The organism is Mesorhizobium sp. M0244 (genome assembly GCF_040321795.1).
Taxonomy (GTDB): Bacteria; Pseudomonadota; Alphaproteobacteria; order Rhizobiales; family Rhizobiaceae; genus Mesorhizobium.
This window is the reverse complement of the sequence record NZ_JAMYSE010000003.1, coordinates 170356-228026: the sequence shown is the minus strand read 5'-3', so window position 1 is coordinate 228026 and position 57671 is coordinate 170356. Positions and strand designations below refer to the sequence as shown.

Annotated in this window: 46 protein-coding genes and 3 pseudogenes (2 of these 49 only partly in view); 12 read left to right on the top strand and 37 right to left on the bottom strand. The window is 58.9% G+C overall.

The window, feature by feature from the left end; genetic code table 11:
- The 5 genes in view from NKJ08_RS04695 to NKJ08_RS04675 are tightly spaced (at most 40 nt apart) and all read right to left on the bottom strand, a layout consistent with a single transcriptional unit that may run on beyond the window.
- Positions 1-476: the 5' portion of an electron transfer flavoprotein subunit beta/FixA family protein gene (locus NKJ08_RS04695; RefSeq protein WP_352781490.1), read on the bottom strand. It extends 274 nt beyond the left edge of the window; only the first 476 of its 750 coding nucleotides appear in the window; it begins with the start codon at positions 474-476; its stop codon lies off the left edge, out of view.
- Positions 477-508: 32 nt separating this feature from the next.
- Positions 509-1369, bottom strand: coding sequence for a sugar phosphate isomerase/epimerase family protein (locus NKJ08_RS04690; RefSeq protein WP_352781489.1), 861 nt, complete (start codon positions 1367-1369; stop codon positions 509-511).
- A gap of 9 nt (positions 1370-1378) precedes the next feature.
- Positions 1379-2527: a dihydrodipicolinate synthase family protein gene (locus NKJ08_RS04685; RefSeq protein ID WP_352781488.1), complete on the bottom strand. Its 1149-nt coding sequence runs from the start codon at positions 2525-2527 to the stop codon at positions 1379-1381.
- A gap of 40 nt (positions 2528-2567) precedes the next feature.
- Positions 2568-3350 carry a 3-ketoacyl-ACP reductase gene (locus tag NKJ08_RS04680; protein ID WP_352781487.1) on the bottom strand — a complete coding sequence of 261 codons (783 nt, stop codon included), beginning with the start codon at positions 3348-3350 and terminating at the stop codon, positions 2568-2570.
- The gene (locus NKJ08_RS04675; protein WP_352781486.1) at positions 3347-4492 is read right to left on the bottom strand and encodes an acyl-CoA dehydrogenase family protein; all 1146 of its coding nucleotides are present in this window, start codon (positions 4490-4492) and stop codon (positions 3347-3349) included. The genes NKJ08_RS04680 and NKJ08_RS04675 overlap by 4 nt, the downstream gene beginning before the upstream one ends.
- Positions 4493-4655: 163 nt before the next feature.
- Here NKJ08_RS04675 and NKJ08_RS04670 point away from each other — a divergent pair, with 163 nt between their 5' ends.
- Positions 4656-5672 carry an aldo/keto reductase gene (locus NKJ08_RS04670; protein WP_352781485.1) on the top strand — a complete coding sequence of 339 codons (1017 nt, stop codon included), beginning with the start codon at positions 4656-4658 and terminating at the stop codon, positions 5670-5672.
- On the top strand, positions 5669-5908 hold the full coding sequence (locus NKJ08_RS04665; protein ID WP_352781484.1) for a MaoC family dehydratase: 240 nt from the start codon (positions 5669-5671) through the stop codon (positions 5906-5908). Before NKJ08_RS04670 ends, NKJ08_RS04665 begins: the two co-directional genes overlap by 4 nt.
- Before the next feature lie 249 nt (positions 5909-6157).
- On the opposite strand, the gene NKJ08_RS04660 is transcribed toward NKJ08_RS04665, so the two are convergent.
- The 3 genes from NKJ08_RS04660 to NKJ08_RS04650 form a co-directional block, all read right to left on the bottom strand.
- Complete coding sequence (locus NKJ08_RS04660; RefSeq protein WP_352781483.1) at positions 6158-6469, bottom strand: Dabb family protein; 312 nt, start codon at positions 6467-6469, stop codon at positions 6158-6160.
- 67 nt (positions 6470-6536) lie between these two features.
- Positions 6537-7307, bottom strand: coding sequence for an enoyl-CoA hydratase/isomerase family protein (locus tag NKJ08_RS04655; RefSeq protein WP_352781482.1), 771 nt, complete (start codon positions 7305-7307; stop codon positions 6537-6539).
- Positions 7307-8899 (bottom strand): acyl CoA:acetate/3-ketoacid CoA transferase, encoded by a 1593-nt coding sequence (locus NKJ08_RS04650; protein WP_352781481.1) that lies wholly within the window; start codon positions 8897-8899, stop codon positions 7307-7309. Before NKJ08_RS04650 ends, NKJ08_RS04655 begins: the two co-directional genes overlap by 1 nt.
- A 212-nt stretch (positions 8900-9111) precedes the next feature.
- Here NKJ08_RS04650 and NKJ08_RS04645 point away from each other — a divergent pair, with 212 nt between their 5' ends.
- Positions 9112-9930, top strand: a complete 819-nt coding sequence (locus NKJ08_RS04645) for an aldo/keto reductase (RefSeq protein ID WP_352781480.1) — start codon at positions 9112-9114, stop codon at positions 9928-9930.
- 76 nt (positions 9931-10006) lie between these two features.
- On the opposite strand, the gene NKJ08_RS04640 is transcribed toward NKJ08_RS04645, so the two are convergent.
- The 7 genes from NKJ08_RS04640 to NKJ08_RS04610 all read right to left on the bottom strand — a co-directional run bounded on the left by NKJ08_RS04640 (position 10007) and on the right by NKJ08_RS04610 (position 18885).
- The gene (locus tag NKJ08_RS04640) at positions 10007-11608 is read right to left on the bottom strand and encodes a GMC family oxidoreductase (RefSeq protein WP_502906316.1); all 1602 of its coding nucleotides are present in this window, start codon (positions 11606-11608) and stop codon (positions 10007-10009) included.
- Positions 11605-13104, bottom strand: coding sequence for an aldehyde dehydrogenase family protein (locus NKJ08_RS04635; protein ID WP_352781478.1), 1500 nt, complete (start codon positions 13102-13104; stop codon positions 11605-11607). The genes NKJ08_RS04640 and NKJ08_RS04635 overlap by 4 nt, the downstream gene beginning before the upstream one ends.
- 86 nt (positions 13105-13190) lie before the next feature.
- Positions 13191-14219: a zinc-dependent alcohol dehydrogenase gene (locus NKJ08_RS04630; protein WP_352781477.1), complete on the bottom strand. Its 1029-nt coding sequence runs from the start codon at positions 14217-14219 to the stop codon at positions 13191-13193.
- 8 nt (positions 14220-14227) lie between these two features.
- Entirely contained in the window at positions 14228-15172 is a 945-nt protein-coding gene (locus NKJ08_RS04625) for an ABC transporter permease (RefSeq protein ID WP_352781476.1), read from the bottom strand.
- Between the two features lie 14 nt (positions 15173-15186).
- Positions 15187-16692 carry a sugar ABC transporter ATP-binding protein gene (locus NKJ08_RS04620; protein ID WP_352781475.1) on the bottom strand — a complete coding sequence of 502 codons (1506 nt, stop codon included), beginning with the start codon at positions 16690-16692 and terminating at the stop codon, positions 15187-15189.
- Between the two features lie 7 nt (positions 16693-16699).
- Complete coding sequence (locus NKJ08_RS04615) at positions 16700-17665, bottom strand: ABC transporter permease (protein WP_352781474.1); 966 nt, start codon at positions 17663-17665, stop codon at positions 16700-16702.
- Positions 17666-17775: 110 nt separating this feature from the next.
- Entirely contained in the window at positions 17776-18885 is a 1110-nt protein-coding gene (locus NKJ08_RS04610; RefSeq protein ID WP_352781473.1) for a sugar ABC transporter substrate-binding protein, read from the bottom strand.
- A gap of 424 nt (positions 18886-19309) precedes the next feature.
- Here NKJ08_RS04610 and NKJ08_RS04605 point away from each other — a divergent pair, with 424 nt between their 5' ends.
- Entirely contained in the window at positions 19310-19948 is a 639-nt protein-coding gene (locus NKJ08_RS04605; RefSeq protein ID WP_352781472.1) for a TetR/AcrR family transcriptional regulator, read from the top strand.
- Positions 19949-20065: 117 nt separating this feature from the next.
- Here the strand turns inward: NKJ08_RS04605 and NKJ08_RS04600 are convergent.
- A pseudogene (locus tag NKJ08_RS04600) lies at positions 20066-20187 on the bottom strand (putative quinol monooxygenase); the annotation flags it as partial.
- Positions 20188-20340: 153 nt separating this feature from the next.
- Positions 20341-21025, bottom strand: a pseudogene (locus NKJ08_RS04595) (IS6 family transposase).
- Between the two features lie 774 nt (positions 21026-21799).
- Between NKJ08_RS04595 and NKJ08_RS04590 the strand changes: the two are divergent.
- The 7 genes and pseudogenes from NKJ08_RS04590 to NKJ08_RS04560 all read left to right on the top strand — a co-directional run.
- A complete protein-coding gene (locus NKJ08_RS04590; RefSeq protein ID WP_352781471.1) occupies positions 21800-23494 on the top strand; it encodes an AAA family ATPase in 1695 nt (564 codons plus the stop codon).
- Between the two features lies 1 nt (position 23495).
- The gene (locus tag NKJ08_RS04585; protein ID WP_352781470.1) at positions 23496-23981 is read left to right on the top strand and encodes a hypothetical protein; all 486 of its coding nucleotides are present in this window, start codon (positions 23496-23498) and stop codon (positions 23979-23981) included.
- A 606-nt stretch (positions 23982-24587) separates the two neighbouring features.
- Positions 24588-24866, top strand: coding sequence for a ubiquitination-like system serine protease family protein (locus tag NKJ08_RS04580; RefSeq protein ID WP_352781469.1), 279 nt, complete (start codon positions 24588-24590; stop codon positions 24864-24866).
- Positions 24867-25295: 429 nt separating this feature from the next.
- A complete protein-coding gene (proA, locus tag NKJ08_RS04575) occupies positions 25296-31259 on the top strand; it encodes an anti-phage protein ProA (RefSeq protein ID WP_352781468.1) in 5964 nt (1987 codons plus the stop codon).
- 13 nt (positions 31260-31272) lie between these two features.
- Positions 31273-32397: a metallophosphoesterase family protein gene (locus NKJ08_RS04570; RefSeq protein ID WP_352781467.1), complete on the top strand. Its 1125-nt coding sequence runs from the start codon at positions 31273-31275 to the stop codon at positions 32395-32397.
- Complete coding sequence (locus NKJ08_RS04565; protein WP_352781466.1) at positions 32394-35027, top strand: AAA family ATPase; 2634 nt, start codon at positions 32394-32396, stop codon at positions 35025-35027. Before NKJ08_RS04570 ends, NKJ08_RS04565 begins: the two co-directional genes overlap by 4 nt.
- 53 nt (positions 35028-35080) lie before the next feature.
- Positions 35081-35460: pseudogene (locus tag NKJ08_RS04560) on the top strand (DDE-type integrase/transposase/recombinase); the annotation flags it as partial.
- Positions 35461-35707: 247 nt separating this feature from the next.
- Here NKJ08_RS04560 and NKJ08_RS04555 read toward each other — a convergent pair.
- The 13 genes from NKJ08_RS04555 to NKJ08_RS04495 all read right to left on the bottom strand — a co-directional run bounded on the left by NKJ08_RS04555 (position 35708) and on the right by NKJ08_RS04495 (position 49620).
- Positions 35708-36412 carry an HAD family hydrolase gene (locus NKJ08_RS04555; RefSeq protein ID WP_352781465.1) on the bottom strand — a complete coding sequence of 235 codons (705 nt, stop codon included), beginning with the start codon at positions 36410-36412 and terminating at the stop codon, positions 35708-35710.
- Complete coding sequence (locus NKJ08_RS04550; RefSeq protein ID WP_352781464.1) at positions 36409-37218, bottom strand: phosphodiesterase; 810 nt, start codon at positions 37216-37218, stop codon at positions 36409-36411. The genes NKJ08_RS04555 and NKJ08_RS04550 overlap by 4 nt, the downstream gene beginning before the upstream one ends.
- A 62-nt stretch (positions 37219-37280) precedes the next feature.
- On the bottom strand, positions 37281-38537 hold the full coding sequence (locus NKJ08_RS04545; protein ID WP_352781463.1) for an ABC transporter substrate-binding protein: 1257 nt from the start codon (positions 38535-38537) through the stop codon (positions 37281-37283).
- 38 nt (positions 38538-38575) lie between these two features.
- Positions 38576-39409: a carbohydrate ABC transporter permease gene (locus tag NKJ08_RS04540; protein ID WP_352781462.1), complete on the bottom strand. Its 834-nt coding sequence runs from the start codon at positions 39407-39409 to the stop codon at positions 38576-38578.
- Entirely contained in the window at positions 39406-40128 is a 723-nt protein-coding gene (locus tag NKJ08_RS04535) for a carbohydrate ABC transporter permease (RefSeq protein ID WP_352781461.1), read from the bottom strand. The genes NKJ08_RS04540 and NKJ08_RS04535 overlap by 4 nt, the downstream gene beginning before the upstream one ends.
- 232 nt (positions 40129-40360) lie before the next feature.
- Positions 40361-41509 (bottom strand): ABC transporter ATP-binding protein, encoded by a 1149-nt coding sequence (locus NKJ08_RS04530; RefSeq protein ID WP_352781460.1) that lies wholly within the window; start codon positions 41507-41509, stop codon positions 40361-40363.
- Positions 41510-41584: 75 nt separating this feature from the next.
- Positions 41585-42400, bottom strand: a complete 816-nt coding sequence (locus NKJ08_RS04525; protein WP_352781459.1) for a MurR/RpiR family transcriptional regulator — start codon at positions 42398-42400, stop codon at positions 41585-41587.
- A 359-nt stretch (positions 42401-42759) separates the two neighbouring features.
- The gene (locus NKJ08_RS04520) at positions 42760-44238 is read right to left on the bottom strand and encodes a sulfatase family protein (RefSeq protein ID WP_352781458.1); all 1479 of its coding nucleotides are present in this window, start codon (positions 44236-44238) and stop codon (positions 42760-42762) included.
- A 79-nt stretch (positions 44239-44317) separates the two neighbouring features.
- The gene (locus tag NKJ08_RS04515) at positions 44318-45619 is read right to left on the bottom strand and encodes an ABC transporter substrate-binding protein (RefSeq protein WP_352781457.1); all 1302 of its coding nucleotides are present in this window, start codon (positions 45617-45619) and stop codon (positions 44318-44320) included.
- A 24-nt stretch (positions 45620-45643) separates the two neighbouring features.
- The gene (locus NKJ08_RS04510; protein ID WP_352781456.1) at positions 45644-46468 is read right to left on the bottom strand and encodes a carbohydrate ABC transporter permease; all 825 of its coding nucleotides are present in this window, start codon (positions 46466-46468) and stop codon (positions 45644-45646) included.
- Positions 46469-46472: 4 nt separating this feature from the next.
- Positions 46473-47351, bottom strand: coding sequence for a carbohydrate ABC transporter permease (locus tag NKJ08_RS04505; RefSeq protein ID WP_352781455.1), 879 nt, complete (start codon positions 47349-47351; stop codon positions 46473-46475).
- Positions 47352-47737: 386 nt separating this feature from the next.
- Positions 47738-48751, bottom strand: a complete 1014-nt coding sequence (locus tag NKJ08_RS04500; protein ID WP_352781454.1) for an SIS domain-containing protein — start codon at positions 48749-48751, stop codon at positions 47738-47740.
- Positions 48748-49620 carry an N-acetylglucosamine kinase gene (locus tag NKJ08_RS04495; protein ID WP_352781453.1) on the bottom strand — a complete coding sequence of 291 codons (873 nt, stop codon included), beginning with the start codon at positions 49618-49620 and terminating at the stop codon, positions 48748-48750. The genes NKJ08_RS04500 and NKJ08_RS04495 overlap by 4 nt, the downstream gene beginning before the upstream one ends.
- A gap of 364 nt (positions 49621-49984) precedes the next feature.
- Between NKJ08_RS04495 and NKJ08_RS04490 the strand changes: the two genes are divergently transcribed.
- Positions 49985-50812: a MurR/RpiR family transcriptional regulator gene (locus tag NKJ08_RS04490; RefSeq protein WP_352781452.1), complete on the top strand. Its 828-nt coding sequence runs from the start codon at positions 49985-49987 to the stop codon at positions 50810-50812.
- On the opposite strand, the gene NKJ08_RS04485 is transcribed toward NKJ08_RS04490, so the two are convergent.
- From NKJ08_RS04485 to NKJ08_RS04455, 7 genes are all read right to left on the bottom strand, one after another.
- Positions 50809-52026: a D-arabinono-1,4-lactone oxidase gene (locus NKJ08_RS04485; protein ID WP_352781451.1), complete on the bottom strand. Its 1218-nt coding sequence runs from the start codon at positions 52024-52026 to the stop codon at positions 50809-50811. The two genes, NKJ08_RS04490 and NKJ08_RS04485, sit on opposite strands and share 4 nt — an antisense overlap.
- Positions 51971-52264, bottom strand: coding sequence for a hypothetical protein (locus tag NKJ08_RS04480; RefSeq protein ID WP_352781450.1), 294 nt, complete (start codon positions 52262-52264; stop codon positions 51971-51973). The genes NKJ08_RS04485 and NKJ08_RS04480 overlap by 56 nt, the downstream gene beginning before the upstream one ends.
- Before the next feature lie 108 nt (positions 52265-52372).
- Entirely contained in the window at positions 52373-53212 is an 840-nt protein-coding gene (locus NKJ08_RS04475; RefSeq protein ID WP_352781449.1) for a carbohydrate ABC transporter permease, read from the bottom strand.
- Positions 53209-54105 carry a carbohydrate ABC transporter permease gene (locus tag NKJ08_RS04470; protein WP_352781448.1) on the bottom strand — a complete coding sequence of 299 codons (897 nt, stop codon included), beginning with the start codon at positions 54103-54105 and terminating at the stop codon, positions 53209-53211. Before NKJ08_RS04470 ends, NKJ08_RS04475 begins: the two co-directional genes overlap by 4 nt.
- 47 nt (positions 54106-54152) lie before the next feature.
- Complete coding sequence (locus NKJ08_RS04465; RefSeq protein ID WP_352781447.1) at positions 54153-55388, bottom strand: ABC transporter substrate-binding protein; 1236 nt, start codon at positions 55386-55388, stop codon at positions 54153-54155.
- A gap of 178 nt (positions 55389-55566) precedes the next feature.
- Positions 55567-56646, bottom strand: a complete 1080-nt coding sequence (locus tag NKJ08_RS04460; RefSeq protein WP_352781446.1) for an ABC transporter ATP-binding protein — start codon at positions 56644-56646, stop codon at positions 55567-55569.
- A gap of 44 nt (positions 56647-56690) precedes the next feature.
- Positions 56691-57671, bottom strand: partial view of an NAD(P)/FAD-dependent oxidoreductase gene (locus NKJ08_RS04455; RefSeq protein ID WP_352781445.1) — the 3' portion only. 282 nt of this gene lie beyond the right edge of the window; only the last 981 of its 1263 coding nucleotides appear in the window; its start codon lies beyond the right edge, outside the window; it ends in the stop codon at positions 56691-56693.

Below are 57671 nucleotides of genomic sequence, written 5' to 3'. Positions count from 1 at the left end.
ACTTCGCGGGTCACCTTGGCCTTATCGCCCTCGATTACCACCTTGGAGGCGAAGGTGCCCTGCGCCCAGCCGAGCAGTGCCGCCAGCATCTGGCCGGTCTGGTTCGAGTCGTCGTCGATCGCCTGCTTGCCGAGGATGACGAGGCCGGGCTGCTCCGCCTCGACCACGCCCTTCAGCACCTTGGCGACGCCGAGCGGCTCGGTCTGCTCGTCGGTCTTGACCAGGATGGCGCGGTCGGCGCCCATGGCGAGCGCGGTGCGCAGGGTTTCCTGCGCCTGCTGCGGGCCAATCGAGACGACGATGATTTCTTCGGCCTTGCCGGCTTCCTTCAGCCGGATTGCTTCTTCCACCGCGATCTCGTCGAACGGGTTCATCGCCATCTTGACGTTGGCGAGTTCGACCGCCGAACCATCCGCCTTGACGCGCACCTTGACATTCGCATCCACAACCCGCTTCACGGGCACAAGGATCTTCATTGCTGCAACTCCGTTCGCAATTGATCCCGTTTTCAGCAAACTGTTCGAAAGCGCTTGACGCAGGCATCGAGCACATCGGCCGGATCGCGCTTCCACCAGTTGGCGGCGGAGAAAACTTCCACTTCGCACCAACCCTGGTAGCCGGCCGTTTCGACGGCGGTCCGGATCCCCTTTAGATCGGCGACGCCCTCACCCATCATACCGCGATCGACAAGAACGTCGCGCGTCTCGGCCAGCCAATCACAGAGATGGTAGCCAAGGATGCGTCCGGCACCGGCACGTTCCAATCCGAGGCCGAGAGTGGTGTCCCACCAGACATGGTAGATGTCTACAGCCACACCGACACTGGCGTGCCCAATGGCATCGCAGAGATCGACCGCGTCGCGCATGGTCACCAGGCAGGAGCGGTCACCGCCATAGACTGGGTGCAGAGGCTCGAGCGCCAGTTTCACCTTGTGTCTGGCTGCATAAGGGGCAGCCTCGGCGACGCGATCTGCGACACGCTTCAGACTTTCGAGAACGCCGCGCGTACCGGGCTCAACCCCGCCGGCCACGATGGTCAGGACTGGAGCTCCGAGTTCCGCCGCCATATCGATGGAGGCGCGGAAGTCGTCCATGATCGCTGATCGTGTCGGCAGCGCCAGCGGACCCACGAGGAACGGCGCCCGGCAGAGGCCCGCCACGGCGAGCCCGGCTGCGCGGGCACGATCGCCGATCTCGACAGCCCGCCTGCCGATCTCGCGCCGCCAGAAGACGATGCCGCCGAACCCCCGCTCGGCACAGCTATCAATGACCCGCTCGACCGGCCAGCCGGCTCCGTGCCCGTCGACATTATGGCCGAGCGTGGCCGTGTTGAGGGCCAATGCGGAATGATCGTTTGCAAAATCGCGCATCGGCTTGGTTCAGGCACCATAGAGCGCCAGCAGCCGGCGCATCCGGTCCGCCGCCATGTCGGGATCGCGCAGCAGCCCGCAGTCATCGGCGAGCTTGAAGACTTCGACAAAATAGGGCAGCGGGCGCTTCGCCTGCGCACCGCCGAGCATGACAAAATGATCCTGGAAGCCGTTCAGCCAGGCGAGAAAGACCACGCCCGTCTTGTAGTGTTGCGTTGGCGCCCGGAAGATCAGCCGCGCCAGCGGCACGGTGGGGTCGAGCATGTGGCGGAACGCCTTGACGTCGCCATCGCCAAGCTTTGCCACTGCATAGGCCGCCGCTGGCGCCAACGGGTCGAAAATGCCGAGCAGCGCATGCGAAAAGCCGTGCGCGTCGCCGGCGATCAGTTCGGGATAGTTGAAATCATCGCCTGTGTACATCTTGACGCCTGCCGGCAGCCGGCGGCGCATCTGGATCTCCTTGTCCTTGTCGAGCAGCGAAATCTTGATGCCATCTACCTTGCTGTGGTTCTCGGCGATGATGGCAAGCGCCGTTTCCATCGCCTGTTCAAAGCTGTCCGTTCCCCAATAGCCCGCAAGAGCCGGATCGAACATGTCGCCGAGCCAATGCAGGATCACCGGATTGTCGCAGCGACCAAGCACGTCGCGATAGACCGACACATAGTCGTCTGGACCGGAGGCGACTACCGCCAGCGCGCGGCTCGCCATCAGGATCAGCCGTCCGCCGAGCGCCTGGATCGCCTCGACCTGTTCGAAATAGGCACGCCGCACATCGTCAAGCGAACGCGTGGCTGCGGGATCGAGATGATCGGTACCGCAACCATTGAACACCAGCGCTCCAGGAAGCTCTTGTCTGGTGCGGCGGATCAGTTCAAGCGCACCGGGCCAATCCAGGCCCATGCCGCGCTGTGCCGTGTCCATCGCTTCCGCGATGCCCAGGCCCATATCGGCAAGATAGCGCCGGAATGCCATGGTGGCGTCCCAGTCCACGGTGGCCGGCCCCATCGGATCATTGTCGGTGAATGGGTCGGCAACGACATGGGCGGCCGAAAAGACGACACGCGCGGAACGCTCCGAGAGCCTGGCCACCGGAACGGTTTTTCCGCTCATGCGATAATTGGAAAAGGCGCCCTTTGCATCGGGAAGACTGATCATCATCGGGTCGTCTCCTGTCTCACATCGCCCCGGGGAGTCTGCTTCAGAAACGCGGCACCAGCATCCCGGCATCGGCCGAGATGACGTGGCCGGTCGTATAGGGTAGCGCGCCCGACGCCAGGGTCGCCATGATACGGCCGACATCCTGCGGCTGCCCGAGCCTGCGGATCAGGGTCAGGCCTTCCTCATCGATCCGCCGCTGATAAGTCTGCGAGACATGCCTGGTCATCGCCGTCTCAATCAGGCCGGGCTGAATGTCGTAAACCGCAATGTTCTCGCGCCCGAGCCGCACGGCGAAAACCTTGCTGATCATTGCGGAGGCGGCCTTGGAGACGCAGTACTCGGCGCGCGGCTCGGCCACCGCGGAGGCGTTGGACGACGACACGTTGATAAGGCTGTAGAAGCGGCCGTCGTCGCGCTGGCGTATCAACAGCCGCCGGGCCCAGCGCTGGCCGAGGAAGAACTGCGCCTTGGCGTTCACCGTTTGACAGCGGTCATAACTCGCTTCCGAAACGTCGAGCGGATCGCCACGATCCATCACCGACACGCCGGCATTGTTGATCAAGGTCGACAGCGGGCCGATCGCACCCTCGGCCTGGTCGAGCAACGCATCGTGCGATGCAAGATCGCCGACATCGCCAGGCACTCGGACCACAGGGACGCCGGTCGCGGCGACCATCGCTTCGGCCTCGTGTAATTCGTCGTCGTCGGCCGGCCCGTTAAGCGCGATGGCGAATCCGATCCTGGCCAGTTCAAGCGCGCCGGCGAGCCCGATGCCGCGGCTCGAACCGGTGATCAGGACCGCATGGCGCGGCGCGGCACTCATGCCCGCGCCCCATGCTTCAGCAGTTCACGGGCGATGATCATGCGCTGGATCTGGTTGGTGCCTTCGTAGATCTGCGTGATCTTGGCGTCGCGATAGAGCCGCTCGACTTCGAAACCCCTGATATAGCCGGAGCCACCGAAGACCTGCACCGCATCCGCGGTACGGGCGACAGCCATGTCGCCGGCGAAGCACTTGGCAATCGAGCAGGCCTTGGTCGCATTCTCGCCGGCGTCGATCTTGGCGGCCGCACTTTGCACCAGAAGGCGCGCTGCCTCGATGTCCTTGGCCATGTCGGCCAAAAGCCACTGGACGCCTTGAAACTCGACGATAGCCTTGCCGAATTGTCTGCGCTGCTGGGCATAATCGACGGCCGCTTCCAATCCGGCCTGACCGATGCCCACCGCTAGCGACGCAATGCCGACACGCCCCTTGTCAAGCACGCTCATCATCATGTGGAAGCCCTTGCCCTCCTCGCCGAGCAGGGCCTCTTCGCCAAGCATGACATCAGCGAAATTGAGCGCGCCGACCTGGCTGGCGCGCTGGCCCATCTTGTGCTCCTTCGGGCCGCGCTCGATGCCCTTGGCATGGAGGTCGACGATGAAGATGCTCATGCCGCGATGCCCGGCTTCCTTGTCGGTGCGGGCCAGCACGAACCCGATATCGGCGACCGGCGCGTTGTGGATCCAGATTTTGCCACCATTCAGACGCCAGCCGCCTCCATCACGCGTTGCCGTGGTGCGGATGCCGGAGACGTCGGTGCCGGCTTCCGGCTCGGTGATGCAGTAGGCGACCTTGGTTTCGGCGCGCATCACCGAACCCAGCCATTGCTCGCGCTGAGACGGCGTGCCGTGGCGCACCAACAGCGTGCTGATCAGTTCGACCAGGCCGCACTGGTCGGCGACCGAGGCGTAGCCCCGCGACAGCTCCTCCATTACCAGCGCGTAGGTCAGCGTATCGAAACCGGGGCCGCCCATCTCCTCGGGAACGCCGACGCCGAACAGGCCGAGCGCGCCCATCTGTTCGTAGATTTCTACCGGGAATCGCTCGTCACGATCGAGGGCCTCGGCCGCCGGCCTGATGACCTCGTCGGCAAACTGGCGGGCCATGTCCCGCACCTGGCGCTGAGTGTCTGTGATAAGCATCGCGTCCATCTCTTGTAACTATCTAGTTACTCCTAACGCCGATGCGGCTTCCCCGTCAAGCGTGGAAAATCGAAGAGTCCCATCAACGTCACAACAACGGCTTGCCCAGCATGAAAAGTTACGATAAAAAATAACCAGATGGTTACTAATGGGAGGAAATCGAATGCAGCCTTCAGACAGGCGCAGGTTCGGTCGGGTCGATCTCGATGTCACGGCGTTCGCCTTCGGCACCGCGCCGATCGGGAACTTTCTCAGGGAGATCGACGAAACCACGGCCGATGCCATGGTCCAGCATGCCTGGAACGCCGGTGTCCGGCTCTACGACACCGCGCCGATGTACGGCCACGGGCTTTCGGAGCTGCGCCTCGGCCATTCGCTGCGTTGGAAGAACCGTTCGGATTTCGTGTTGGCGTCGAAGGTCGGACGCGTGCTGAAGGCGAAGAGACGATCCGAGATCGACTTTTCGCCATGGGCGAACGCCGCGCCGAACGAGATGACCTTCGACTATAGCTACGATGGAACGATGCGGTCGTTCGAGGATTCGCTTCAGCGTCTGGGGCTGGAGCACATCGACATGCTGTTCATCCACGATATCGATCGCTTTACGCGCGGCGACGCCCAGCCCGAAGTGTTCAGGCAAGCAATGGACGGCTGCTGGCGCGCGCTGGAGAAGCTGCGCGGCGAAGGTCTGGTCAAGGCGATCGGTGTCGGGGTCAACGAGTGGGAGGTCTGCCTCGAAGCGCTCAGGCAGCGCGACTTCGACTGCTTCCTGCTGGCAGGGCGATATACGCTCCTGGAGCAGGATGCGCTCAACGAGTTCCTGCCGCTTTGCGAAGAGCGCAATGTCGCGGTGATCGTTGGCGGCGGCTTCAACTCCGGCATCCTGGCCACAGGCGCGGTCGACGGCGCCAAATACAACTACGCACCGGCGCCCTTGGCGGTCATGGACAAGGTCGCCAGGATCGAAGCCGTCTGCCGCGACCACAATGTGCCCCTCCCCGCGGCTGCGCTGCAGTTCGTGGTGGCCCACCCCGCCATTCCCTCCTTCTGCGCCGGCACACGAACAGTGGAGCAGTTGTCGCAGAACCTCACATGGTTCAGCCATCCAATCCCGGCCGAGTTCTGGGCCGACCTGAAGCAGCGCAAGCTGATCCGGGAGGATGCCCCGGTGCCGGAATGACGACAGAGACCGCGCCGGGCCGCCAGCTGACAGCGCAAGGCCTGTCTTATGGGGATGTCGCCGTCGGCGATTGGTACGAGTCCGATGCCGTGGCCGTCACGGAGCAGATGATCGACGCTTTCGCCGAGCTGACAGGCGATCGTTTCGAAATCCATATGAGCGTGGCGGGCGCGAAACACCACGGATTCCAAGCCCGTGTCGCGCATGGATTGTGCTGTCGCTGGTGGACGGATTGAAGAACCAGGTGCAGGCCGGCCATCGCCTCGCTGGGCTGGGACTGGACTTTCGTGGGGCCTGTCCTTGCCGGCGATGAGATCCGCGCACGCATTGTCGTTGCGAACAAACGGGAGACCCGGAATGCGGGGCGGGGGATCCTCACGCTGCGCTTTGTCGTCACGAACCAGCGCGACGAAACGGTCCAGTCCGGAGAGAACAAGCTAATGCTCTATCGCTAGCCCGTTTCGCGCTGTTCAGCCGACCTACCATTAGAATCGAAGATCGACCACCGTCACGCCATCAAGGCCACGTTCGGTGTGGGCCACGATCCGCGCACCGACCTCTTGGTGCTTTTGGTCGCGAAGATAGTCATCGCGCGCATTCTCATCTGCGAAATCGACCCAGAATGCGTCGTGGTTGCCGCGGATCAGGTCTGTTTCCACGCTGACATTCGATCCGGCGTGAAAGGCGACGATGCCCGGCAGATGATCCCGCAAGCGGTCCAACTCCTCATAGAGCCCGGATTTGGTTTCGGCGCTCACATCGGCGCGAAAACGCAGCAGCACGAAATGGCGGATCATCGGAATCTCTCCCTTCGTCATATTCTAGTCTCAGCCTGGCATTTTCCGGCCAGCAGATTGACCACTTTCAGAAGCGCGCAGGCCGTTTTTCGCGGAAGGCAGCCAGCCCTTCCTGGAGGTCCTCCGACTGCGCTGCGGCAATGCCGGCAATCGCTTCGAGAACGCGTTCTGTTTCCTCACCTTCGGCGGCGTTGACGAGCATCTTTGTCAGTTCGGTCGCCAGCGGCGCGCGACCGCAGACCTGCGCGGCGATCTGTCGTGCCGCGACAATTCCCGCACCACCCTGGACGATATGATCGACGATGCCGAGACGAAGCGCTACGTCTGCATCGAAGACCTCGCCGAACAGGGCCATGCGCCGCACCAGTTGCGCGCCGAAACGGCGGGATGCGCGTTGCGTGCCCGACCAGCCCGGAATGATCCCGAGCCCGGTTTCCGGCAGCGCGATCCTGACATGCTGTTCGGCAATCCGCAGGTCCGCGCAAGCCGCCAATTCCAGTCCGCCGCCGAACACATCGCCATTGAGGACGGCGATCACCGGCTGCCGAAGCCGGGCGACGGCCGCAAAGGCATCATGGCCTTCGCGCAGCCAGAAGCGGCCGAAATCGTTGGGCGACTTGCCGCTCCAGGCCTGGATATCGCCGCCTGCCGAAAAGGCCCTCTTGCCCGCGCCGGTCAGGATCACGACCCTGACCGTCGCATTTTGCTCGATGGTCCTGCAGGCCGCCGCAAGCCCGTCGATCATCGCCGCATTCAGCGCGTTGCGCTTTTCGGCACGGTCGAGTGTCACGACCGCGACCTGGCTGTCGATCTCAAGGCCGATGCGGTTGTCCGGCATCACTCGGCAGCCACGGCGGGGCGAAAATGGCCGTCCATCCGGTCTGCCATGAAAAGATGTGCCGACATCGGACGAACTGTGTCGGCAACCGCCAGGGGAAACGCCGCCTGGTCAAGGATGTCCCGGTTCAGATCAATTCCAGGCGCGATCTCGGTCACCGTGACCTTGCCATCGATGAGCCGAAGCACGCAGCGCTCCGTGACATAGGTCACATCCTGTCCCTGCGCCGTCGCACGCTTGCCGGAAAAGGACACCTGCTCGACGGAGGGTACCAGCTTGGCCACCTTGCCTTCCTTGTCTATGGAGAGCTTTCCATTACCGACCGAGAGCTTTGCTCCGGCGTTGAAATAGCCGGAAAAGACGATCTTCTTTGCCCGTGCGGTGATGTCAACGAAGCCGCCGGCGCCGGCGGTGACGTGCGGCCGCGCCGACAGTTTCGAGACATTGACGGATCCGTCGGCACCGATCTGCAGGAAGGAGAGCAAGGACGCGTCGAAGCCCGCCGCCTGAAAATAGGTGAACTGGTGCGGTGAGGCGACGAACGCCTCCGCATTTGCCGAGCAACCGAACTTGAAATCGAGCAGCGGAATACCGCCGACCGCGCCCTGCTCGATCACCCAGGTCACATCGCCGTGCCGGCCTTCCTCAAGGAAGATGCGTGGCACGTTGGCCGAAATGCCGAAGCCGATGTTGACGACCCAACCCCGCCGCAATTCCATCGCAACCCGGCGCGCCATCGTCTTGGCTGCATCGAAAGCCGGCAGCCGGAAGGTATCGAGTGGCCTGAACAATTCACCGGATATCGCTGGATCGTAAGACGTGGCCGTGGTCTGCAACTGCTCGCGATCCTCGACGATCATGTCGACCAGAACGCCCGGCACGCGTACGTCATGCGGGCGCAGCGTGCCTGCCTGGGCAACATGCTTGACCTGGGCGATCACCACCCCGCCGCAATTGTGCGCGGCAAGCGCAAGCTCCATCGCGCCCAGATAGGCGCCTTCATGCTCGAATGTCAGGTTGCCGCGTTCGTCGGCGGTCGTGGCGCGAATGATCGCCACATCCGGCTTGATCGACGGGAAATACAACCATTCCTCGCCCTCGAACTCGATCTTGCGCACGATCGGCCGCGCCCGTGCGCGTGCGTTCATGGCGCAGCCGTCCAGGTCGGGATCGACGAATGTTTCAAGACCGACCTTGGTGATCACGCCCGGGCGATGTCCGGCCGCCTCGCGCAGGATATCGAAGATGATCCCGCTTGGAACGTTATAGGCAGCGACCCGGTCTTCGCCGAGCATCTGCCAGATCAGCGGAGGCTCGGATGACGACGGTCCCGACGGGTAGGACCCACCGATGATGGTGTCGATCATGCCATCCTGAGCCAGATGGTCGATCCCTTTTGTCCCGAACATGTCGCCTGCTGCGATCGGGTGGACCATGGTCAGCCCGGCCGGATGGCGCTCATCACGGTAGCGCTCGCCAAGCGCCTTCAGGACCAGATCTGGACAGCACAATCCGCTCGACGAATTGACCGCGACAATCGCGCCATCCTTGACCGCCCTTGCCGCGTCCGTCGCGCTGGTAATCTTGGACATGAAGCCGTCCTATCTGTATCGAGTAAAGTAACTATTTAGTTATTACCACGCCACCGAATTTGGTCAAGACCGATCTATGGCGGTCGTGTCAGGGGTGCCACGAAAATCGCTTCGAGATCGTCGCCCGGCGATCTTGCCAACGACACGCAAGGCGATGTAAGTAACTATTCAGTTATTTACTGAGAGCAACCGACGAGGCTGGAGGCAAAGTTGTGAACATCTTTTTCCAGAAGACGCACCAGAGGGCTTTCGGCACGTTCCCGTTACGCCACGACGCTTGCATGGCCGCGATTGCTGTGGCGCTGGACGCCGGCTATCGGGCATTCGACACCGCGCAGATGTACGGCAACGAAGCCGAGGTCGGAGAGGGCCTTGCCGGGGCCGATGTGCCGCGCCAGGATCTTTGCATCACCACAAAAGTCCATCCCGACAACTACGCTGAAGCGCTCTTCCTGGGCTCCGTCGAAAAGAGCTTGAAGGATCTGCGGCTGGACTATGTCGATGCGCTGCTCCTGCACTGGCCGCCGCTCGACGGGGACATCGCGTCGCCCCTGAGGCTACTCCAGAGCGCGCAGGACAAGGGCCTGGTACGGCATATCGGCCTGTCGAATTTCACCGCCAAGATGATGCGCGATGCACGCGCCATCCTTGATGGCCCGATCGTAACCAACCAGGTCGAGTTCCATCCGCTTCTCAACCAGGACATCCTGCTCGGGGCGGCTAACGAGACTGGTATTCCGCTGTCGTCCTTCACCTCCGTTGCCCGCGGCGAAGTCTTCAAATATCCACAGTTTGCCGAAATCGGCAAAGCTTACGGCAAATCCGCCGGTCAGGTGGCGTTGCGCTGGATCCTGCAGAAGGGCGTTTCGGTGAACACCATGTCGACCAAACCCGAGAACATCCGGGCCAATTTCGACATCATGGATTTCACACTTTCCAGCATCGACATGGCACGCATCGATGCGCTCACCCATACGAACAAGCGCATAATAGGCTACGACCTGGTGCCATGGGCGCCTGATTGGGATTAACAGGGCGGCACATTCTCGGAACTCAGACAACAGAACGACCGTCTGCACGGCTGCCGCTCTGTCGAAAGAGTATCGGTTACCTGTTGCCGCGGATGAGGTCTGCTGCCTTTTCGCCAATCATGATCGTCGCGGCATTGGTGTTCGAGCCGACCAGGCTGGGCATGACCGACGAATCGCAAATGCGGATGTTCTCCAACCCCCGCGCGCGAAGCTTAGGGTCTACCACGGACATGGCATCGACGCCCATCTTGCAAGTACAGCTCGGATGGTAGGAGGTACGGCCATAGCGGCGCGCATAGTCCTCGTAGTCCTTCTGCGTCCTGACGTCCTGGCCAGGCAAATGCAGGCGTTGGATGTATTTCTGCAGGGAGGGCTGCTGGAAAATCTCGCGGCTGATCCGCACCCCTTCCGCCGAGACTCTCAGGTCGGCGGGATCGGCGAGAAAATTCGGATCAACGATCGGCTTGTCGGCGGGATCGGACGAGCGCAACCGGACAGTGCCGCGGCTTTTCGGCCGCAGTGTATAAGAATTGAGCGTGATGCCGGAGCCCGACGGGACGCTCGGAACGCCATCCTCGGCGCCGGCACCGGCCAGGAAATGAAACTGCAGGTCAGGAATGGCTGACGACTGATCGCCATACCAAAACGCGCCGCCTTCGACGACATTCGACGTCACCGGGCCGCTCTTGAACAGCTTGTACTGGAGGCCAGCCCAGAGCATCCAGTGAAGCTTGTTGTATTTGTCGAGGCTTGTCGGTCCCTTCAGTTCGGCGACGATATCGACACCGTAGTGGTCGGTGAGGTTCTCACCGACTCCCGGCAAGTCATGCACGACCTCGATGCCGTGCTGTTTCAAATGCTCCGCCGGTCCAACGCCGGACAGCATCATGATCTTTGGCGAACCGATCGCGCCGGCGGTGACCAGCACCTCGCTGTCGGCACGCGCAACGTGCATCTCGCCCGCACGGCGGTAGGCTAAGCCGATGGCTCGAACCCCTTCGAAGAGGATGCGGTCGACCTGGCACCCGGTTTCGACGGTCAGATTGGGGCGGCTCTCTGCCGGCCTGAGATAGCCGACAGCTGCGGAACAGCGCCGTGCATTCCGGGTGGTCGTCTGGTAGATGCCCGCGCCTTCCTGAGCCTTGCCGTTGAAATCGGGATTGTAGGGCATGCCGAATTCCTGGCACGCCTGCACGAAGGCACGGGTGGTCGGCTGCGGGTCCGGGATGTTCGAAACACCGAGTGGACCATCGGTGCCGTGCATCTCTCCCGAAAACATGGTGTTGCCTTCCGAGCGCAGGAAATAGGGCTGCACGTCGGCGAACGACCACGCGTCGGCCCCCTCGTCGCGCGCCCACCGTTCGTAATCCGCGGGATGCCCGCGCGTATAGACCTCGGCGTTGATGGACGATCCCCCGCCGATCACCTTGGCCTGGGCATAGGGAATCTCGCGCTGGTTGGCATGCTTTTGCGGCGCGGTCTTCAGTCCCCAAGTCAAAGGGCCGGAGGTCATCTTGGCGAAGCCGACCGGCATGTGAATGTAAGGGTTGGTGTCGCGGCCGCCGGCTTCGAGCAGGAGCACGCGCGCATCTGGGTTTTCCGACAGACGCGCGGCCAGCACGCAGCCCGCCGAGCCGCCGCCAGCGATGACGAAGTCGTATCCGCGTTCGCTTGTCACGACACCCAAGGCTCTCGCTTGCCGAGTTCGATATGTACGGACTTGATCTGGGTGTATTCCTCGACACCGTATATTCCGGCCTCGCGCCCCCAGCCTGATTGCTTGAAGCCACCCAGCGGCAGTTCCGGTCCGCCGGCAAGCGTCGTGTTGATCCAGAAGCGTCCGGCGCGCACGCGTCGGGCCACCGTCAGCGCCTTGTCTATGTTCTTGCTCCACACGCTGGCCGCCAGCCCATAGACGGTGTCGTTGGCGATGGCGATCGCCTCCTCGACCGTTTCGAACGGCATGATGCTGAGCACCGGCCCGAAGATCTCGTCGCGTGCGATCGCCATGTCGCCGGTCACGTCGCCGAACAGGGTCGGTGCGATGTAGTGGCCACGGCCGAAGTAGAGCTGATCGCCACCGCAGACCAGCCTTGCACCCTCCGCCCTGCCCTTGGCGATGTACGTCATGATGGTGTCGTTCTGCGCGGCCGTGGTGATGGCGCCGACCTGCGTGGCCGGATCAAGCGGGTCGCCGACCTTTACCTTGGCGAATTTCGCCGCGACCATCTCTTCGAACGCGCGCGCCACCGAGCGCTCGACGATCAGCCGGCTGCCGCTGACGCAGCACTGGCCGGTGTTGAAGCCAATGCCGAAGGCGACGCCATCGGCGGCGTCCTCGAGATCAGCATCGGCAAAGACGATCTGCGGATTCTTGCCACCGAGTTCCAGGCCGAGTTTCTTGAAGTTTCCGGTGGCCGCCTGAACGCAGCGCCGGCCGACGTGCGTCGAGCCGGTGAAGGACAGCATGTCGATGTCCATATGCTCCGTCAGCGCCTGGCCGATCGTGCTGCCCGAGCCGGTGACCACATTGTAGCAGCCTGCCGGCAGGCCGGCTTCCGCCAACACTTCGGCGAGGAGAAGCGTCGTCGCCGAGGTTACTTCGGACGGTTTGGCGACGATCGTGCAGCCGGCAGCAAGTATGAATGGCACGCGCTCGCACAGAATGAGGAAGGGAAAATTCCAGGGCGTGATGAGACCGACCACCCCGATCGGTTCCCGCGTGACGAGCCCGAACAGGCGGTCGCCAAGATTGTTGAAAGCGTCGCCATGCAGTGCGCGGGCGGCACCTGCCGCGTATTCGAAGATGCCGGCGCAACCGTCGACCTCGGCGCGGGCCTGGCTGATCGGTTTGCCATTCTCCAGCGTTTCCCAAAGGGCGATCTCCTCGGCGCGCCGCCGAATGATCTGCGCGGCCCGTAACAGCACGCTCGCCCGTTCAACCGAGGGGATGCGCGACCAGCGCCCGTCCTCGAAGGCCCGCCGCGCCGCGGCAACCGCCAGATCGAGATCATCCCTGCTGCATTTCGGGATGCGGGTGACCGCAACGCTATGCCCTGGGCTCTGCCGCTCGAAATATGGACGCGACCCTGCCTCCACGACTTTGCCGTCGACGAAGAAACCGAACGTCCGTGGCTCAGGAGGTAGCAAAGAATTGGCGGGTTGATTATCCATGGCTTTGTCCTCCGGTCGTCGCCGCGATCACACTATAAGTAACTATTTGGTTATTTCAAGCGTCGCCGCCGTGCGCTCCCTGCCGCTCAGATCGCGATTTGCGTCTTGAGAACATCCGGCCGGTCCTTCAGCGTCTCGAACGCCTCCTGGATCGCACTGAGTTCGTAGGTGGCGCCCACGAAAGGCGCGACATCGAACCGACCATGCAGCAGCAGGGTCAGCGCGTCGTGCATGTCCTCTCCCATGCCTGCAACCGATCCCTTCACCGAGTTTTCCTTGAGCACGGTGTCGAGCAGCGCGAGCGGAATGCTGTCACCAGGACCAGTTATGCCGAAAGCGGCAACGTGGCCGCCAGGTCGAATAAGGTCAAAGGCTTGAGCGTAGAGTTGCGGCAGGCCGACGCTTTCGATGACGATGTCTGCACCACGTCCGCCGGTCATGGCGCGCACGGTCTCCTTGACCCGGGAGGGATCGCTCACCACCGCGTCGGCGCCTGCCTGGACGGCGAGCCGAGCACGCTCCGGAGAAAGTTCAACCACGATAATGGGCGCGGCTCCGACCAGCCGCATCATCTGGATGTGAAGGTTGCCTATCGGCCCGGCGCCGAGAATGACGACGGATTGGCCAAATCGCACATCGGCCTTGCGCGCTGCGCGCACGACGCAGGCGACCGGCTCGGTCAGCGCCAGCATGGACGGCGCAGCATCGTCGGGCGCCGGAATGACCAGACGACCTGGTATCGAGACATATTGCGCGAACGCACCGTCGCGCGAGATGCCGACCTGGCGAACTTCGGCGCAGTTGAGCACCTCGTTCCTGCGGCAGTAGTAACATCCGCCGCAGCCAATATTGATGTCGGCCACCACCCGCTGGCCGAGGACAAATGGGCCTGCCCTGTCGCCCATCCGGCTGATCGTGCCGGTGAATTCGTGGCCAGGGACGATGGGTAGCCGCTCAGTGGCATAATGGCCATTGAACATGTGGATGTCGGTGCCGCAGATCCCACAGCGATCGACCTTGATGATGACATCATCGGGTCCGCAAACCGGGACAGGCAGTTCCCTGATCTCGAAGCGTCGCGGCGCGACCAGGACCGCCGCCGTCATAGTTGCCATGGTCGATCCTACTTCACGATGCGCATTTTGGAACGGTCGATCGTCAGCGCGATCGCGGCAATCAGCACGATGCCGAAGACGATCTGCTGGCTCGTCGCCGGCACCCCGAAATACAGCATGCTGGCGCGCACGACCGCCACGATCAGCACACCGACCAGGGTGTTCAGCACGCCGCCAACGCCGCCGGTCAGCGGCGTACCGCCGACCAGGACGGCGACGATCGCCGGCAGCAGAAAGCCTTCGGCAAGAGTCGGCGAGCCGCCTGAAAGCTTGACGGAGAAGAGCAGCCCGGCAATCGCGGCAAGCATGCCGGAGAAGGCAAAAGCCAGGATCTTGTAGCGCTCGACCTTCAGGCCGGAAGCGACGGCGGCAGGTTCGCCGGCGCCGATAGCCTTCAAAGCGCGCCCTGTCGTGGTGCGGTTCTGCAGGAACCAGGCAAGCACGATCAGAACCAGGGCCAGGATCAATTCATGCGGCACGCCGCTCCATCCGCTGCCGACCATCCACCCGAAGGCGCGGTCGCGTTCGCCTGCGTCCATGTAAAGCGCGCGCTGACTGGAAGCATATTGCCCGACGGAGAGCGCCAGGCCCCCCACCGCGAGCGTGGCAATGAAGGACGGCACTTTGAGCCGTGTCGTCACGAAGCCGGAAAGGGCGCCGAACACGAACCCTGCCAGGATGACGAGCACGCCGCTGAGCACACCGAACAACGGCAGCGATATGGTCGCAAGAACGGTGGTCATGTTCGCCACCGACTGAGCCGAAAGATCGATGCCGCCGATATAGATGACGAGCGTCATGCCAAGCGCCATGATGAACAGCGGCACGATGTCTCCGGCGAGCTCGATCAAGTTTTGCGGCCGCAGGAAACTCGGGTGGATGGTACCAACGATTAGCACCAGAACCACCAGCGTGATCCAAGGAAAGTGTCGCTTGAGCCGACCAAATGACATTGCGCGCTCCTGGGTCATGTCATGTAGTGGATGAGATCGTAAAGAGACGGCTTGCCGCCGGACGGGCAGTCGTACCATTTGCGGATCTCGCCATCCCTAATGACGGCAATGGTGTGACTGAGGCCGATTGCCTCCTCGAGCGTATCGGCGACCAGGATGATGCCAACCCCGGCATCGCTCATGTCGCGCACCATATCGTAGACGTCCTCCTTGGCGCCGATGTCCAGGCCGCGCGTCGGATGGTCGAGAAGGATGATGTCGGAACCGCCACTCCGCCACTTGGCGAGCACCACCTTCTGCTGATTGCCGCCGGAGAGATTGCCGCAATCGACGTTCTCTGAAGACGCCTTGATCGAAAGCCGCTTAATCCAGTCGCGGGCAAGCCCCCTCTCCCTGGCAATCTCCAATACGCCGGCATTCGAATAGTTGCGCATCTGCGACAGCGTCATGTTCTCGTAGACGGTCATGCCACCGACCATGCCCTCGATCTTGCGCTCGCGCGGTACGTAGCCCACGCCGCACTCGACCCCGTGCGCGGCGCTGAAGGTTTCGACCCGCCGGCCCTTGAGGGTGACGTGGCCGAGATGCGGCTTCTGCAGGCCGAAGATGGTGCGCAAGATCGCTTCGCGCCCCGAACCCTCGACACCGACCAGACAGAGAACCTCGCCGGCATGCAGCTTGAGCGAAATGTCCTTGTAGCGACCCGCAAGGCTGATCCCATCGACTTCGAGCAGGGGCTTTGCGGCGTCGAAGGGCTTCTGCTTCTCCTCGCGGTAATATTCCTTGCTGATGTTGCGCCCCACCATCTTGTGCTGGATCGACGCGACGTCGGCATCCTTGCCATCGACGACGTCGACCACGGAGCCGTCCTTCATCACATAGATGCGGTCGGATAGCTCGATGACCTCATCCAGCCGATGCGAGACGAAGATGAATGAGGCGCGCTTGCGCAGGTCCCTGACCAAGCTGAACAGAAGTTCGATTTCCTCCTTAGCCAGCACCGATGTCGGCTCGTCGAGCAGGATGACGAGATCGCCCTGCACGCGCTCTTCCAGCGTCAGCACCTTGGCGAGTTCCACCAGCTGACGCTGCGCGAAGGACAGTTTCGAGGTGACCATCGCGGGATCGATCGAAAGCTTGACCTTCTCGAGCTGCTGACGCGCCGCCGTCGCCATCTTCTTCCAGTTGACGACACCCAGGCGCACGAACTGCTGCTCGAATCCGAGGAAGATGTTTTCCATGACGGTCAGGTTCGGGATCAGCGACTGTTCCTGGAAAACCATGCCGACCCCCATATCCATGGCCTGGCGCGGGTTGTGGAAGCGCACCGCTTTTCCGTCCACCAGAACCTGCCCGCCATCATGCTGATAGGCGCCATAGATGACCTTCATCAGCGTCGACTTGCCGGCGCCGTTCTCGCCGACAAGGCCGACGATCTCTCCGCGCTTGATGGTGAAGTCGATGCCTTTCAGCGCATGCACACCGGGGAATTTCTTCTCGACTTTCTGAAGCTCGAACATTTGCGCGTCACTTCACGAAAGACAAAGAGCGACGGTCGGTCGACAGATAGACCGCGATGATGACCAGCAGGCCGAGCACACCGTCCTGGACGTAGCTCGGCAATCCCATGACCACCATGCCGTTGCCGATGACATTGACGATCAGGACACCGACGAGTGTGTTCCACACGCCGCCGGCGCCTCCCCAGAGCGCGGTGCCGCCCACGACCACGGAAGTGATGGATACGAACATCAAATTGCGTCCGGTGACTGTCTCGGCAATGCCGATCTGCGCTACCGCCAGCATCGCGCCGAGTGCGTAGAAAACCCCGGCAATGGCGAAGCCGATGATGCGCACCCTCGAGACATTCAGGCCGGATGCATGGGCGAGATCCTCACCGCCACCGACGGCATAGAAATTGCGCCCGATCTTCGTCCGCCCCTGAATAAAGCCAGCAATGAGCAGCGCCGCCAGCGCGACATAGACCATCAGTGGAAAACCACCCAGCCGATAGGTAAGCAGCGAGCGGAAAAGTGGATCCTCGACGCGGATTCTGTCGCCGCCGGTGATCAGCAGCGACAAGCCGATGCCGACGAAGCCCATCGACAGGCTCGCCATGAAGGACGGTATCTTCAGCCCGACATGCACCAGCCCGTTGATCAGACCGAACAGAGCGCCAACGACCAGCGCGCCGACGATCGCCAGCCATCCCCATCCCGCCAGGTCCCCCCCCAATGCCGTAAACATGGTGGCGAACAGCACGGCGCAGACTGCCACGGCTCCCTCCATGGAGAGGTCGATCGATCCCATGAGAATGATGAAAGTCACACCGACGCCGATCATCAATGACGGGGTCGACAGAATGGAAATGCGCGCAAAGTTGCGCATAGAAAGGAAATTCGGATTGGCGATCGAGAAGAACAGGACCAGCGCGAGCAGCACCAGAAGTGGCGCCCATTTCTGCAAATTGTCTCTGGTCAAGAAATTGTCCACGCTCTTCTCCCGCGGGCAAAGGACGGCGAAGCGGGTCGCCGTCGCAGTATTATCGCATACCACCGGATCGGAGTGGCGCCGCTGCCGGTGCGCATCCGCCGGCAGATCGATTATTTGTACTTGATCTGACCGTTGCCCGGACCCCAGAAGTCCTTCCAGTCGTATTTCGGCGTGCTGTCGAGGTATTTCGCCTTGAACTCAGCCGCATCCTTGGGCGTGACGAGGATGGTCGGGCCGTAGAATTCGCGATGTTCCTTGGGCTCGGCCGAAGGCTTGAACGCGCCCGTGGCCGCATAGTAGGCAAGCGCCGCCGTAATGCCGCCACCCCAATGCGGATTGGTGAAGACGGTAGTCAGGATCTCGCCCTTGGCCACGAGTTCGACAGCCTGCTGGTTGCCGTCATAGGAAACGATCGGCATGCCTTCGATGCCTTCGGCCCGCAGCGCCTCTATGACGCCATAAGCGATCGTGTCGTTCGCGCAGTGCACGCCCTTGATCTCGTCGCCATAGCGGGTCAGGAAGCTCGCCATGATCTGATTTGCCTTCTGCGTATCCCAGTCGGCCGGCTGGGCATCGAGCAACTGCACATCTGGATAGTCCTTCAGCGCATTCTTCAGGCCGTTCAGGCGCTCGATGGCCGGATTGTTGGAGGCGATGCCGCCGAGATGAACCACGCCGCCCTTGCCGCCCATGGCTTCGAACAGGATGCGCGCGGTCTTCTCGGCCGGCCCTTCGTCCGACCAGGTCATGTGCGACACATAGTTGTCGCCGAAATCCCACGGATGCAGGTCGTCGGTCTTGTTCCAGATGGTGGAGACGTACGCGCCGGCAGCAGCGACCGCCTCGACAACGGGACGGCAGTTCGGCGCGTCGTTCGCGTCGATCGCAAGCGCGAGGTTGCTGCCCTCCTTGCCCAGAAGCGCCTTCACGTCAGCGAGCGACTTCTCGCTGGAGCCTTCATTGATGAGGTTGACGAGCGCGTCCTTCGGCTTGCCGAGGCTTTCGACAAAGGCCTCGCCGCCGGACACGACGTAGTTCCAGTACGGGTTGGTGCGGTCGCGGTAGCTCCATGCGATCGTCGGATTTGCGGTAGTCGCGCGCGCCGGCGTCGCACCCAGGGTGCGTAGCGCCGCGGCGCCGCCAAGCCCGTAGGCCGATGCGAGAAGCAGATTGCGGCGATTGATGGTTTCCTGCTCGATAAATTTCTTGATGAACGACATTTTCTCTCTCCCTGCTGATCCGAATTCGAGCGAGCGCCCTCCCAAGACGCGCACCCAGCTGAACCATTACGCACTATCTAGTTACTTTGTTAGAACTGGCTTGTCAACAGGACTCCGGCCGCGGTGGCGGCCTTGCCTCGGGACATTGGCGACATGCCCGATTGCGCCGCGGGGTGCCTCTATGTAACTATTGGGTTAGTTGAAGTGGCCTTTGACTTCAGAGGCAGGCGGGAACCGGAAGCCTTCGAAAAATGCAGCAGATCGCCGATGTTCGCCGTGAACCAGACCAATGCTGCCGGCCAGATCCTGGCCGCCGCGGAGTGCCTTTTGACAATTCGCTGGCCGCTCTGGCCACAATCCAGGTAGTGCGCCATATCGATGGCCAAATGGCGGATTCGAAATGGACCAGTTAGGGAAAAAGATGTTGGCGGCGAAGACAAGGAAGCCAAGAATTCGCGATGCGGAGGCGACCCAGAAGCGGATACTTGCGGCTGCCAAGCAGGAATTCGCCAAGAAGGGTTTGGGCGGTGCCAGAGTGGACCACATAGCCGCGCGCGCTAAAGCCAACAAACGCATGATCTACCATTATTTCGACAGCAAGGAGAGCCTGTTCCAGCGCGTGCTCGAAGACGCCTATGTCGACATTCGAACAGCCGAGCAAAAGCTGGAACTCGATCATCTCGACCCCAAGGATGCACTGGAAAAGCTGGTACGCTTCACCTGGAAATATTATCTCGACAATCCGGAATTCCTCACCATGGTGAACAGCGAAAACCTGCACAAGGCGCGCCATCTCAAGAAGTCCAAGGTCGTTCAGGACATCAGCCGACGTCTGGTCACGATGGTCGACACGATTTTGGAGCGCGGCGCAAAGCAGGGCTTGTTCCGGGACGGCATCGATCCAGTCCAGTTGAACATCACGATCGCCGCCATCGGCTACTACTACTTCACCAATCGCTTTACGGGCGCCATCATCTACGAGCGCGATCTGATGTCACGGGAAGCTCTCGATACAAGGCTGCAGTTCAATATCGATACCATCATGCGCCTTGTCAGCAAGTAGCCGTCGTTCCAGGATGGAATCTCTCTTTTTGCACGGGATTAGACGGGATTGCGCGCAGATCCGTCGGCCTATTTCCCGACCCGAGCACCACCGTGTTCGGATGACGGATGCCCCGTGTCAGCCTGCGACTTTGGTCAGGCGATGCAGGGCGAAATCGGCGAAATAGTCACCGACGCCTCTCGCTTGGAAGCGCTGCATCGCAGCGCCATCCATATAGCGCGCCACTCAGCTTCGCTGGATGTGTCGCAAACTTTTCGGTAACTCGACTGCGGCATGACAGCTCTTCGATTGTCGGGGAGCACTCAATGTTCAAAGGTAGGCACTTCGATCGATCCGTGAGGCGATGTCACGTTGTCTGCATATACACGAGTTGAGACCTGCGGCCGCTGATGTTAGCTGACCACGGCCACGGCTTTCCATTCCGCCATGGCCTGCAGGCGGTGAATATATGTAGCGAGAGCGGAGCGTTTTGAGCGGGGCGGGACGAAGAGATTGCGCAGAGCCGAGAAGATCGAAACGAAGCGTTGCAATGCTCCTGGTGATCGGAAGCCTTGCACCATCCGCTCCCGTTTTCGCAGTGGCACATGTGCATTCTCCGCCCGGTTGTTCAATCCCTTGTGCGACCGATGCTCGACGCACGGCATCACCTGTCGCCTGGCTGCTCCATAGGAGCGCAGCTTGTCGGTGATCATGCGCTTCTTCTTCAGCAGCCGCGTCAGCAAGCGCTTGGCCGCCTTGGTGTTGCGGCGGTTCTGAACGATCTCGTCGAGCACATAGCCATCCTGGTCGACGGCGCGCCACAACCAGTGTTTCCTGCCGGCGATGGTGATAACGACCTCGTCCAGGTGCCAGACATCGTTTCGGCTGGGCTGCTTGTGGCGCAAGCGGCGAACGTAGTCCGGACCGAACTTGATGCCCCACCGGCGGATTGTCTCATACGAAGCGACGATCCCGCTCCAGTAGCATTTCCTCGACCAGACGCAGGCTCAAGGGGAACCTGTAGTAGAGCCAGACTGCATTGGCGATGATCTGCGGCGGGAAACGATGGCGCTTGTAGCTGATGGTCGCGGTGTTCATGCCATCGGTCTATGCCGCAAATCCCTGAACGCGAGTTAAGTTGATAACGCCCTCGCAGTGCTGGACGAATTTCCAATCAACCGGAAGACTCAACCGACAACGGAAGCCGGCTTTTAGCTCGAAGAGGGGCACGCGGCTCTCAAAGCTAAAGCCGACGGAGTTCTACCGAGCCGCCCCCGATTGGGCTGCGCAACCCCGACCAGCTGTCGCCCGATCGGGCGCTGACGTCGCAGCCGGCGGCCCCGTGTTGCGACATTTCTACTTTGCTGGCAGCGCGACATTCGAACTTGGTTGCAACATTGACCCACCTCGGGTCGTCAACTTCGCGCCAGACGCAGTCATTTCCTTGGCGGATACAGATTGGGGATGCAACGGGCGCACGCCAGCTGCCCCTTGCCAAGATTGAGGTACTACACCGGCTAAAAGCGGGGATATGGTTGTGCCAAACGTCGCCCGCCGCATCGAACGCAGGTGGCGGACTCGACAGAACTGACCTATCTCGACTTCGACGGGAACAGCGAGATCATCAAAAGCCTGACCGACAGGGTCAAGGTGGTCGCATGACGCCCCTTGCTCCCGTGCGCCTGGTCGGTGCGCAATTCCTTCAGAGCAATGGCAAATCTGCGCCCCGGAAGATCGATTACGCAAATCTTGTGCGGTCCTATTTATAGACATTGACCGCTTTCATAACATTAACCGATTGTGACAGGGTGCCGCGAGTATGGTGACTCGTGCCAGTAGGAATCGCCAAAATCCAGCTCCGGGTGCATGTTGATGCTCAAAAAAGTTATTGTCGATTTCCAGAACTGCTACGGGATCAGGTCCCTCAAGCACACCTTCGATTTCTCCCAAAGGGGGCCGATGATCATTTACGCCCCCAACGGCGTTATGAAGACATCGTTCGCGAAGTCGTTCCAAGATCTGAGCAGCGGAAAGGATACTGTCGACCGGGTCTACCCAGAACGGGAAACCGTCCGGTTGATAAATGATCAGGACGGCAAAGAGCTGTCCAGAGAACAGATTTTCGTAATCGAACCCTATAACCAGACCTACCGGTCGTCGAAAATATCCACGCTGCTCGTTCACGCCGAGCTGAAGAAAGAATACGACGAGATATATGAAAGCATCTCGCGGAAGCTAGAGGACGTGCTGAAGGAGCTGCGGACATCTTCCGGAATCCGGAAGGACGTGGAGAAGGTCTTCGTTGGCGACTTCAACCTCACTCACAAAGAGCTGTTGACCGCGCTCGGCAGGCTGGAACGCGAGATCAGGAAGGGCACGAACCCGGATTTCGCCATGATCAAGTATCAGCAGATTTTCCACGATAAGATAGTTGCGTTCCTGAACTCGCCCGACTTTCTAGCGAAAATCTCGGAATACACAACGATCTATGACAAGCTCCTCAGCTCCTCGACGTATTTCAAAAAAGGCATTTTCAACCACAACAATGCATCCGTAGTTGCCAAGAACCTCAAGCAGAACGGCTGGTTCGACAGCGGTCATTCCGTAACGATGAAATCGTCGCGTGAAGCCAAGTCGATCGAGCTGCAGACCGAAGCCGAGCTCGAAAAGCTCATCCAGTCCGAGAAGGATGCCATCCTGCAGGACAAGGATCTGAACGCGTCGTTTGAGAAGCTCGACAAGGAACTGCAGAAAAATGTCGAACTTCGCGAATTCCGAGAGTTCCTGATCGACAACAAGACCCTGATTCCGGAACTTGAAAATGTAAATGCGTTTAAACAGAAGATTTGGATAGCCTACCTGACCGCGAACGCTGCCATCTATACGACCCTGATGACCGAGTATGACACGGGTTCCGCCCGCATCGGGGTAATCGTGGAACAGGCAAAGCGGGAAGCCACCAAATGGCTGGAGGTGATTGACATCTTCAACGAGCGCTTTTCGGTTCCGTTCGTCGTTCGCATGGACAACCAGGACGACGTTATCCTAAGGAGCGAAGCTCCGATCATCAAATTCGATTTCAAGGATTCCGAGAACGGGAACACGATCCCGGTGGAGGAGAGCAAACTGTACGAGGTCCTGAGCAACGGCGAAAAACGGGCGCTTTACATCCTCAATATTATTTTCGAGGTGCAGGCGCGAAAAGAAGCCGGGCAAGAGACGCTTTTTGTAATCGACGATATTGCCGATTCGTTCGATTACAAGAATAAGTACGCAATTATCGAGTATCTGAAGGATATAGCGGCTCTCGAGCACTTCCATCAGATAATCCTTTCTCACAATTTCGATTTCTTCCGCACCGCCAGCGGTCGTCTATCCCCTGAACGTTGCAACAAGCTACATTCTGTAAGAACCGAAAACGGCATCAGGCTCGTCACGGAAAAATATCAAAAGAACCCCTTCATGCACTGGAAGGACAAACCTCAGGAACCCGGAGATGCTCATCGCCTCCATTCCATTCGTCCGAAACTTGTCCGAGTATTGTGGTTATGGATGCGAGGAAGCTGAATTGACCGCGCTCCTGCATATCAAGACTGGCACGAAAACCACGACCATCAAGGAATTGGAGGACACTTTTAACAAGGTGCTCAGCAGCACGTCCCAGGCAGACCTCTCTGCCTTCGGACACGATCGCCCCGTGATCGATCTCCTAATGGAGCTCTGCAAAACCATCTGCTCCGAGACTGAAGAGGTCATCGAGCTGGAGAAAAAGATTGTGCTTGCGATCGGAATTCGCCTCAAAGCCGAGGAATTCATCATCAAGGAGATTGCCGACGACGAGTTCGTGAACGGCATTACAAATAGCCAGACCTACCGCCTGGTGGAAAAGTACAAGCAAGAATTCCCGGACAAAGAGAATAATATCAAGCTTTTCGAGCGGGTGAATATCATGACCCCGGAGAATATTCACTTGAACTCGTTTATGTATGAACCGATTCTCGACATGTCGAATGAGTCGCTCAAGAAATTGTGCGTCGCCGTTGATGGGCTCTGAAGCTTCGGCTCAGGCGACATTCCTCAACATCGGGCTCGCCTTTCATGAACCCAGAGTGGTTTTGCGACACAGTCACCCCAGACAGCAGACACGCACAACTATCCGAGCGCGTGGATCGTTACTCCCGGCACAACAGCCTTTGCGATCTCGCATATCTACTCCAATATGCACCGCGGAATCGTTGCCCACGCCGTGGCGATCACGGAGGAGACGGCGCACCTTCTCGATGGCATCACCTTCGCCTTCGTGTCAATCGACGACGGCCCGGCCAAGGCCTTGGTGGTCAAGAAGCTCGAAGCGCTCGGTGTGTGTTCATCGACGTCGGGATGGGGCTCGAGCTTGACAGGGTGCCCTCGGAGGCATTCAGCGGGCCACGCTCAGCACGCCTGCCAAACGCGAGCACGTTCACGGGGGACGTATCTCCTTTGAGGGCGGCGATGACGGGATCTCTACGCGACCAACATCCAGGTCGCCGATCTCAATGCCATGAACGCCGTGATGGCCGTCATCAAGTGGAAGAAGCCTGGGCTTCTACCGCGATCTCGAGCACGAGCACTATTCTACCTTCACGGTCGACGGCAACATGCTGCCCAATGGGGATCAGGAATGATCCGGTATCAGCGCCTTGAGCATCGCTTCCTCCGCAATGTCCCGGACACGCTGAAAAATGGAATGCTGTACATCTCGATGGACTACGCAACCTCGGCACATAGGTGCTGCAGCGGTTGCGGCGAAAAAGTCGTGACCCGGTTCAGCCCCACCGACTGGAAGATGACGTTCGACGGAGAGATCATCTCGCTTCACCCTTCGGTCGGCAATTGGCAGCTGCCCTGCCGGTCGCACTACGTGATCAGGGCTGGGAGAGTGATCGATGCCGCACCTTAGAGTGACGAGCAGGTCGAGGCCGAACAGCGACGCGACGCGCGCGCAAAGGCGGAATATTATGGCACCGAGCAGCCTCCGAATGATAGCGAGGCACCGATCACTAACCAGCCGGACAAGTCAGCCCGCAATCTGTGGACCCATTTGCGCGCGTGGCTTGGGTTTTGAGGTGAGGTGCGAACGGACGGTCGTTGACACAGTCGCGCGACAGCGGGGTCAGATTGCCTTCAACAAGGCGAGCCAAACGCATGCCGTACCCGCAGCAAGGATCGGGATCGCGGCTTCGGGCATCTCGACAGCTATCTGGCTGACGGAGGCGGTTCCAATTTCAGAAACCTATGCTGCTAAAGAATTAGGCGGTGACCATACCGAGAATTTACTTTCAAGTTCTGGTCGCAAAGTTCTATCGTAAATGAAAATAGGGGATGGGGCATGGAAACGAGTTCGGACACTGGCGACGCCGCCGGTATATCAGCCGCGCCCGTAATAGAAGTCGTGGCTGACATCGCCGCCAGCTTTACATATGCATCCTTCCAAAATGCCATTCCGGTGATCCGGTCTATCTCGCTCAATAACCCAACCAAGCAGGGCTTCGAAAAATGCACGCTCGAGTTGACGTCGAACCCGCCATTTTTGCGCGCCAAGAGCTGGACAATTGATCGGATCGTTGCCGGCGACCGGCTTCCCCTAAGCGACCGAAAAATCGATCTCGACGCCAGCTATCTGGCAGGTCTCAACGAGGCTGAGCGCGGGGAGATAACGCTGCGCCTGACCTCAGGAGGCGCAGTGCTGGCCGAACAGCGCGTTGCGGTGCGCCTGCTTGCTCGCGACGAATGGGGTGGCGCCATCGATATGGCACAGCTGCTCCCAGCATTCGTCATGCCGAACGACCCGGCGATCGCAGGACTGCTGCGTTCAGCAGCGGAGCGACTCGCAGCGCATGGTCATGCCGCCAGCCTCGACGGCTATCAAAGCGGCAATCCGCAACGCGCATTCATGCTGGCGGCCGCAATCTATTCGGCCATTGCCGGTCTATCGCTGCACTATGCTGAGCCACCTGCAAGCTTCGAAAGCCGAGGCCAAAAAATCCGACGTCCCTCAACAATTGCGGCAGAGAGGCTGGCTACCTGCCTCGATGCCAGTCTGTTGTTCGCCTCCGCCCTGGAGGCGACGGGCCTGCACCCAGTCGTGCTCATGTTCCAAGGCCATGCTGCCGTCGGCGTCTGGATGACGCAAAAGACGCTCGCCAACGCCATCGAAGCCGATGCCATGGAGATCCGCAAGGCGCTGGCATCGCGCGAACTGATCGTGTTTGAGACGACCGGTGTAACGCATCGGCCGGCGATGACGCTGGAGGCTGCGCAACGAGCAATCGAACAACGGCTCGACGAAACGCAGGTAGGCACCTTTGTCGCCGCCATCGATATCCGCCGCTCGCGTAGTGGCGGCATTACACCGCTTGCCTCGCACGAACCGATGCGTCGCAGCGTGGATACCGAAGTGGCAACCGAAGTCGCGCTGCCGCTGCCAGCGGCACCGGCCATGACAGCCCTGCCTGCCGACATCGTCGAGGCGAAGCCGACGACAGCTGCCGGGCGGATCGACCGCTGGCAGAAAAAGCTCCTTGATTTGACACTGCGGAACCGCCTGCTCAATTTTCCGGACTCCAAGAAGACAATTCCGTTTCTTTGTACTGACGTCGGCTATCTAGAGGATCGCCTGATGGCAGGCGCTTCGATCAGGCTCATTTCGCTGCCCGAACAGAATCCATTGGGCGAGCGTGATGCTGCCCTCTATCGCGAAGTCCATGGACGTGACCTGCAGCGCGGTTTTGCAGCAGAAGCGCTCCTGCGCGACGAACTCCCATCGACGCTCGATGGACACCAACTGGAATCCCGACTGATCGATCTTTACCGCCAAGTTCGCAACGACTTTGCCGAGGGCGGCGCGAATACCCTTTTCCTGGCGTTCGGCTTCCTGCGCTGGAAGAAAAAGCCGGAGGACGAGCGCAGCTATCGCGCGCCATTGTTGCTCGTACCGGTCAAAATCGAGCGCCGCAGCGCAACATCGCGTTTTACCTTGCGCTTTCATGAAGATGAGCCGCGGTTCAACGCAACCTTGTTGCAGTTCCTTGAGCGCGACTTCGAGCTCAAACTGCCACAGTTCTCCGGTGAGCTGCCCGAAGACGAAAGCGGCGTTGATGTGCCGCGTCTGCTAAGTCTCATGCGACAGGCAGTACGCGACGTCCCCGGCATGGAGGTGGTGGACGAGACGGCGCTCTCGACCTTCTCCTTCGCTAAGTTTCTCATGTGGAAGGATCTGGTCGAGCGTACCGATGCGCTGCGCGAAAACCGCGTCGTACGACACCTGATCGATACGCCGGAGATAGCGTTCGAGGGCAATGGTTCATCATTCCGGGACGAGCGCGAACTCGACCGGCACTATGCCCCGTCCGATATCGTTTCACTGCTGCCGGCCGACTCCTCACAGACCGCCGCAAGTCTTGCCGCCGCCGAGGGCCGCGATTTTGTCATCATCGGTCCTCCCGGCACTGGCAAGAGCCAGACCATCGCCAACATGATTGCCAACTGCCTTTCAGTTGGCAAAACCGTGCTGTTTGTGGCCGAAAAGACGGCAGCACTTGATGTGGTGTATCGCCGCCTGCGCGAACATGGCCTGGGCGCGCACTGCCTCGAACTCCATTCCAGCAAGGCGGACCGACGCAACTTTCTCAACCAGCTCAGGACCAGCTGGGAAAGTGGCGTGCGCGTGGACGGAGCGGAGTGGATTGCGATCAACGAGCGGCTTCGCGTCCGTCGCGACGAACTGAATGCCTATGTCGAAGCGCTGCATCGGCGCCATGTCAATGGTCTCACGCCCTATCTGGCGCTTGGCATCGCTCTCAAGAACAAGCAACAGCACGCTCCGGGATTATCGTGGCCATCGCGCGCTGGCCCCGCCGAGGCAAGCCGGCTGGCGCTGGAGCATATTGCCGCCGAAACAGGTCTCGCGTTTCAGTCAGTGGAGATGCGACCGGCCTTGCGTCTCATAGATGTCATCGAGTGGACGTCAGGCTGGCAGGATAATTTGCTCGAAGGGGCAAAGACCCTCAAGAGTGCGTCCGAGGTTCTAGCGACCGCACTTGACGCCTTCCTGGTGAGCATCGGCCTGCGCGCAAAAGGCGATCCGTCAACAGCAGAGCTCGAAGCGCTGCGAAAACTAGCAGGGACATTCCAGGACAGTGCCGGCTATGACCTCAGCATCGCCTTTGATCGAGATTTCGCCCAGTTACGGGGAGCCCTCGCGACTCTAAATGATGCAATCGGGGACTATCGCACGTCTCGCACGGGCCTGTCGGCACACTATGACGAAGCTGCTGTTGCGCTCATACGGGTAGAGGACATAGACCAGCAATGGCAACAGGCCGCTTCTGCGTTCTGGCCAAACAGTCAGTTGGGCAAACGCAAAGTCCAGAAGCTGCTTCAAGGCTATGTGACAGAGGGCGTGGCCGATCCTCAGCACGACTTGCCGCTGTTGCGCGTGATGCAGGACCGCCGCGCCACTGTCGAAGCCAATATCCTATCTGGCAAGTCGATCGGATTTGCCGCACTTGATACCGACACCCACCATATCGATCAAATACTCTCGATCGCCGAAAGGCTTCGACAGACGCTACGCCTGCCCGGCCTCGGCACGGAGGACCTCAGAGCGCTCCTCCAAGCAACGGCCCCGAGCCTGCGAAGCGGTGCAGCAGATAGCACGATGCGCAATGGGGCAGCCCGCTTCCTTGCGGCTTCTGCGGCATTCGAGGCTGCGAGGACCCAATTTACGATCGTTGCTGGAAAAACGCCTTCGTGGGCAGGACATGATAACCCGCTGACCGAATTGACGACCGCGATGGGAGATTTGCTCAATGCTCGCCATCTTCTGCGGGACTGGACTTCGTGGTGTGGCATACGTCGCAGAGCTGTCAGTCAGAATCTGGGAGCGTTGGTCGACGATATCGAGGCGGGTCTAGTGCGACCAACCGAAGCTCAATCCGCGTTCCGCCTGGCCTATGTACGCTGGTGGCTGCCGGCCACGCTGGACGCCGATCCGGTGCTGCGAGATTTCCGTCGCTTCCAGCACGAGCACGCCATCGAAGATTTCCGGGAGATCGACGATCTTGTCCGCGCTCAGGCAAGCCTTCGCGTCATCAGTGCCATCGCTCATGGTTTGCCGGCTGTGCAAAGCGTCCCGCGCAATTCCGAGTTGGGCCTGTTGCGCCATCAGATGGAATTGCAGCGGCCCAGCAGGTCAATCCGCGAGATGATCGGCGCTATGCCGTCGAGCTTTGCCAAGCTCGCGCCCTGCATGCTGATGTCGCCTCTTTCCATCGCTCAATACCTACCCCCCGACCAGGCGCTGTTCGACGTGGTGATTTTCGACGAAGCATCGCAGATCACCACTTGGGACGCCGTCGGTGCTATCGCGCGAGCCCATCAAACCATTATCGTAGGCGATCCCAAGCAGTTGCCGCCCACCAATTTCTTTGGCCGCAACGAGGAGGACGAGGAAGTCGTCGAGCATGAAAAGGATCTCGAAAGCATTCTCGACGAAGCCAAAGCGGCCGGCATCCCCGTGCGTGACCTGCGCTGGCATTATCGTAGCCGCAATGAGTCGTTGATCGCCTTTTCCAACCATCACTACTATCAGAATCGGCTCATTACCTTCCCTTCCCCAACGGTGGAAGATCGGGCAGTGCAGCTGCGAAAAATCACGACCGGCATCTACGACCGCGGAAGAAGTCGCACCAATCGCATTGAAGCTCAAGCAGTCACCGACGAGGCGGTCAGCAGGATGCGGCGTTGGCTGGCCCTTCCAGAAAAGGACCGACCCACGCTCGGAGTCATCACCTTCAACGCTCAACAGCAGTCGCTCATCCTCGACCTTTTCGACAAGGCGCGGCAGATGGAGCCGGCTCTTGAATGGTTCTTTGCCGACGATCGTATTGAACCCGCCATCGTCAAGAATCTGGAAAATGTCCAGGGTGACGAGCGCGACATAATCCTGTTTTCGATCACTTTCTCGCAAGACAACGCCGGCAAGCGTAGCATGGATTTCGGCGCGCTAAATCGGGACGGCGGCGAACGCCGGCTGAATGTCGCGGTGACGCGTGCACGGCAGGAACTGATCGTATTTTCAGGTTTTACCGCCGACCAGATCGACCCCAACCGGACCAAGGCAATCGGTGTACAGCATCTCAAAACCTTCCTCGATTTTGCCGAACGCGGTGCTGTGGCATTGCCAGCGCAGGAACGCGGATCGATCGGAGCCTTGGAATCCCCTTTCGAGGAGGCTGTCGCCGCCAAGCTTGAAAAGCGCGGATGGACCATCGTTCCGCAAGTCGGCATTTCTGGCTTTCGAGTGGATATAGGGATCCGGCATCCCGATCTCGCCGGCGCCTATCTGGCGGGGGTCGAGTGTGACGGCGCGACCTATCACAGTTCTGCCACGGCGCGAGATCGAGACAAGGTCCGGGAGCAGGTCCTGCGAGGCCTCGGGTGGAACATTGTCCGGGTATGGTCAACCGATTGGTGGTTTGATCTCGAAGGTTGCACCGAGAGGCTTCATGCCAGCCTGACCGCGCTGCTCGAGGAAAGCCGTCGTAAGCAAGCTGAACAACAGGAAGGTGAAGGGGCGATCCAATGGGACATGGGACATAAGGTCGACCCCATAGACCCACTGCCAGCCGAAGAGTTTGCCTCGATCGGCGAACCTGAAGACTTGTCGATGAAATCAGAGCCAGAACTTGTCGCCCCTCCCGTCGCAACGGTAGAGCACCCATCAGCATCTGGAGCAATTTTGCCTGCTGCCGCGAATACGACGCATGATTCCACACCGACGGACGATCGTTATCGCCTGACTGACCTATCAGCATTCGCTACCAGCCCGGATCATTTTTACGACTTCGCCTATCGAGGCACTTTGAGGGCCATGGTCGACGCAGTGATCGAACAGGAAGGCCCGCTGCGAGAAGACGTCCTTGCGCAGCGCATCGCGCGGGCGCATGGCTGGCTCAGAACGGGCAACAAGATTCGGGAGCGGATCGACCTGCATCTGCGCGATTTCGATAGAACTGAAGAATCCAGCGGCAGCTTCGTATGGAAGAAGGGGACGGTGTTCGACCTGCTTGATTATCGCATGCCGTTTGACGCCCATGCCCGGCGGTCCATTGCCGACATTCCAATCGCCGAGCTAGCCGCTGTCGTCGTCGCGAACAAAGACGTTCTGGAACAGTCGGATCCCGCTCTCGACCTTGCACGTATGCTCGGCGTCGAGCGACTTGCGGCGATATCACGCTCCCGGCTGGATGAGGCCATCGATCGCGCCCGGCGCTACCTGGCATCGACATAGTCTCGGAGACTCCATGTTTCGTTTCATCCACAGCTCCGATCTTCATATCGGCAAGCGGTTCGGCAACATGCCGGAGGATCTGCGCGGGCGGCTCCGTGAAGCGCGCCACGGCGCGATCAACCGGCTGGCAGAAAAGGCACGCGTCCATGGTGCATCCACCGTATTTCTGGCCGGCGATACGTTCGACACAGAAACCCCTACACCAGCCATGTTGCGGCAGGCCCTTGTCGGGATGAGCCAGAGCGCGCCCTTGCGCTGGATATTGCTGCCTGGCAACCACGATTCATTGTTGGCTGATCAATTGTGGAGCGCGGCGGGCAGCGTTGTGCCGGACAATGTCCTGTTGGCGACCCGGCCCGAAATCCTGACCGTTGCTGCGGACGTGGCGCTGCTGCCTGCACCGTGCACCACCCGCAGACCCGGTCGCGACCTTACCGAGTGGATGAACAGCGCCGCGACGCCGCAAGGCGCCATCCGGCTCGGCCTTGCTCATGGCGCGATTCAGAACTTTTCCGAAGATTCGGCAGCGTCCGACGTCATTGCACCAGATCGCCCGACCAAGGCTGGCCTCGATTATCTGGCACTTGGCGACTGGCACGGCCCTGTCGCCATCAATGAGCGCAGCCGCTACAGCGGCGCGCCAGAACCTGACCGTTTCAAGCATGATACACCCGGCCAGGCCCTTGTCGTTTCCATTGCCGGGCCAGGTGCCTTGCCCGAGATTGTGGCCGTCCAGACCGCCAGCTTTTCCTGGAAAACCGCTCCCCTGCATCTGCTGTCTGGTGACGACAGCGCGTCGGCATTTGAAGCGTTGCTTCCACCGGCACATCTGCGGCGTCAGACCTTGCTGCGAATTGCCGCGTCTGGCCGGGTGCGGTTAAGTGGGCGAACCGTCCTTCAAGCGGCGATCGCGGCAGCCGCGCCCGATTTCGCCTATCTGGAGTTGGACGGGAACGGGCTCGCGACCGACTGCGAAAATGGCGATTTGGATCGAATCGATCGCTCTGGTGCCCTTCGCGAGGCAGCGCAGGCACTGTTGGATGAGAGCACCGACGAAACCCGGTCGGCTGTCGAACGCGACATATCGCGAGAAGCACTGGTTCGGCTGTTCAGCTATTGCGAGGCGATGGGATCATGAAACTTACGGCCCTTCGGCTCCACAACGTCAAACGGTTCGCTGGGCAGGGCGTCGCCATCGAAAACATCGGCGACGGCGTCAACGTCCTTTGCGCGGTCAATGAGTTCGGCAAATCAACCTTCTTCGAAGCGCTGCACGCACTCTTTTTCCAGCCTCATACGGGAACGCCCGAAGGCGTGCGACTGTTGCGGCCTTATAGTGGGGGCAATCCGGTGGTGGAGGCCGACATCACCACTTCAGAAGGACGCTATCGGCTTGCCAAACAGTTTTATGGAGGCAAGCTGGCCAGCGTCATTGACCTCGACGGCGGGCGACTGTTGGCTCAAGCCGATGAGGCCGAAGCCTTTATCGGCAAACTAATCCATGGCGGAACCGCAGGACCGGCAGGATTGCTCTGGGTTCGCCAAGGGGTCACCGGCATCGAAAGGCGCAGCAAAAGCGAGGAGGACGGCGACAAACGCGTGCGCGAAAGCCTATTGTCCTCGGTTCAGGGGGAAGTTGAAGCCCTGACCGGCGGGCGGCGCATGGCCGAAATCACCGCGGCGTGCGAAGAAGAACTCTATAGCCTCGTCACATCAACCCTGCGTCCCAAGAGCGGTGGTCTCTATGCGGCAGCGCTCGATGAGCGTGATAAGCTGCTGAAAGACGAGCAGCGTCTCAGCGCCGAAGTCACCGGTCTGCGCGATGCGCTCGACAAGCGGCGCATGGCGTTGGCGCGTCTGTCTGAGCTTGAAAACCCCGAAGAAGGCGCCACCCGGCGGGAAGCCATCTTGGCCGCCGAAGCCGCAGTCGGGGCCGCCAAATCGCACAGCGAAGCCTTGAAAGCAGCCGAGGCGGAAGCTGCCCTGGCGGCAATTCACCACGACGCGGCGAAGCAGGCCCTCGATAGTTTTCGGACTGCGCTCAAACGAGCCGCGGATTTGCGCGAGCAGTCGACGATTGCGCAGCTTCGCCGCAGTGAGGTTCTCGATCGGCGCGCTTCTGCCATAGCCGAAAACGAACAGGCGATGGCCGAGGTTCAAGCAGCCGAACAGGAAGAGCGCGAAGCTCGCGAATTGCTCGCGCGGCTGGATGCGACCCTTTTGGCGCGTGACGCTGCCGAACAACTGGCCGGCTTGGACAACCGGTTGAAACAAGCCGAAGTCGCCAGAACCCAGATCGAAGATGGAGAGGCAGCACTGGCGATGCTGGCGGTGCCGGAACAGGCTGTCGAGCAGCTGCAAGCGCTAGAAATCGAGATCGCCAGCCTTCGTGCAGCTCACCTGGCAACCCTGCCGACGCTATGCATGGAATACCGGGACGGCGCCGCCGATTTGGTGACGATCGATGCCAGGCCCTTGCTCCATGCAGAAGACCAAAGCTTTGCTGGCACGGTGCGCCTGGATATTGCCGGCATCGGAGCCTTGACCCTGCGATCGAATCGGCCGCAGCAGGCCGACCGGACCATCGAAGACGCCGAAGCGAAGCACCGCAGCCTGCTTGCGTCCCTCGGTGTCGACTGCCTCAGGACGGCACGCCAGCGCCTGGCGAAAGCGCGCGACAAGGCTGCCGAACTCGGCTTGGCGCGTCAGCGGCTTGCCGATCTCGCGCCCAAGGGGATACAGCAATTGCACGAGGAGCTTGCTCGTCTGAGTGCCCTTGGGGTCGGGGACCTTGAACTCAAAGTCGATCCGGAACAGATTCGGCAACATCATGCAGCAGCCGAGCAGCGTGTGGCAACAACACGCAACAGCGTGCGCGAGGCCTTGCCTTTGCGCAGCCATGCCGACGAGGCTGTCATGGCCGCGGAGACGGCTTATGTCACCATCCAGGCGGAACTGACCAGCCTCGAGGTCATATTGGGACCTGATGCAGCACGTGAGCAAAAGGAGCGCTTGCTCCTCACGGAGGCCACCGCACGGCGAACTTTGCGCGAAGCGGCTGAAATGCGCGCTACGCCCCTGCGCGACGGCGCTCACGATCTCATCAGCGCCGAGGCCGTTCTGCGCCGTGCCCGCTCGGTTCAGGATGCCGCCACACAGGAAGCGAGTCAGTTGCGTGTAACCCTGGCCGATCTCAATGGCCATATTCGCACTCGGTCCGACGACGCGGTGGAAGAAGCTTTGCGCGAGGCCACAGAAAAATTGGAAGTCGCTGGAGAGCGAGCGAGACGCTTCGAATTCGAAAAAGCCGTCCTCGACCGGCTGCGCACGACGCTGGTCGCTGCGCGCTCGACGGCACGCGATTTTTATCTGAAGCCGGTCATGTCCGAGCTGCGACCGCTGCTTGGATTGCTATTCGATGACATCTCCATAGTGTTCGACGAGAACACACTGTTGCCGCAGACCGTTCGCCGCAATGGTCAGGACGAGGATGTCGAGAGGCTGAGTGGCGGCATGCGAGAACAGCTTTCGGTTCTGACCCGGCCGGCCTTCGCCCGTTTGCTCGCCCGCGACGGGCGACCCACACCGGTTATCCTGGATGACGCGTTGGTCTATTCCGATGACGATCGCATTGAGCGCATGTTCGACGCTTTGCATCGTCAATCACGCGATCAGCAGATTCTCGTCTTCTCCTGCCGCCAACGCGCGTTTGCAAAACTCGGCGGAAACATTTTGCAGATGAGCGACTGGCAACCGAGTCGGTGCTAAGCGGAGATGAGATGGCTCTGTCCGAAATTTGTATATATCTTTCGGACAGGCTGCAACACCGTGATCTTCCGGCGGCCAAACGCTTCCTGCGCAAGGTGTTTGCCACCATGGACGCCCGAACCGCATCGTCGTCAACGGCAGTCAGACCAATCGTGAGGCAATCATTTCCTGCGATACTGAAAGCCGTCTGCGGGAGCGATCACACAAACCACCGATCCATATCCGCAAGAGCCAATACCTCAACGATCGGATCGAACAGGATCACCGGCGCATCAAGCGCCGCGTTCGATCCATGCTCGGCTTCAAGTCGGAGAATGCCCAGATCACCCTCTCCGGCATCGAGCTGGTCCACATGATGCGAAAGCGACAGGCGAGGTTCGCCTGCAATCCGAGTCCGTCAATTGCCGAGCAATTCGAAATGCTCACCGCCTGATCAATGCTCCCAGGCGACGCTCTTCCCGTCCACATCCCGGAATTGCGACAGAGCCATCGTCGCGGGGTCAGATGAAAGGCTCCGAGTCGAGCCGAAGGTCCGCGATGAGCCTGACGATGAAACGTATGCCTCTTTGACGGTGATCTGCGTAAGCAGCAACAAGTTTGCCAATCACCTGCCTGGTCACAGCATCCGGAACTGCCGTGGTGACTACCGGCCGCCCGTTGCGGCACATGCTATTGCCGGGTCAGCCTTCTGCCATCTTGGAACTCGGCTGGACCTCGCTCGTCATCAGCAGTACGCCAAGTTCTTCAGCTGATCGCGCGACGACCGCAGCGCCGGCTGAGAGCAATCGTTGACCGTGGTCATCGAGGCAGTGGCCGCCTGCCGTGAAACCGATCACCGTCATCCCCGCGGCCACACCGGCTCGAACGCCGGCAATGCTGTCCTCCACCACGACGCAGCGCGCTGGCTCAATGTTCATTTGGGCGGCAGCGAACAGGAACAGGTCCGGTGCTGGCTTGCCGGCCTTTACCATGACGGAGCTGAACACGTGTGGATGGAAGTGTAGCCAAAGCTCCGTCAGTTCAAGACCGAGTCGCAGCTTGTCGGGGGCGCTGCTCGAGGCGACGCAGCGCGGTAAGGGCAACTTATGCAGGAGCCGGTCAATGCCGCTGATGGCTTGCAGTTCCGTCCGATAGCTTTCCTTGATCCGGGATTGCACGATGGTGTCGAAGTCGCTGGGTAGAGAACGGCCCCAGTCTTCTTCGATTATCTTCCGCATGCTGGCTGAGGACAGGCCGGTAAACCGCAGAACCACATCAGAATACGACGTGGAATAGCCGATGCGGGTAAGTTCTTCGGCGTCGATTCGACTTGCCAGCGTCTCGCTATCGATCAGAACGCCATCGCAATCGAAGATGACCAGTTCATAAGGGGTCCGTTGTTTCATTGCATGCCCTCCGGAACCGGACCTTCTGCGGAGACCTCGACCACGTGTCGGTCGCAAACTTCGAAACGATGCACCAGGACGCCATCAACGTCGATTATCGCGATGTCGAAGGCAGGCGCATCCTCGACGAAGTCCGCGTCTCTCCGCGTGAAATGTGGAATGATCTGATGCGCCACGCCGCGGCTTGCACTGAAAGGGATGCCGCTCCAAGTGCCGCCGACATCGACGTGCACATGGCCGTGGAAAACGTGCCGCACATTGCCGGCGCCAACGATCGCCTGCATGATCGGACGCCAGTTCTCGGTGTTCCAAGGTTCGAAATGCGGCAGGCCGATCGGCTGCAGCGGATGATGGGCGAAGAGGTAGGCCGGCACATCCGGCGTCTCTGCCAACCGCGCCAGTAGCCACTCGAGCCGTCCGTCGCTCAAGGAGCCGTGCCCAAAACCTTCAACCAGGGTATCGAGAAAGATGAGGCGTCCCGCAGAGCTTTCATGGACGGACTGGACAAAGCCGTCGCTATCACGCGCCTCATCAGGAAATGCTCGAACGAAGCTCTCGCGGCTGTCGTGATTGCCGAGCAGAAGCCGGGTGGGTATGCGCAGGTCCCGTAGCACGTCGTGCAAGACTTCGTAGGAAGCGAAATCTCCCTCGTCAGTGAGATCGCCTGTCACCACGCAAAGCTCGGCGTCTGCGTGATCGCGGTTGATACGCTCGATCGTCTTGCGCAGTCGTTCGGCAGGGTCGAAGCCAAACAGCGTTGCGCCGGGGCGTACAAGGTGGAGGTCAGTCAGATGAATGAGTTTCATAAGTAAATCCGAGAAACGCAAGGAACGCCGCACATATGTGCAGCGTCCCGGCAGGAAGGGACTCAGTTGGTCTTCGGCAGAAGCGCGCGGACCTGGGACGCCATATCCGCGAGAGCTGCGTCCGGTTCCTTGGAGCCAAGGGCAATGGCCGTCATTTCGTCGCGGAGAACCTCGCCGATCTGAACACCGTTGTCGCCAGGCCAAGAGAACCACGGGCGGGCGCGCGGCATCTGCAGCACGCTGGTGTACCAATTGGGATGCTTCTCATAAAAGGCACCAAGATGATCTTTGTCCAGGGCAAGCGTGTTGGTCGGCATGTAGCCGGTATTAGGCACGACAATGCTCTGGCCATCTGGGCCGGTTGCGAACTTGACGTATTCCCAGGCGGCGGCGCGCTTGGCGGGATCGTCGGTGAGGATAACCGCAACCATGCCGCCCGTCGGCATCGTAGCGTTTTCAACACCAAGCGGCTGTTTGGCGGTGCGGAGTTTGAACCGATCTCCAATTTCACCTTCGAAACCGCTCACACTGCCGGCGGAGGCGAAGAAGAAGCCAAGCTTGCCGGAGGTGAAGAGCTGCTTGGCAGCGCGGGGGTCGATCGCCGGCTGAGCGCCGTCGGTATGGAACCGCTTGAACAGCTTGACTGCAGCCTGGCCGGCAGGACCGTCAAACGCGACGTCGCTTTCCTTGTCGTTCATCATCTGGCCGCCGAAGTTGCGCACCAGGTTCTGCGTGGCCCAGTCGTCCGAGCCAAGCTGGTAATACATGCCGGACGTTCCGTCGCCGAGCGCTCCGATCTTGGCGGCAAGCGCAACAAAGCTGTCCCACTCGGTCGGGATCTTGTCGGGATCGCCGCCAACCTTCTTCACCAGATCGGCATTGTAATAGACGACCGGCGTCGACATGGCGAAGGGAAGACCGTAGAGATGGCCGTCGATCGCTGCGAGTGACAGCACTTGGTCCGTGTAGCCGTTTTCGGTCAGGTGATCGGCGGCAACCAGATCGTCGATAGGTTTCACAAGTCCCCGCGCCACGAGCGGCCGCAGCACATTGAAGCCGACGAAATGAACGTCCGGCAGCTGGCCGGCCATGCTCTGGCGGATCAGCGTCTGGACAGCTTCATCGTAGCTCGGCGCAGCAGCGCGGAAGTTGATCTTGATATCCGGATGGTCCGCCATGAAGCGATCGGCGATCGGCTTATGGATCACTTCGTGTTCGGGCCAGGCGTAATAGACGTCGAGGTTGGTTTCGGCTTGCGCCGGCATGGATGCCGCAGCGGCAGTGATACCGGCGGCAAGGATCATTGCAATTGTTTTCACATTGCTCTCCTGAGTTTTAGATTGGGTTGAGAACGGAGCTAATGTCGGCCGAGCACCAAACCCCGGATGAAGTGTTTCTGCATGAGAAGGAAAAGAGCGACCAAGGGCGCGGTCACGAGAACGCCCCCGGCCATGAGCGCACCGACATTTCCGGTGCCCTCACCCGACTGCCGGAAATAGGCAATCCCGAGGGAAGGCATCATCATGTCGGGACTGGTCGTCACCACCAGCGGCCAATAGAGATCGTTCCAGTGGGCGACGATGGAGAAGATCGAGAAGGAGGTGACCGCCGGCCAGGCTGCGGGCAGCATGATGCGCAAGGCGATCGAAAGCTCGCTGAAACCATCCAGCCGCGCCGCGTCGAGCACCTCGTCCGGGAAGGTCACGAAAAACTGCCGGAACAGGAAGATCGCAAACACCGAGATGATCCAGGGCAGAATGAGCGCGGCATAGCTATCGAGCAGGCCGGACTTTGCAAGAGCTATGTAGATCGGGATGGTCGGTATCTGCACCGGCACGAGGAGCCCGAGAAGAACGGCGCCCAGGAGGATCGGACGGCCCGGGAAGGACAGCTTGGCAAGTGCATAGCCACAGGGAACGGCGACCGCGATTTGCAGCACGAGGATCGCCGTGCAAACGACTATTCCGTTTCCCATGAACCGCAGAAGCGGAATGGCGGACAATGCATTGCCGTAATTTTCGACGGCGCCGTCTAACGTCGGCATCGGCAGAAGGCCGCCGTTGAAGATCTCGCTCTGCGGCGTCATCGAGGCGAGCAGCATCCAGAAAAACGGGAAGATCATGAAGAGCGCGCCGCTCATTAGCACGACATGCGAGACAGAGCGGGACGCGGAGGATTGCGCTAGGATCACGACCGGCCTCCATTGGTTTTCCAGCGCGCCTGGTGCTCGGAAACGCGCATCTGGACGAGCGATAGGATGGTCACGAAGATGAAAAAGGAAACGGCAATTGCCGACGCATATCCCACCCGAAAGAAGCGGAAGCCTTCTTCATAGAAGGTGTAGAGGATGACTGAGGTCGATTTTATCGGCCCACCTTGGGTGAGAACCGCAACCGTCTCGAAGACCGAAAAGGCACGGATGATCGTCATGACCGTGACGAACAGGGTAACCGGCGCTAACATCGGCCAGGTCACAAGCAGGAAACGTTTCAGGCCCCTATCCGCTCCGTCGATCGCGGCAGCTTCATAAAGCTCGTCCGGAATGGTCGAGAGACCAGCCAGAAAGAGGATCATGTTGAAGCCCACGAGCTGCCAAATACCGATCGCTGCAAGCGCATAGATTGCCGTTGCCGGGTCTGCAAAGAACCTGACGGGAGAAGCGCCGAAAAGCTGCAACAGCGCGTTGGCGACGCCGAGACTAGGATGCAGGATCGCTTCCCATGCGGTTGCGAGCGCGACCAGGGTAGCAGCCACTGGCAGAAAGTAGGCAGTTCGATAGAAGGCCGCGAACCGCGATCGGGCGATCAGGAGAGCGACCAACAGCCCCCATCCAATCGTCGTCGGCACGACCACGAGCACATAAAGCGCAGTGTTGCGCAGGCTCTGAGCAAAACCCAGGTCGGTCAGCATGCGCGTGTAGTTGGCGAGCCCGACAAATCGGGCGCCGGCCAAACCGAGGGAAGCGTCTGTGAACGACAAGGCGAAAACGAGGATGGCGGGGCCGATCAGGAGAGCGGCAATCATCAGCGTCGCCGGCAGGGCGAGAACGATGCCGGCACGGGCCTGAGCGCGGGCCAGAGTGAGTTTTATTGAACCCTTTGCAGGCACGGAGCTGATCGGGATATCCTCTACGACGGCCATATCAAGCTGCCCTGATGTGATCGTGGCGCCGGCGCGCGCTGTCTGTCGCGAAAAACCACGCCTTTTCCGGATCGATGGCCACCCCCAACTTCTCACCCTCGCGCAAGGACTGTACGCGCTCAGCCGGAATCCGGACGACGAACTGAGCACCCGCCTCAGTACCGACAAAGACGTTCGCATCGGTTCCAGTATGCTCGATGCGCCCGACATGCACCGGCAGGGCGCCGGACTGGTCCGCTCCAGTCAGGGATGCATGCTCCGGCCGGAAAGCCAGCGTACCGGACTCTGCCGATCCGAGGGCATCGCGAATGATGATCCGGTTGCTGCCGATCATCAGCCCGCCACCAGTTGGTGCGGGTACCGCCAACTCGTTTAGAAAAGGCTGGGCCAGAAACCGGGCAACATCGATATCGAGGGGATCGCGGTAGAGATTGGCCGGGCTCGCGACCTGGCGGATCTCGCCGCCAAACATAACGGCGACGCGGTCCGATATTGCTGCCGCTTCCGCTTGGTCATGGGTAACGAAGATCGTCGTCGTGCCCATTTCCTTGTGCAGCCGAGCGATCTCGCCGCGCGTATGGATTCGTAGCGCGGCGTCCAGGTTTGCCAGCGGCTCGTCCATCAGGAAGATCTTCGGCTTGCGCACCATAGCGCGCCCCAGCGCCACACGCTGCCGCTGCCCGCCCGATAGAGCCGCCGGGCGCCGATCTAGGAGCGTATCGAGCTTGAGAAGTGCCGAGGTTTCCCGGACCCGCTCCTCGATCGAGCGGTACCGCTCTTTAGCTCCGGGCAGCAGACCGCCCACGACCGGAAGCCGTTCGAGACTGCTCAACTCGCGCATCACCAGCGGCGCCGCGATATTGTCGTGCACATTCAGATGCGGATAAAGCGCGTAGCTCTGGAAGACGAAGGCAAGGTCGCGATCTTTCGGCGCGACGCTATCCAGCCCCCTGCCCCCTGCGCGTATATGTCCCCGATCTGCGCGCTCGAGCCCCGCTATGATCCGCAAGAGTGTTGACTTGCCGCAGCCGGAAGGCCCGAGCAGCGTCACGAACTCGCCAGGAGCGGCCTCGAGGGAGACGTCTTGCAGGACATCCGTTTCGCCATACCGCTTACTGATTTTGTCGATGTGGAGGTCCAAGGCTGCCATTCCGCGATCCTTTTCGGTTGGCGGTAGCTCTTAATGGCGTTTTATTTCATTTTCATGACATTATGGAGTTTAATTTCATTTTGCAAGCAATTCCTCCGTCACTTTTGAAAGCGCCAGCATCAGGCTTTCAATGACGAAGATCTTGCCAACCATCGGGGTCAACGTGCCCCCGATCGGCCGGTCATGGAGTCCGGAAGCCAGCAGGGTAAAGTCTGCCGCCTCACCAAGAGGGCTGCGAGCGCGGTTTGTAATGGCGATGGTCACTGCTCCAGCAGAACGGGCACTCTTAAGAAACTGGACGGTATCCAATGACAGACCCGAAATCGAAAATCCGATCGCCACGCATCCAGAGCCAAGGCCGTTCGCGACTTCATGAGCCATGTTGGCATTTCTGAATGCCAAAGCTGTCAATCCGACGCGCAACAGACGGTAGGCAAGCAGCTCTGCCGTTATGCCGGACATACCCGCCCCGTAGAGATCGACCCTACGACTTGCGGCAAGCGCCGCGCCAACCTTCTCAAGCGTTTCGAGATCAGTATTGCCGTGCGCGATCCCTAGATTCTGCGCCATGGTCTCATGCAGCGACTGCAAGGCGGCGTCCCGGCTTTTGGGAATAGTAGAAGGGCGGCCGATCTCGCCCGCCAACGCCAGCTTGAAGTCGCGAAAGCCGGAAAAGCCGATCTGTCGGCAAAGCCGCACTATGCTTGCTTCACCACTGCCTGAGAATGCTCCCAACTCCGCGACCGAGTGGTGCAAGACTTTCTCGGGATTTTCCAGGATGTATTTGGCGATCCGAGCGAGCGCATTCGGCAGATGATCGATGTCCTCCTGCAAGCAAGACAGGATGCTCTCGCGCTCTGCCGCTGTCGTTGCAGGTGAGTTAATGCTCATTGCCACAATCGCGTACCTTATGAAGCTGAAGGAAAGAGGAGCGAGATACCATAGACCCATCGAACAATTTCAGGCTTCCGATTTATTTTGCAACTCCAGTGCTGAGCGGTGGCCGCAATATGTCCTTCGCCTGCCACATGTGCCCCATCCACATATTCCTGCTCCAAAACCGAAGCCAGGACTGCGGCCACCACCGCCGAAACGCCGACCGCCAAGAAGCAGACGCGTAAGCTGGTCGCTTCTTCGGCGCGAGCGCGAGCTCTAGTGAGAAACCGAGCCCGAACCGGGCGACCGGGGCCGGCTCCGAGAGTGCGAGACCAACGCCTAGCTCGTGACCTTCCCATGCCGGTCTGCCAAGACTAGTAGTCCTCAATTCTCTCCGGGCCGGATCCACTTCTAAGCATCATTGCGGAAAAGCTGCGCTCTAAAAGATCGGATTTCAACACCCTATGATGGTGGCTATCCCAAAGATCATAATGCTCATTAGGGTCTTCTTGATGATCGAACAGCTCTCCTATTCCAACATCGTGATATACATTTAGTTTGTGACGTCCATCATAGTACATTGATGCGCGAGACCCTCGGCTGCCGCGAAACCTGAGGGAGTTGTGATACTCACTGACAACGTATGGCTTATGGCAATCCAGTGAGGTGTTGCCAAGCAGCATCCGGTCGAGTGAGAGCCCCTGCATAGCCTTGGGGACCTCAAGCCCCGATAACGAGAGCAATGTGGGCGCAATATCGACCAGCTCGACAAGTGCATTCGACACCGATCCTTGGGCTGAGCTGCCAGGCACGGAAATCACAAGTGGGACATGCACCACGCCCTCATAGAACCGGCAGCCTTTGTAGAGCAGGCCGTGGTCACCCATCATGTCACCATGATCGCTCATGAAGACGACGATCGTGCGGTTCAGCTGGCCGGTTTCCGTCAAAGCGTCTAGTATCCGGCCGACCAGATCGTCCGCTTGAGCCACCTCCGCGTGATAGGCCGCTCTCATCTCCCAAATATTGAACTTCGTGGGTGGCGCTTCATGCGTAGGTCCTGCCAATTCGTCGTTGTGCGCCTCACTCGCGTCTGTTGCTGCATGCCAAGGATCCACCGCGAAATTGGCTTGCTGATCGACTCGTTCAAATTTCTTCTGGTGCTCAAGATCAATCGGCTTAAAGGCAGGATCAGGCATATCACTTGGGTTGAACCGCCTGAGGTAGTCTGGCGGGGGATTGAGGGGCGGATGAGGCGCGTCGATGTTAATGCCTAAATACCAATTACGATCAGAATGCATCTTGATGAAACGCTCAGCCCGGTCGCCTGCCCAACGCGCCTGCCGATATTCTGCGGCCGGTCCCGGACCATAGTGTTGGTCAAGATACGGTTTGAAGTAGGCTTCTGGATCGACTCCTTTTGACCACATCCACGCATGATAGTCATGGTTGCCTGACCACTCCGGAAATGGCTCAGGGCTCCAGTAGAACTCGGCAAATCCATCGTCTGGGCGCTTTTCTATCATGCCACGGGTGGCAGACAGATGCAGCTTTCCTATGTGCCCTGTATAGTATCCGGCATTCGCCATCAGTTTTGGGAGCAAAACGAGATGCGAAGGAAATGTGCCGGCGCCGTTTTGATGCACTTGGTGTGCGATCGGATACAACCCTGTCAGAAAGCTCGTTCGGCTCGGCGTGCAGATCGGGCTTTGACAATACGCACGAGCGAATGCCGTACCCCTTGCGGCCAGACGGTCGATATTGGGAGTTTGCGTGCCTTTGAACCCCATGCACTGCACGGTATCCCAACGCTGCTGATCGCTGCAAATCCAGACTATATTAAAGTTGCTCAACTCTCATCCCCATACGCTATGGAGGTTCAGTTCGCGCACCAACGGCGCGCAAAACCGCGCCGGTGGTGACGTGTAAAGACTATTTCAGGTATCCAGCCCGCTTCATGATTTCGACCGCATCACCTTGAGCATCGTCCAAGGCAGCCTCTGGGCTCTTGCTCCCGACAACCGCCTCTTGCAGGGCACGGCCAAGGCGGTCGCCGATCTCCTTGAATTCAGGGATCCGAGGATAATACCACTCGGGCGCCACGCGAAGCGTTTCTCCATATGTTGCCGCAAACGATCCATGGCCATAATCATAGTCATGTTTCGCACGGATTTCCGGATCGTCCCACAGCGATGTCCTGGTGATGGCGACAAAGGTGCTGTCGAGCGAAATCCGCTTCATGAGATCTTTACTCGTCGCCCATTGAAGGAAGGCCGCTGCGGCTGCCTTGTTTTCTGATGCAGCTGGAATGACATACGCCTGTCCTGCAAAGGGCGGGAACCTCCCACTTACGCCGCCAGGGGGCAAAGCAAACCCAAGCTTACCAACGACCTTCGACAGCTTGGGGTCGAGAATGCGACCTGCGGTGGGAGCGCCTTCGACAGTCATAGCAATGCGGCCCTGCTGCATCGCAATGACGACGTCGTCAAACGTTGCTGAGGTGCTGCCAGGCACGGTGAAATTGGTCATCACGTCTGTGTACCATTTCAGCGCCTCCACGGCGGCGGGCGTATTGACCGTGGGCGTCAGATCCGCCGGTTCGTTCGCGAAATACTTACCGCCGAAACCATAAAGGACCTGGCCCCAAAACCAGATATTTTCACCGGTGTCGGGCTGCCCCCTTAGCGCAGTGCACTGGATGTCAGCCTTTTTCAACAGCTCGCAGTCATTGCGGAATTCCTCCCACGTTTGCGGTGGCTGCTTGATACCGGCCTTTTCGAATAAGTCGGGACGATAATAAAGGAGCTGCGTCGCCGCGAAATGCGGCAATGCCAGTTGTTTGCCGTCCTTGTTGTACAGGCGCAGCACGGGAGCGATGAAATCCTGTACGTCCGCACTCTTCATATCAATGTAATTATCAAGCGGCTCCAGGATATCGCCAGATGCGTATCGCCCGAACTCCTCGCTCCCTAGGTATACGACGTCGTAACTATTTGAGCGCGTCAAGAGCTCGACCGACACCTTTTGAACGGTCGGCGTATACCCGAAGAGATCAAACTGTACTTCAGCGCCAGTCTTCTCTGTGAATTCGTGCGCGAATTTTTTGAGCTCCAAATCGTATGCCGAGTTTGTCGATAGGACCTTTATTTTCACGCCGTCATAGCGCTGCTGAGCCGACGCTCCGCCGCCGACGGCAACACCTAATGCAACAGCAAGAATTCCAAGACATCTCATTGCTTCTCTCCTTGAGCTAGCATTTCACCCTTTCGCGGAACCGGTCGTTGTTGGGCCGGCGACGTATTTCTTTACGAACGGCACGAAAACCACGATCGGAACCAGCATAAGCACGCATGCGGCTGCCGCCTTGCCCCAATCGGTCCCCTCAAATGGCATGAAATTCAGTATTGCGACGGCTGCAGTTTTTGCGTCATCGCGTGTCAGTGTCAGCGCAAAAAGAAACTCGTTCCACGAGCCAATGAATATCAATATTGCTGTTGCCATGATGCCAGATCTGGCGATGGGTATCGAGATGAGCGTCATCGTCTGCAGCGTTGACGCGCCGTCTATCATCGCGGCTTCTTCAATTTCACGCGGCACTTGGTCGAAAAACGCCGACAAATACCAGATCGCAAGCGGAACCGCGAACATTGTGTCGACGATGATCAGCGCAATCTTCGTGTCGACGAGGTGTACTTGGCGAAAAAAGAGAAAGTAGGGGATGATGTAGATCATCGCTGGCGCCGCCCGGAGTGCCAATACCAACGTCAATACCCTTCGCATGGCAGTTTTCTGCAAATGAGAGATACCAAAGGCTGCCGGGACCGAAAGCGCCATGGTCAATATGATGGTGCTGCATGAGACCACAATTGAATTGACGAGCGCGGAAGAGAAGTCCTTGTCAGCGATTATCGCAGTATAGTGCTGAGTGGATGGCTTTCCCACGATCACGGGCGGCCATTGAAACATCTCGGTTGGCTGTTTGAGAGATGTCGATAGGGTCCACAATATCGGCGAGAATAGGAATAGCGCAAAGGCAGCGCAGACAAGATATCCGTAGATGTGACGTCCAAGGTCTCGACGCATGGGCTTACCTCCCAACGCGAGCGGCCGAGATTTGGCGAATAGACCAAAAGCACACGCCGACGATCGTTGTTGTGAATGCCACGAGAATTGCGGCGGAATAATCGAGATCGAGATACGTAAATGCGGTCAGAAAAGCGTAGAAGTTTAGGGGTTCAGTCGCCCCTGCCGGCCCGCCACCTGTCAACACGAAGATCACGGGGAAAATCCCAAGGACCTCTAAAGCTTGAAACACGGCAACGGCTCCCATCGCAGGTAAGACGAGCGGTATGGAAATATACCATTGCGCCTGGGCCCAACTTGCTCCGTCGAGGTTTGCCGCCTCATAAATCTCGTCTGGGATCGAGTCCAAAGACGAAAGAAGCAGCAAAGCAACTATGGGAACCCCAAACCAAATCGATACGATGATCACGGAGACAAGCGCTGACGTTTTGCTTCCAAGTAAGTCAGCTTCGAAATTGTGACCGAACAAGCTTGCGAGATAAGACAAGCCGCCCACACCAGGAATGAGGAACAACTTCCACACAATTCCGCCCACCGCTGGCGGAACTATCGACGGAAGCAGGAAAGCTGCTCTCATCCACCGAGTGCCAACGAGCTTTTCCTTTAGCGCTATTGCCAACCCTAACCCACACAGTAGTTGGAGGCCGACGGGGACAACGACCAAAATGAACGTAACCAGTGCGGCGTTGATGAACCGACCGTCGGATAAGAAGCGCGCGTAATTGTAAAGCCCGATAAAGCGCGTCTTTTCCGGGAAGGCTATGTTGAAGTCCCCGAACGAGAGGGCAACGACAGCTGCAATCGGCACGAGCGTCGCAAGACATAGGAACCCGATCGCGGGTGTAACGAGCGCCGAAGACACTTTAAGCCGGGAAGATGCCATCGTCCGTTGCTCCTGGAATTATGTATGCTCGCCCTGGAATGGGCCCCTCAGCTGCTGTCAGCAACGCTAAGGCGAGCTTCAGCAAGCATGAGGGCGTCAACGATGCAGTGTTCGCCCCGTGGTGAGTAATTCGCGGCCGTGACGTGATGAAGTGCCGAGAAAATTCCACGACGTATAGTTTTTTTGTAGACTTCCCTTTCCAAGTTTCATGCGCCTTTAGAAACAGAATGCTGCGCAGCATTCAATTGGTAGGCGAAGCACGACGCATTCCTACCCGTCGACGAAGGGTCTCGAGGTAGCTGGATCACTGCCACTGACTCGCCATTGCTGTCTTGATCAGGGGCTAAGAAGGACGTCCGGAACGTGTCATCTCCGGACGCGCGTGCTCAGATCCGTGGCTCCGATTCGTTCATGGTCACCTTTGTGTCATTTTGGCTATAACGAAACTGGGCATCAGTAAGTCCGGCCGCGTCGGACAGCTCTGCGGCTAACAGTTGAGCGGGCAGGATGTCCACGATTGATCGCGCCACGCGGTTCTGCAAAAATGGTACCTTCACAACTGTCAGGTTTTTGTCGTCTTGAGGCGACTCGCTTGCGGTCACCAGAAGAACTGCGCAGCCGATTTCAGCCAATTCCTGCGCCAGTCGCACTTCGCGGCCGTCACCGAATATCAAAATCCCGGTCGCCTGATCCATCGATTCCATCGGGCCGTGCAAGTAGTGCAGCGTGTCTGAGACGCCGGTGGGCACCCTCGCAGCCTCGCGAATGAGCAAACAAGCCTCGCCCGCTGTGCCCAAGGCCGATATCGCGCCAACGCAATCGATCGCCCGCTGGTCATGAAACATTTCTCCAATACGTGCCATCTTTTTCGCCGAGTCTTCCAAGACCTCGCTTGCTATCAGAGGAATGTCGTTCCAATTGAAGCTGTCTTCACCACAGAGCGCATCTATCAGCAGCCCGCCTGCCAGCAGCGAGCCTGTGTAGCCGGTGCTCGACGGCAGTGAATCCGGACCGGACTCAAAGTGAAGTGCTGCCGAAGCGGTGCGTGACAGTGGGTCGTTGCCTTCGCTTGTAATCGCGAGGGATGGTAACCTACTGTGGACGGTGAGTGCAGCGATTGGCTCGATGCTTCTTCCTCCGACAGAAAAGACTATGATCGCGTCGCCAGGGTCGCCCGGCTCCATGAGATCGACCGCGCGCCAAGTATTTGCTCGTCTACCGCGACGTTGCAGTTCACCGGCCACTACCCCCGCTGCTTCGTAACTCGCGCCTATCCCGGTAACGACCACAGTCCCCTTTTCAAACGGCACGAGATCAAAATCGCGAAGCTGCGTTCCGACGACTTCCAAAGTATGGCGAAACTGATCGGGTTGGCGGGCGATCGTTGACCTGTAAATCATTGGATATCCTTGTGTTGGAAGATGATTGAGCTCTCTGAGCGATCGCCGGCCATGCGAAGTTGCCGCGCCATAACGCAGGCGCCTAAAACCGGCGGCTTGTCGAGGAAGGTGACCGCTACTGTCGCCCCGAAACGATTGGAAATTTGATGGGAGAACGCATTGGCTAACAGTGGCTGGGCGAGAATGACCCCCCCGCCTACCACGACGTCTTTGTCGGGCACGCCCGCCAACATCAGATGGTAGACCAACTGAGTCAGGGCCGCTGCGCCCTCGTCAATAACGCGTTTAGCCAAGGACGAACCTTCATTGGCGGCGTAGAAGATAACGGGTGCGTGTCGCCCCAGAGCCGAGGCGCTGCCTTCCTTCGCGATCGCGGTGCCGATGTTCGTGGGGCTATTCAGTCCGAATGCCTCACAAAGCGCTTCGACAAGCGGCTCTGACCTCGCCCCTCCCAGGTCAATATGCAATCGCACTGCTCGGCCGGCCTCGCGTACTAAACCTGGAGCGCTCCCTTCGTCTCCGATTGCCCAGCCCCAACCGCCTGCGACATGCATCTTGCCTTTCTGGTCCCGGGCGACGGCGATTGAGCCAGTGCCCGCGACGACACCAATTCCGCTGGAAAGCCCCATGGCGAGGGGAAAAAGTTCTGCATCATTGACGACCCTTAAGGGGCAGGCAAAATGATTGGAAAGTGGCTGTTGGAGGACGGCGCACTCTTCCTCATCATCGCATCCATGAGAGCCAATCGCGATGCTGTTGGGCGTGGCGCCAGCAGCAAATCTGCGAATTAGCGCGATTAGTCCAGGGATATCGTGGTCATAGGCGCCAGAACGCCATTCACTGGTTCGCACGACCAAGTCGCGGGCCATACCCTGGTCCAGGCAAGCCCTCAAATGCGTTTTGGTGCCACCGATATCGACACCAATTGTTATAGAACCCATCTCTTCACTCTGTTCGCATTCGCGTGCAGCGGCCGCGGTTCCGGTCTATTTTTAGAAGAATATCACTATTTTCTCTTTCACAAAAGATGGTTTTTTTCATCATATCGAGTTATCTTGCCGTTGACGAGGCGATGTCGGATGTCAGTTGCAAAAGGGAGGCAGGCGGTAGAGCCCTAACGAAAATTATGTTCACTGCTTGGCAATGTGCTGAAAAGTTCCTATTGCTCACGCTGCCCGCGTCAAATCAAACCCAGAGGAGCTGGAGCCCCGTGATCTCAAGGGAATCGTTTTAATGCAGGAAAACATTTTAGCGCGATTGCGATCGTCTCAGCCCAGTCTCAGTCCGGCGCTCCTTCGCATCAGTGAGTACGTCCTTAAGGATCCCGCGAAGGTCGTGAACCAAACCATTACGGAGGTTGCTGACGGATCCGGATCGAGCGAAGCGAGCGTCTTAAGGTTCTGCAGAGACATCAAATTTTCGAGCTTTCAGCGTTTCAAACTGGCGTTGGGAATCGAACTCTCCACTCACCAGACAATCAGACACGCCAGCCCCTCTGGTGACGTCATCGACGATACGCTGTCGACGGCCGTCACCGCGCTCAAGCAGACAAAGGACCTGTTGAACAAGGCCGCTCTCGAATTGGCGGTAAAACAGATTATACGAGCAAAAAGTATCGATCTCTACGGTTTCGGGGGCTCTGCGAATGTGGCCCGATACGCGCATTACTTGTTTGTTCGATTCGGACTGGTGTCGCGCGTGCTGGACGACCCGCATCTCGCAGTCATGAGTGCCGTGAATCTCGGGCCGAAGCAAGTCGCACTGGCAATTTCGGAATCTGGCTCGAGCAAGGATACCATCAACTCACTTATGGCAGCCAAGGCTGCTGGCGCATTTACCATCGCAATCACATGTCATATACGCAGTCCGATCGCTGCCAACGCGGACGCTGTACTGGGAGCATCCTCAACAGACACGCCCATCACGCGAGGAGCATTCTCCAGGGTCGCTGGACAATATTTGATCATCGACATCCTCGCCAACATGATCGCTAAAGATGGCAGCAAGTTCCAGGCGGCTATGCGGCGAACCGCAGAAGCCACCATAGACAAAAGCTTTTAGCCGAAACGTTCGCGCAGGTAGTCGTTCAGGAAGCGACCGTCCGGGTCAAAGCGAGCCCTTTGAGAAACAAAATCCCGGTATCTTGGGTACAAGGCTTCGATCTCGGACCGCCCCAGGCTGTGAAGTTTGCCCCAGTGCGGACGACCTTTCACCGAGGAAAAGATTGTCTCGCAATCACGGATAAAATCCCAGTAGTCCTCTCCTGCTGCGCCGGACACGGATATCATCGCGGTCTTCCGCTGAAAGTACGGACTCAACCAAATATCGTCAGCCGCCACGGTTCTATACTCCACCGGGAATATCTGCGACGGATGCTTCGTCTGTATCAGCTTGCGGATTTCGCGGAATACCGCCGGACCGTCCTCGTAGGGCACCGAGTATTCGCATTCGTTATGGTTCGGCATCGGAATTGAACCCGGAAATATCCGGTAGCTGGGCCCTATTCTCTCGCCGGCCCGATCTTCGACAGATTCTGGCAATTGAGCCGTGATGTTCAGCGTTCTCACTTCGCAGACATCAGATTTGCTGCGAGTACGTCCGATGCCAGACGTGTCGGGCAGGCTGTATAAGGACGCCGAGTGTTCGGTCGGACACCAGAAAACGCGGAGACTCCGGTTTTCCTGACACAGCTGATCCAGGTGATCCATGCATTCTTCGAAATCCTCACGCCATATTTTGTCATGAAGATCAAAAGCGGGAACAAGCTTCATCGTGACGGAAAGTACCACGCCGAACATTCCGATAGAAACTTTCGCAGCGTTGAGGACGTCGACGTCTTGCGAAGCATCGAAATTGACGATCGATCCGTCGCCGGTGGCTATCCGCATTCCAACTATCGGGCCCGCTAAGCATTTTAAGCTATCGCCGCTGCCATGCGTACCCGTCGATACGGCCCCGCTTATCGTTTGCAGATCGATATCGCCCTGATTCGGCAATGCCCAACCTGCAGAACGCAGTTCAGGGCCAACGTCACAAATCCGCGTTCCGCCGCGAAGCGTCACGCTGCCGCTGGTTGGGTCGATATTTTCGATCCCCGATAGACGCTCCGCTGAGATCAGAACTCCGTCCGTGGGGACAATCGGCGTATAAGAGTGTCCCGTACCCACGACGCGGACGCGCAGGTTTTTCGAGGCAGCCGCCTTAATCGTACTGCAGACGTCATCGTCCGAGCTTGGCATCTCGAAATGCTTTACCCGACAAACCTGATTGCTCACCCAGTTCCGCCAAATCATGCTCGGGCCGAGTGTCGGCGATCCTGTTTCTGAAGAAGCCAATGGAGTTATCCTTGTTTGCGTTTTCTCGGGTCCTTGGCGGCATTCTTATGGCTTGGGCAGCCGCCTGCATCAGCTCAAACGGCAGCGCTGTCGCGCTGTGGCTGCGCCGGTCGATTTTAGCTATACCGCTATGATGGATATCATCATCGCGGTATATATAAAAGACGATTATTTTCATTGTGGATTTAACTGCACCAAGGCGCAAATCCGACCATCGTGCGGGGCACCAATCGAAAACCGTCTTGAACGAGATTCCGGGCCTCATTGGAGCCGGGCTCTGCTCATTTCAAGCCTTGATGGCCCCCGAACTCAGGCCAGAAACTAGAGCCCGCTGCGCAAAGACCGTGATGACAGCAATTGGAAGTATGGCGAGGGAGGAGGCAGCCGCCATCGGTCCCCAATCCAGGTTTCGAGCGGATATGAAACCCGCGATGAACACTGGAAGCGTCTTGGCGGAGTTCCCGGCCAACATCACCGGGATCAGGAACTCGTTCCACCCAAGCAAAGCTACGAATATCGTATTCGCTGCTATTCCGGGCATCAGTAACGGCAACACCACGTACCAGAAAGTGGCCACGCGACCGGCTCCATCCACGGCTGCGCTTTGTTCCAGAGCAATCGGAACCTGCTCGACAAAAGACGTCATCAACCAGGTTGAAAAGGGAATGTTGACGGCAGCGTACATGACAATAAGAGCATAGTGGTTGTCGTAAATACCCAGTTTCGAACTTATCTGGAATAGAGGAACCATTACAACGATCGCGGGAATGGCCCGAATTAGGATCAGGCCGACCTCGAACGACGCGCGGCCTGAGAAACGGGGAGCACGAGCCAGCGCATAGGCTGCAAGCGTACTGACGGCAACGCAGAGAATTGTTGACCCGAGCGTGATGGTAATTGTGTTTAAAAAAACTTGGCCGAAACCGCGTGTCTGAAATATCGCCGCATAATTCTTCCAAGTAGGTTCGAACTGGAAAAGTCTGGGCGGCAACACAAATGTGTCCGCGCGTTGCTTGATAGACGTGGACAGCGTCCAGAAGACTGGAAACAGTGATATAAAGCTTGCTAAAATTAGAAGTGTGTAGCAACCAAACGTACTAAGATATCGCCTCGTCATAATTTTCATTGCTCCCGCAAGGCTCGGCGCCACAGCCAGTAGACTGGTGTAACAAGGATCACCATCAAGATGCCAAGCGCGGCTGCCTGGGCTATTTGAAAGAATCCGAACCCGGTATTGTAGATGAGCATACCAAGCGTTTGTGTCGCGGTTCCCGGTCCGCCCCTCGACGTGATAATAAATATCAGGTCGAACATCTTCAAACTGTCGATGATTCGGATCATCACAACAACGAATATAATGTTTTGGAGAGATGGAAGCGTTATATAGAAGAATATTCGAAATGAATTTGCTCCGTCGATGGCCGCTGCCTCCGCCGGCCCCTTCGATAGTCCCACCAAGGCGGCTAGTATCGTCAACATGATGAAAGGGATTGACTGCCAGCTGTCCACTATTGTCACGGCCGTCAGCGCCGGCCACCGAGCCCCAAGCCAATTGGGGCCGTGAATGCCGATGATACCCAGCGCCCAATTAATAATTCCGAGATCGGCATCAAACATGAAGCGCCAGATTAGCCCCACTGCGACAGGAGTCAGCAGCATCGGAACCATGAGCGCCGTTCGAAATATTTGTGTGCCGCGCAAGTTTTTTTCTATGAGCAGGGCAAGCCCAACGCCCGTCGGGATTTGAACGAAAAGCCCCATCGCGAAAAGGAGACATGTCGTTCCGATCGATTCCCAGAACCGCGCGTTTGCCAGCGCGGTCCTGTAGTTCTGTAGCCCTACAAATTGCCCTGGGACAAACGCTCCCAAGGTTTCATTGCGAAATGAGAGATAAAATGCTCCCAAGATCGGGATGGCGAAGACAGCGAGAGTGAGGAGCCAACTCGGCGCGACCAACAACTCGGCCATGCGGCGGGTACTGCGGTCGATATCGTTTGACCTTTGCGTAGCAGCAGGCATCGCTTATCGTCCCAACACTGGTTGCGAATGTTCTGCGCCCAAACAGATCATTTCGCCATTTCCTGAGCAAGGATCGGTTTCAACGTCGCATTCAGTGCGGCGAGACCTTCTGGAATGTCGGTGGTGCCGTTCAACATTGGAGGTAGCGCATCGAGAATGGCTTTTTCCATCTCCGGCCATACTCGGAGCTGAGGGAGGCGCTCGATGCGGGACGTTGCCGGAATATTCAAGAGGGGCAGGTATGGATGAATTGCAAGGAGTTCCGGATCGCTTGTAATCGACTTTCTACCGATCGCGGCGGCGCCTGCCTTGAGGAACGCCTTGGAATTCGACTTGCCGAGCACGAACTCAAGAAACTTCCAGGCAGCGTCAGGATCTTTGGCGTCCTTCAGAATCCCGATATTCCATCCGGCAAGATGGGTAATATCGGCAACGCCTCTCGGCATCGGTGCAGTACCAATTTTCCCTGCGTGCAGGTTGTTCGCGGGATCTAGCGCCATGCCCCAGTAGCCCGAGTACTGCATCATTGCGCCAATGTTCGTCGACAAAAACTTGTTGGCGACGTCATCGCCGGTTGCCGAGATTCCCCCTTCAGGGCCGTAAGCCAGCATGTCCTTGAAAAATCGCGTGGCCGCAATTGCCTCCGGCGTGTCAACGGTTGGGACAAAATGTTCGTCGTAAAGATGACCTCCAAAACTCCAGACCAATGTCATCCACCACCAGCTAGCGTTCGCCCCCCAGCCGAACATGGCGCCGTCGCCCTTGCCTGCATCCTTCACGGCTTTTGCATTGGACTTGTATTCCTCCCATGTGGTAGCCGGCTTAAGCCCAAGCTCGCTGTATATATCGCTCCGGTACCATTGGATCATTGGCTCGGTCGATAGCGTCAATCCAAGCGTCTTGCCCTGAAACTTGCCGTAGTCTCGTTGTCCCGGCTCAAAGTCGCTTATGTCGTATTCGCTCGACGCGTTGATGCGGTCGTCTAGCGGTTGCATGATACCGGCCGCGCCAAATGCGGCCAGAAATGAGTTGTCAAATTGCGCTACGTCATATTCACCCTGGCCTAGCTGCACCGACAGCAACAGCTTCTGATGCGCTTCGCTGTACGGCACCTCCGTGACATGGACCTCAATCCCCGTCTGCTTTTCGAATGCAGGAATGAAGGACTGTATGGCGGTCGAAGATGGGCTCGGAATGAGGTAAAGATTTAGCTCTTCAGCCAACGCAGAAGTGGCGTTGAGAGCTGCAAGTGCCGCGCCAATCATTGCTTTGATGAGTTTCATAAATGTTCCCCTTCGTGGTTTCGTTTGAACAGGCCATTGCGACGCTAGGTGTTCGCCTCTTTGGGTTTTCACGATATATTAGGCGGCCCAGGCTTTATTTGCCCGGCTGCGCGGCTTTGAAAGGAACTCCGCTACTCCGCCCGCCCCGACGTTTTTCGGGCCAAATGGGAAGACGCACTCAGATGCGCAGGCTCGTCTCTGGATCGAAGAGATGTAGCCGACCTACGTTAACTTGAAGCCGAAGACACGAACCCAGATCGGGGCGCATTGCGGAAGCGCAACGTGCAGTCAGTCGTGTTCCACCCAATTCCCCGATAACGTAAGTGTCGGATCCAACCGTTTCCGCAAGAAGATGACTTATCTCCAAAGGCTGAAAAACATCCGTGGAATTCATTCGGCTTTCGTCAGTGAGATCCTCTGGCCTGATGGCCAGGAGGACACGTCTCTTTTTTTCAAGAGCAGCAATGCTGCAGGGCATCTTCAAAACCTGGCCGTCTCGCAGAGTAAGTGTGTGCCCGTGGCCTTCAGCCTCCAACAGATTTATCTGAGGCGACCCGATAAATGTCGCAACAAAGACGTTACGCGGAAAATTATAAAGCTCCTCGGGTGTTCCGATTTGGGCGATCCGGCCGGCCTCCAGACAAACGATCCTGTCGGCGAGCGTCATCGCCTCCGTCTGATCGTGCGTGACAAAAATCGACGTCATATTCAGTTTTTGGTGAAGGAGTTTGATCTGGGTGCGAACTTCAGTTCGCAGTTTTGCGTCGAGATTTGAAAGTGGCTCATCAAACAGAAACAGCTGCGCGCTTCGGGAAAGAGCCCGTCCCATGGCCACGCGCTGCCGTTGTCCGCCAGAAAGAGCCCGCGGCTTTCGATCGAGGTATGGCGTTAGCTGTAGCAGTTCCGCAATTTCTTTTATCCGCTGTGTGCGTTCTCCAGCAGGGATGCCATGCATCTTTAGCCCAAATCCGATATTCGCAGCGACAGTCATATGCGGATAAAGAGCATAGTCTTGGAAGACCATTGCCAAGTTTCGGTCTTTGGCGCCCAAATGATTCACAACGCGGTCATTTATCGACAGTTCGCCATCGGAAATGCCCTCCAATCCGGCGATCATTCGAAGGATCGTGCTTTTGCCGCAACCTGATGGCCCGACTAGAACGATGAACTCACCGTCGTGGACATCAAGATCAACGCCGTGAACGACAGCTTGGCTACCGTAGGATTTCTTTAACGCTCTAAGCGACACGTTGACCATATCTTCTCCTGGTCTGGGGTATGACTGGCTGGTTTGGCCGCAATTCAAGTCAGAGTGAAGCCGTCATTTCGTTCAAGCAGCATGCGTTCGACGTCGATCTGGACCTGCGCCGCGTTGCGATACCGTGTCCCAAAACGGTCGATTTTCCACTGCTCCATACGCATCCATGACGCGCCTGACTGACGCGTCATATGCTCGGCCAGAGCCCTGCCCAAGCCTGGGCCATGTGTCATGCCAAACTCGTTGTCGCCGGTTGCGACATAAAGGCCGTCTATCCCTTCGACACTTCCAGCAAGAAGGCGCCGATCCGGAGTGTATAGCGGCGCGCCATGGCTTACCCTCAATCCTGACCTACGGGCGAATGCCGGAAGCATGCGCGTTGCGAATTCAGCCCGACGTTGCGCTTCCAATGCGCCATCGATCGGAATGTCGTTGAATTGGTCGGGCAATTGAGACAGAACGAACATATCCCGCGGGAATATTGAATACATTCCGCCAAACACCAGCCCCCCCTCATGTTGGCGAACCCAAAGCACATTTCCTGCTTGGCCATCAGACGCAATACCCGTGAGGAACAGAGCCGGCATCGCAGCGGGGATGCCCATCGGTCGCGAGATCAAACGGGACGCCATGTGTGGAACCATTGGAAGGAAAACGCCATGCGGCTCAAGCAGCGTATTGCTCCATGCGCCGGCCGCAACGACAACCTTGTCGGCAGCCACGTGGCCGGTCGATGTATCTACGCCAACAATCCTTCCTCCGCGTTGCACCAGCCCCGTTACGGATCGACCCGCATCGATTACGATGCCCCTTTCGTCGAGCTGATTTGCTAGCGCAATACCGACCTTACTTGCAGCGAGCTGCCCGGCGCCCGGCTGTAGTACCCCGCCGAGAATTTCGCCTGCACTGATCATGCCAGCCGTGGCGTCATGGACTTGCGCAGAGTCAAGTGCATGAGTCTTCGGTTCCTCAGGATGCGACACCATCGCCTGCATCTGTTTCCAAGCCGCCTCATTTCCGGCCAC

What these genes read in the sequence shown, in the direction of transcription:
- proA (WP_352781468.1), top strand. Translation starts at nt 25,296, where the DNA reads ATGGAAACGAGTTCGGACACTGGCGACGCCGCCGGTATATCAGCCGCG.
- NKJ08_RS04510 (WP_352781456.1), bottom strand. Translation starts at nt 46,468, where the DNA reads ATGCGTCGAGACCTTGGACGTCACATCTACGGATATCTTGTCTGCGCT.
- NKJ08_RS04500 (WP_352781454.1), bottom strand. Translation starts at nt 48,751, where the DNA reads ATGATTTACAGGTCAACGATCGCCCGCCAACCCGATCAGTTTCGCCAT.
- NKJ08_RS04495 (WP_352781453.1), bottom strand. Translation starts at nt 49,620, where the DNA reads ATGGCCCGCGACTTGGTCGTGCGAACCAGTGAATGGCGTTCTGGCGCC.
- NKJ08_RS04470 (WP_352781448.1), bottom strand. Translation starts at nt 54,105, where the DNA reads ATGCCTGCTGCTACGCAAAGGTCAAACGATATCGACCGCAGTACCCGC.
- NKJ08_RS04610 (WP_352781473.1), bottom strand. Translation starts at nt 18,885, where the DNA reads ATGTCGTTCATCAAGAAATTTATCGAGCAGGAAACCATCAATCGCCGC.
- NKJ08_RS04460 (WP_352781446.1), bottom strand. Translation starts at nt 56,646, where the DNA reads ATGGTCAACGTGTCGCTTAGAGCGTTAAAGAAATCCTACGGTAGCCAA.
- NKJ08_RS04580 (WP_352781469.1), top strand. Translation starts at nt 24,588, where the DNA reads ATGATCCGGTATCAGCGCCTTGAGCATCGCTTCCTCCGCAATGTCCCG.
- NKJ08_RS04530 (WP_352781460.1), bottom strand. Translation starts at nt 41,509, where the DNA reads ATGGCAGCCTTGGACCTCCACATCGACAAAATCAGTAAGCGGTATGGC.
- NKJ08_RS04685 (WP_352781488.1), bottom strand. Translation starts at nt 2,527, where the DNA reads ATGATGATCAGTCTTCCCGATGCAAAGGGCGCCTTTTCCAATTATCGC.
- NKJ08_RS04475 (WP_352781449.1), bottom strand. Translation starts at nt 53,212, where the DNA reads ATGAAAATTATGACGAGGCGATATCTTAGTACGTTTGGTTGCTACACA.
- NKJ08_RS04630 (WP_352781477.1), bottom strand. Translation starts at nt 14,219, where the DNA reads ATGGCAACTATGACGGCGGCGGTCCTGGTCGCGCCGCGACGCTTCGAG.
- NKJ08_RS04620 (WP_352781475.1), bottom strand. Translation starts at nt 16,692, where the DNA reads ATGTTCGAGCTTCAGAAAGTCGAGAAGAAATTCCCCGGTGTGCATGCG.
- NKJ08_RS04665 (WP_352781484.1), top strand. Translation starts at nt 5,669, where the DNA reads ATGACGACAGAGACCGCGCCGGGCCGCCAGCTGACAGCGCAAGGCCTG.
- NKJ08_RS04515 (WP_352781457.1), bottom strand. Translation starts at nt 45,619, where the DNA reads ATGAGATGTCTTGGAATTCTTGCTGTTGCATTAGGTGTTGCCGTCGGC.
- NKJ08_RS04480 (WP_352781450.1), bottom strand. Translation starts at nt 52,264, where the DNA reads ATGAAAATAATCGTCTTTTATATATACCGCGATGATGATATCCATCAT.
- NKJ08_RS04490 (WP_352781452.1), top strand. Translation starts at nt 49,985, where the DNA reads ATGCAGGAAAACATTTTAGCGCGATTGCGATCGTCTCAGCCCAGTCTC.
- NKJ08_RS04550 (WP_352781464.1), bottom strand. Translation starts at nt 37,218, where the DNA reads ATGAAACTCATTCATCTGACTGACCTCCACCTTGTACGCCCCGGCGCA.
- NKJ08_RS04670 (WP_352781485.1), top strand. Translation starts at nt 4,656, where the DNA reads ATGCAGCCTTCAGACAGGCGCAGGTTCGGTCGGGTCGATCTCGATGTC.
- NKJ08_RS04625 (WP_352781476.1), bottom strand. Translation starts at nt 15,172, where the DNA reads ATGTCATTTGGTCGGCTCAAGCGACACTTTCCTTGGATCACGCTGGTG.
- NKJ08_RS04505 (WP_352781455.1), bottom strand. Translation starts at nt 47,351, where the DNA reads ATGGCATCTTCCCGGCTTAAAGTGTCTTCGGCGCTCGTTACACCCGCG.
- NKJ08_RS04675 (WP_352781486.1), bottom strand. Translation starts at nt 4,492, where the DNA reads ATGCTTATCACAGACACTCAGCGCCAGGTGCGGGACATGGCCCGCCAG.
- NKJ08_RS04590 (WP_352781471.1), top strand. Translation starts at nt 21,800, where the DNA reads ATGCTCAAAAAAGTTATTGTCGATTTCCAGAACTGCTACGGGATCAGG.
- NKJ08_RS04655 (WP_352781482.1), bottom strand. Translation starts at nt 7,307, where the DNA reads ATGCCGGACAACCGCATCGGCCTTGAGATCGACAGCCAGGTCGCGGTC.
- NKJ08_RS04565 (WP_352781466.1), top strand. Translation starts at nt 32,394, where the DNA reads ATGAAACTTACGGCCCTTCGGCTCCACAACGTCAAACGGTTCGCTGGG.
- NKJ08_RS04465 (WP_352781447.1), bottom strand. Translation starts at nt 55,388, where the DNA reads ATGAAACTCATCAAAGCAATGATTGGCGCGGCACTTGCAGCTCTCAAC.
- NKJ08_RS04650 (WP_352781481.1), bottom strand. Translation starts at nt 8,899, where the DNA reads ATGTCCAAGATTACCAGCGCGACGGACGCGGCAAGGGCGGTCAAGGAT.
- NKJ08_RS04690 (WP_352781489.1), bottom strand. Translation starts at nt 1,369, where the DNA reads ATGCGCGATTTTGCAAACGATCATTCCGCATTGGCCCTCAACACGGCC.
- NKJ08_RS04535 (WP_352781461.1), bottom strand. Translation starts at nt 40,128, where the DNA reads ATGCTGACCGACCTGGGTTTTGCTCAGAGCCTGCGCAACACTGCGCTT.
- NKJ08_RS04555 (WP_352781465.1), bottom strand. Translation starts at nt 36,412, where the DNA reads ATGAAACAACGGACCCCTTATGAACTGGTCATCTTCGATTGCGATGGC.
- NKJ08_RS04525 (WP_352781459.1), bottom strand. Translation starts at nt 42,400, where the DNA reads ATGAGCATTAACTCACCTGCAACGACAGCGGCAGAGCGCGAGAGCATC.
- NKJ08_RS04660 (WP_352781483.1), bottom strand. Translation starts at nt 6,469, where the DNA reads ATGATCCGCCATTTCGTGCTGCTGCGTTTTCGCGCCGATGTGAGCGCC.
- NKJ08_RS04635 (WP_352781478.1), bottom strand. Translation starts at nt 13,104, where the DNA reads ATGGATAATCAACCCGCCAATTCTTTGCTACCTCCTGAGCCACGGACG.
- NKJ08_RS04680 (WP_352781487.1), bottom strand. Translation starts at nt 3,350, where the DNA reads ATGAGTGCCGCGCCGCGCCATGCGGTCCTGATCACCGGTTCGAGCCGC.
- NKJ08_RS04570 (WP_352781467.1), top strand. Translation starts at nt 31,273, where the DNA reads ATGTTTCGTTTCATCCACAGCTCCGATCTTCATATCGGCAAGCGGTTC.